This window comes from Bradyrhizobium sp. MI1.10, from assembly GCF_055811035.1.
In genome coordinates, this window is record NZ_JBVVPN010000035.1 from 1 (window position 1) to 54,431 (window position 54,431).

Consider the following 54,431-nt stretch of genomic DNA (forward strand, 5'->3'; position numbering starts at 1 on the left):
CCGCGACGGAAATCCCCCCGCACGCCACCAACAACAACCCACCAATGCCAGCGCAGATTTTCCGCAACAGATTTCCCTCGGACGGCATTCGGCCAGCCGCGCCGGCGCGGGGAGTTCACCCCCGCGCCGGAGCGATGCTGAGAGGCCTAGTTGGGCAGCGAGAACACGGTCAGCGTTCCGCCGAGTGCCGTGTAGTTGCTGAGCGCCGCGTAGCCACCGACTGCGCCGAGACCGGCGGTCGGATCGGTCAGGCCTGCCGCCAGACCGATACCGGCCCAGCCGCCCACGCCCGAGAGCACTGCGACATACTGCTTGCCGCCGTTCTCATAGGTGGTGACGTTGCCGATGATGCCGGAGGGAGTCTTGAACTTGTAGAGCTCCTTGCCGGTCTTGGCGTCGACTGCCTTCAGGTAGCCTTCGAGCGTTCCGTAGAACACCACGTTGCCTGCGGTTGCGAGCGCGCCCGACCAGACCGAGAACTGCTCCTTGTTCGACCAGACGATCTTGCCGGTCTTGCCGTCCCAGGCGATGAAGTTACCCATGTGGGTTTCACCCTGCGGCGGATACATCGAGAGCGTCGCGCCCACGTAGGGCTGGCCCGCAGTGTAGCTCACCTTGAACGGTTCGTAGTCCATGCAGACGTGGTTGGTCGGAACGTAGAACAGCTGCGTGTCCGGCGAGTAGGCCGCCGGCTGCTCGTCCTTGGTGCCGAGCGCGGCCGGGCAGATGCCCTTCACGTTGTGGTCCTCGCCCGCCTTGTCGGTCGAAGCGGTGTCGAGCACCTTCGGGCGGCCGTAGGTGGCCGAGTTCTTGTCCATATCGACGCCGGAGGTCCAGTTCACCTTCGGATCGTACTTTTCGGCGACCAGGAGCTCACCGGTGGCACGATCGAGCGTGTAGCCGAGGCCGTTACGATCGAAGTGCGTCAGCAGCTTGCGCGGCTGGCCGTTGATGGCCTGGTCCGAGAGGATCATCTCGTTGACGCCGTCATAATCCCACTCGTCGTGGGGCGTCATCTGATAAACCCACTTGGCTTGGCCGGTGTCAGGGTTGCGAGCCCAGATCGTCATCGACCATTTGTTGTCGCCGGGACGCTGCTTCGGATTCCAGGTCGAGGGATTGCCCGATCCGTAGTAGACGAGGTTCAGCTCGGGATCGTAGGAGATCCAGCCCCAGGTGGCGCCGCCGCCGATCTTCCACTGATCGCCTTGCCAGGTCTTGAGGCTGGAGTCCTTGCCAATCGGCTTGCCGAGCGCGGTGGTCTTCTCTGCATCGACCAGGATTTGATCATCCGGTCCTTCGGAGTAGCCGCGCCAAGCCAGCTTGCCCGTCTTGATGTCGTAGGCGGTCATATGGGCTTGAACACCGAACTCGCCGCCGGAGATGCCGATCAGCACCTTGTCCTTGACGACCATGGGGGCCGAAGTACCGGTCTCGCCCTTGCTGGCGTCGCCGTTCTTCGCGGTCCATGCCACCTGACCGCTCTTGGCATCGAGCGCGACGAGCGTGGTGTCGGCCTGATGCAGGAAGATCTTGCCGTCGCCATAGGCCAAGCCGCGGTTGACCGTGTCGCAGCACATCACCGGGATCACATTCGGATCCTGCTTCGGCTCGTACTTCCAGACGATCTTGTTCTCGTTGGAAAGGTCAATAGCGTAGACCTTGTTCGGGAACGGCGTGTGGACGTACATCATGTTGCCGATGATCAGCGGGCCGCCTTCGTGGCCGCGCAGCACGCCGGTCGAGAAGGTCCAGGCGACCTGGAGCTTGCCTACGTTTTGTGCGTTGATCTGGTTCAGCTTGGAATAGCGGGTGTTGGCGTAGTCGCCCGTCGGCATCACCCAGTCTTTCGGGTTCTGCGACATCTTGAGCACTTCGTCGTTGGCCGACGCGCTGCCGACGGCGAGGGCCGCCGCGGAGCCAAGATAGGCCGCGAGTAGTACCTTGCGCATAGTCATTCCTCCATTGGTCTCGTTTATTGTTTCCGAAGCATTGCTTAATCGCCGGGCTTTTCGTCCGGCGTCTGCTCGTGCAGGGCGGTCACGATTGGGACCAGAAACGATGCTGTGGTGTTTCCTCCTCCTGATGAGAGCCACGGGTCCACGTGCGGAGCGGCCCGTTCTTGTTGTTCCTGATGCAATCCCTAACGACTTCGTTATCGGGAAACTTGCCCAAGAGAGAAGCTGGTTTGCTTGACAGCGCACGGCCGCGAAGATTTTGATTTTGCAGTAGCGAATTCAGCGGCTTCCGCAGCGCTTTGGGACCGTCTCCCACGCTTAGGTTCCCCTTGACGGCGCTGCAACTAAGGCGGAGGATTAACTTACAAGGGTGGCATTGGAACGACGGCGCTCGTTCTGGAAGATCGCTCAAAATCGAGGTAAACGTCACGCAATCACGGTTCAGGGCTCCGGCAGCGCGGCTCGCGATTCGCGTCAAATCTCCGGATCAAACCAGTGGCTGGATTAATGTCCGACACGATTCACACGCTCTCGACGACGGGAATGACGCCGAAACGTCAGATCCAAAGCTGGATCGACGGGCTGACGAGCCTGTGCGGGCATTTCGACGTCGATCCGCTCGAAGCGTCTTCGCTCGAAGGCCGCATCGACTACACCAGCGTCTCGCGCCTGAAGCTCTGCCAGATCGAAGTCAGCCAGCATCGGATTGCGCACACGCTGGCGCGCGCCAAGGCCAATGAACACCCGTATATCAAGATCCACTTCCAGACTTACGGTGTGTCCTATTTCGAGCAGGAAGGCCGCCACATCGAGCTGAACCCGGGCGACATCATCGCCTATGACGTCTCCTGTCCGCATTCGATCATCAGCCCCGCTTTCACGCGCCATGACGTGGTGATCGTGCCAAAGGCGCTGCTGCGCGACCGCGGATTCCCGTCGCAGCGAATGCCCGCCTGCAAATTGACCTCACGCACCGGGACGGGGCGGATCGCCCATGATTTCGTCCATGCGACCTTCGACGAGGCGGCGAAGCTGTCGGCGAACAGTGCGGTCGGCGTCGCCGATTCGCTGATCGACCTCTTGCTGCTGCCGCTGCGCGAGGCCGACACGATGCTCGATCGCGTCGGGCCCGAAGCGACCTATGTGCGCGCGCAGTTCTTCATCCGCGAGCATTTGCGCGATCCGGATCTGTGCATCGACCAGATTTCCGGCGAGCTCGGCTGCTCCAAGCGCTATCTGCACATGCTGTTCTCGGAGCGCGGCACCACGGTGAGCGACTACATCTGGCAGGCGCGTCTTCAGAATTGCCGCCAGGAGCTCGAGGCCCACGCCGGCAAGACCATCACCGACGTCGCATTCTCCTGGGGCTTCTCCAGCTCATCGCATTTCAGCCGGGTGTTCCGGAAATATTTCGGCGTGGTGCCGTCCTCGATCCACAAGGCGCAACAGGGCGCGGTTGCGGCGGACGAGCACTAGGCAAACGCCAGGTTCGGCGTCGACGACAGCGGTTGCCCCTCACGCGCCCGCGATGTCTCTCACGCCGATATGGCGATGTAGGGAATGCTTATCAGGAGAGCGGCGAGCAGCACCGCGTTGCCCAGCATCCCGCTCCAATGCAGCCGGCGCAGCCGACGCGGGGCCTCGGCATCGCCGGCGTCCGTGGCGCTGAGCTGCTCGTCCATCCGCTGCATGAACCCGCGGCGTCCGTAGATCGCCAAGGCTGCAAGGAGGCCGACGCCCATCGCTGCGACCAGACGACCGTCGAGCAGGAAAGCTACTGCTCCGATAATTCCGGCAACGCGCATCACCAGAAAATGGGCATTGAACATTCCGCGCAAAAGCTGGGCGACGGGCTGGATATCCAGCTTCACCAGCAGGAAGGCCGGAGACGCCAGCGTGAAATAGCCCATCGGAAAGAGCAGGATGATCATGACGGCTACGGCGACGCCATCCGGTGTCATGGGATCGGCCTTTCTGGTCCGCGCCGGCGAGACCTTTCCGCCGGCATCGCACAATCATAGCGGGAAAATGCGTTTCCGGCACTAGGCTTTGGTCGGATGCTGCGCCGCGAAGGGGCGTCTTGTCTCCCGGTTCAGGAGGGCTCGAGGCCGAGCGACCGCGCGCTCTCGATCCAGATCGGCAGCTCGCGCTGATATAGGGCGTTGGTGTCCTTGAAGCCGATCGCGGGTTCGAGCACGAACGTGTTGAGAACCTCCTTCACCTTCGGGTCGTTGTTGGCAGCGACGCAAAGCTCCGCCAAGCGGTCGACGACCGGTTGCGGTGTAGCCTTCGGCACGGCCCAGCCGGAGAAGCCGCTAACGGTGAAGAATTTCGACGTCGCGCCCTGCTCGGGGAGGGTCTTGATATCGGGGATGGCGTCGACCTTCTTCGAATGCACCGCGAACACGGTGCCACGGTCGCTCTGCAAAACCGACTGCGCTGCCGTGTAGCTGCCCATGGCCACATCGAGCGTACCTTCCAGCATGCCCGTCCACATCGGGGCTTCGCCGCGATAGTGGATCGGCTCGATGGCAAGGCCATACTGTTTGTTGAGCTCGTGGACCGTCATATGCGGAGCCGAGCCCGCACTATAGGTGCCGAAGTTGACCTTGCCGCTTTTGCGCGCGAAGGCGACGAAATCCTCCAACGTCTTGACGCCGGTTTTCGGGTTCGCCACCAGCAACAGGCCGGCGCCCGGAATGACGCTGACGAGCGTCAAATCCTTGTCCATGTCGTAGCCGGGAGTCTTCATCACCACCCGGTTCATGATGTAGGTGGTCGAGATCGAGCACAGGATGGTGTGGCCGTCGGGCTCCGCGCGGGCGACCTCCGCCGTCCCGATCGCGCCCGCGGCACCGGGCTTGTTCTCGACGACGACGGTCTTTCCAACCTGCTTGGCAATGAATTCACCATAGGCGCGCGCGAGCAGATCGGTCTGTCCGCCGGCGGGGTAGCTGCAAATCATGCGGATCTGCCGCGATGGCCACGCAGCCTGCGCCGAGGCGCCGCGCGAGACGAAAGGCATCGCGAGTGTGGTGGTGCCGGCGGCGATGAAGTGGCGGCGATCGAATTCTGCGGACATGATTCTCTCCCGGATTGTCGCCGACGGTACTGCATCGGGTCGCCTCTGCCGTGGGTGGCAGGCGAGACAGATTGGCGCATTCGAACGGCCGCGCCGTGCCTATTCGGGCGTCATCCGGACAATCGCACTTTTCGCATGACACGCAGCCAGACGATTTCAGTCAGGGCTACCGCAAGCAAGCCGAAGGTGCCGCCGATCAGCACGTTGACGATGCGCTCCTCCGCGATGCCGCTGGCGCTGCCGGCGAAGGAAGCGGCCAGCGCGATGAAGAAGCAGCGCAGGCCGAAGCCGACGATGTAGCGGGAGAACGCGATCAGCGTGAGGGTGGCCGCGAGAACCGCGAGCGCATAGCCGACGCGGCTTTGCGGCAGCACCATGCCGCTGTTTCAGCTTGCCGGTCGAAGCGGCGAGATCGCCGACCACGACGCTTGCGGCCGACCACATCACCCATTGGCCCTGCGCGAGATCGAGGATCTCGACCAGCGCCGCCGCAGCGAACACTGCAAGGGCGGTTGCCGCCGCGGGCACAAACCACTCGGCCGCGGGCGCTCCGAACGAGGTCGCGGCATCGCCGCACCGTCGCTGGTCGTAAATCCGGATGGCGCAGACCAGAGCCAGCGCGATCGGAGAGGACACGATGATCATGCCGGCATGGCGCAGGGCTTCCGAGGCGCTCACGCCCTCCCGCACCTCGCAGGCGAGATACACGGCGGGGATGAACACCCAATTTCCGAGCGTGCGGAAATGTTCGCCATGGCGTGTCACCGCGACCGCAAGGAATCCGGCGAGCGCCGTCAGCACTGCGAATAGCGGCTTGATCGGGGCGGCAAGGAAGAGCGCGGCAAAAGTGAGGAGGATGGCAATGTAGTGCCATACGATAACCTTCGGCGGCAGGTGCAGCCGTAGCGCCGGAATGAGCAGCGAGACCGCGACCAACCCGAGATTCAGCAGCGCCGTCTCGCGCGCGACGAAATAGGCGGCGACCATCGGGCCGACGACGATCAGCGCCCGCACCAGCTCGCCGGTCTTGATTTCGCGCGAGAGCAGATCGCGCAGGCCTGCTGCGGAAGGATTCACGATGCCACCAGATGGCCGAATGAAAACGGCGGTATCATAGGGTGCAGAATGTCGCCGAGCCAGCGATGGTTGTAGTGGGCCCATCGCCGACCACTTTATCCGTCATTCCGGGAGCCGGACGCTCCGGTCACCGCTGAATGATCTTCATCCAGACGTCGCCGAGGATTGCAGGCTCCTGCGGCGGCAGATAGCTCAGCCCCGCCTGCCTGCCGAATTCGGCGATCTTGCCCTCGGCGGCAAGCCCGCTCAGCGCCTTGTCGACGGCGTCGATCAGCGCCGGATCGCTGGCCAGCCCGACATAGCCGCGATTGGCCCCGATCGGATAGTAGTAGCCGGACGCGGTGATCGCCGTATCGGGGTGCACGGCGCGATGGGCGTCGAGGCGGCCGAGGTCGATCAGCGTCGCGTCATAGTCGCCACGGGCAAGTGCGCCGAGAAGATCATCGCGGCCGGGGACGAGATGCGTGATGTCGTCGATCAGGCGCCCCTTGTCGAAGGTCATGAGGATCGCATCGCCGAGCGAGCCGCTCTCGATAACCAGGCGCAGGCCGGCGAGGTCGCCGATGTCGCCGATCTTGCGACCCCGCGCCTTGGGTCCGAGCACGACTGTCATCGGCGAGTAGACATAGGGCTGGCTCGGCGCGAGCACGCCGAGCGCGACGCGGCGGCGTCGGTCGTCGCGGGTGGCGCCGGCAAAATCCGGCAAGCGCGCCGTTTTCATGCCGGGCTTGACGAGGGAGTCCGTCGTCAGCGCATAGCCGCCGACGAGCGAGCAGCGCCCGTCGGACAGCAGCGCATTGGCCTCGAGCTGCGGGCTCGAATCCTCGTCCAGCTTGCTCTCGAACCACTGGATCGTCAGCGGTCGTCCGAGCCGGTCGGCGATCGCCTGCGCCAGCAGCACGTCGAAACCAGAGTCCGGCTTGCCCTTGTGGTGCACCGACAGCGGTGGCCGGTCCTCGTCGAGACAAATCTTGAGCGGATCGTCGGCCGCGCGTGCAGCCGCGGCCGCCGCCGCGAGGATTGCGGCAATGCTCCAAGCGGCCAGCCAGCGCCTCATGGTTTTCTCCGGCTCGAGATGAAGGCCCAGAGATTCCCGATCTCCTCGTCGCTGAGAATGTCGGCCCAGGGCGGCATCTTGTTGTTCTTGCCGTTCTTCACCGTGGTGACGAAGCGCGTCTTGTCGTCGGGGAAGGCGCGCAGGTCCGGCGTGATGGTGCCGGGGTTCATCATGTTGGGGCCGTGGCAGTGCGAGCATTTCTCGGCATAGGTCGACTTGCCGTGGTCGATCTGTGCCTGCACGGGATTGCCGGTTGAATCATCCGCGGCACGAACGGCCGCCGCAAGCGCGACCGTCAGCACCGCGACGGTGGCAAGGATCGCCACCGTCCTGTACGTCACCTCTTTCAGCATCGTGCCGTGGCTACTGCTTGACCGCAAAAACCCACAGCGAGCCCCCAGCCGGTACCGTGGCAAGCCGCTCGTCACCGGAGAAGATCGAGTAGACGCCGCCGTACCCGCTCGTCACGGCGACATACTGCACGCCGTCCTGCTGCCAGGTCACCGGTTGTCCCTCGATGCCCGAGCCGGTCTGGAACTGCCAGAGCTTCTTGCCGGTGTCGGCGTCGAAGGCCTCGAACTCGCCGGTCAGCGCGCCCGAGAACACGACGCCACCCGCGGTCGACAGCACGCCCGAGAAGCGCGGGATGTCGCTGGGCGCTTCCCACTTGGCCTTCCCGGTCATGGGGTCGATCGCCTTCAGATGCCCGCGCGGACCATCACCCCATTCCCAGAGGTCGGTGAGGTCCATGCCGAGATACCATTCACCCTGCTTGAAGGTGACGGGCTCGGTCTTGTAGTGCCCGCCGAAGGCGAGCGTGTTGGCGTAGGCGAGCCCGGTTTGCGGGTTGAAGGACATCGGCTCCCAGTTCTTGCCTCCAAGCAGCGACGGAAAGACAACGACCTTCTTGCCCTCGCGCGCGTCCTTGCTGACATCGGTCTCGATCGGCCGGCCCGTCTTCATGTCGATTCCCGTCGCCCAGTTGACCTTCACGTAAGGATTGGCCGCAAGCAGCTTTCCGTTGGTGCGGTCGAGCACGTAGAAGAAGCCGTTGCGGTTGGCGTCCATCAACACCTTGGTCGGCTTGCCCTCGACGTTCATGTCGGCGAGGACCATCTCGGCCACGCTGTCATAGTCGAACGGATTGTTCGGCGAGAACTGGTAGTGCCACTTGATCTTGCCGGTCTTGGGATCCATCGCCAGCACGGAGCAGGTGTAGAGGTTATCGCCCGGGCGTACCGCAGAGTTGAACGGTCCGGGATTGCCGATACCCCAATAGACCGTGTTCAGCTCGGGATCATAGGAGCCCGTGATCCAGGTCGAGCCACCGCCGAGCTTCCAGGTATCGCCCTTCCAGGTGTCGCCGCCGGGCTCGTCCGGGGAGGGGATCGAATGGGTGCGCCACAGGTGCTTGCCCGTTGCCGGATCCCAGCCGTCGATGAAGCCGCGGGTGCCGAACTCGGCGCCGGAGATGCCGGTGATCACGACGCCGTCGGCGACCAGCGGCGCCACCGTCATCGAATAGCCTTCCTTGATATCGGCAGCCTTCTGCCGCCACAGCTCCTTGCCGTCCTTGGCGTCGAGCGCGATCACGTTGGCGTCGAGCGTGGTGCGGAACACCTTGCCGTCATAGAGTGCGGCGCCGCGATTGATAATGCCGCAGCAGACGATGCGCGGCGTTTCGGCAGGATACTCGACCTTGGATTTCCAGATCTGCTTGCCGGTCTTGGCGTCGACCGCCATCGTCGCGTTGTGCGACGTCACGTAGATCACGCCCTGGTACACTAGCGGCTGCGATTCCTCGCTGCGATCATCGTTGAAAGAGTAGTTCCAGACCGGGACAAGGTTCTTGACGCTGTCCTTGTTGATCTGGTTCAGCGTCGAGAAACGCTGGAGATTGTAGCCCATTCCGTAATTGAGAACGTTCGATGTATCGGTCGCACCCTTGACCAGCTGCTCGCTGGTTTGTGCATTTGCACAAGTCGATGCAAGCATGACGAGGCTCGCGGCCATCGCAAAGCGTTTCATCCGTTCCTCCCAATGTGCGCGCCTATTGACGCTGCGGCAGCAACACTCCGCCTGAATGCAAAACGCGTCAATACGAAAGTCGTAGTTGCGACGCCGATCTGGTGGGCGGCCGGAAGCCGGTCACCTGACGGAGAGCTGACAAGCAACTCTCACTTGTGCGCAGGCGCTGAAGAAATTCCGCGGCATGGAGCAGGGCGCGTGCGCCACGGCAATGGTCGGGCTGACGGGTTCCGCAAGTTGTACGGGCGTAGCCTGCAATTCGGGGCTTGAACCGAGGCTCGCTTGTGGACTTATGTCGTTTCGATCCGGCTCGAATCGGAGCTCTTGGTCTGGGAGGTTTTCATGATATCGCGTCGCTCTGTTGCACTTGCGCTCACGATTGCACTGATGTCCGGTCCGGCATGGTCGGCCTCCGGCAACGCGGTCAAGACGTTCGATACCGACAATGACGGCACGCTCGACCTTGCCGAGGTGAAGAAGGCGGCGACCGCGTTGTTCGCCAAGCTCGATCCCGATCATGACGGCACGCTTGACGCCCGCGAGTTGCGCGGACGGTTAACGGCGAAAGAACTCGCCGCCGCCGATCCCGATCGCGACGGGACTCTCACGCTCGACGAATATCTCTCCGTGGTGGAGCAGCGCTTCAACGCGGCGAATCCCGACAAGGATGGAACGCTGGATGCCAAGGAGCTGAACTCGCGCGCCGGCCGCGCGCTGCTGCGCTTGTTGCAGTGAGCGCCGCGCCGCTTGACTGGGAGCGAAGGCGAGTTGCCCGAGAGAGAAATTTGCAAGCGCGATGCGACAGTTCGCTGTGTCGACGGCGCGATTCCCGACTTGCGCTGTGCCTGACGCAGCCCTAGGTTTTGGCCGGCGCGATGTCGCGCTCAATCCCTTGGGAGTCCCCGAATGGCCTGGAAAGCTCCGAAGATCGTGGAAGTGTCGGTCGGCATGGAAATCAACATGTACGCCTGCGCTTTGCGCAAGTAGGACCACAAGTAAGACTGCAAGTAAGACTTGCGACCTGCCGCGGCTTCGATGGCAACTACCATCGAAGCCGTGGTAGTGTCGGGGATGCGCGCGAGAGCCCTTACATTCTGGACCATAGCCGCCTGCACCGTCGCGCTCGCGCCGGCATGCGTCAGCGCCGAAGAGGGCTTTGATACCGAGCACATCTTCGGCTTCATGATCGGCACCGATGTCGGCAATCCCGGCGAGCGCGAATTCCAGACCCAGACGACAGGACGATTCGGCAAAGGCGGCGGGACCTATCGCGCCCTGTCGCAGGAGGTCGAGATAGAGATCGTGCCGCTGCCGAACTTCCGCATCGAGGTCGGCGGCACTGCCACGCTGCACGACATCACCGGCGTCCCCGATATCGGCGACCGCCGTCAGTTCAATTTCCAGGGCGCTTCGCTCGACCTGCGCTATCGCCTGCTCGATCGCGAGCGCGCGCCATTCGGGTTGACTGTCGCCGCCGAACTCCATGGCGATCGCATCGACGAGACTTCCGGCGCAAAAGGGCGGATGTACGGTACCGATTTCACGCTCGCCTTCGATCGCGAGCTGATCCCGAACTTCGCCATCGGCGCGCTCAACCTGATCTATCAACCCGAATGGGCGCGTTTCGAAATGGCGGGACTGTCCGAAAAGAGTTCGACCATCGGCGCGGCCTTCGCCGGCCTCGTCCGCGTGCGGCCCGATGTGCTGCTCGGCGGCGAGGTGCGCTACTTCCGGCAGTACGAAGGCATCGGCCTCGGCGAGTTCGCAGGCCAAGCCCTCTTCGTCGGTCCGACTGCTTATTTCCAGCTTTCCGATCGCTCGCGCCTGACCATGAGCTGGAGCATGCAGGCCTGGGGCCGTCCGGCCGGATCGGGCGGCAATCTCGACCTCGTCAATTTCGAGCGCCACCAGGCGAGGCTGGTGTTTGGAGTTAATTTCTAGCGCTCGCGCCCCGGTTGCGGGGAGAGGCGATGGGGCAATTCCCGCTCGATTTCGCGTGGCCGGATTGAAACTTCCGGCTCCTCGGAGCGTAGCCTTTTGTGCTATTCTTCATCGGCTCTGCGAGGATCCCGGCATGAACCCGATCGACCTGGTGGTGACTGTGTGTGCGTTGCTCTCGCCTGCGACCTGCGAGGAGCAGCATCTGGTGTTCAACTATGCGGGGTCGCCGACGCAATGCGCGATGGCTGCGCCGCCCTATATCGCGCAATGGGTTGGCGACCATCCGAAGTGGCAAGCGGTGCGGTGGCGCTGCGAATATCCGCACCCGAACGATAAGGCGTGAAGAGCTGCGCCGCCTTCCCGGTCGCGACTGGCCTAGGTCCTCATCCTGATGAGCTTGCGAAGCAAGCGTCTCGAAGGATGGCCGCAGGTGACAGACGGGCCTGCATGGTTCGAGACGCGCGTTCCGCGCTCCTCACCATGAGGCGAAACGCTCGTAACGCAGCCCGCGTTATTTGCTGCAGTCCTTCAGATCCTTGTCGGCGATCGAGAACACCGCATCCGCCTTGATCTCGATGTCGCGCACGATGCACTGCCGTGCATTGGGATAGCTGACCCTGGCATCGTAGCGGCCGGGCTCGACGCCGGTGATGCGCAGCCGCTCGTCGTGATCGACCTCCTTGTCCTTGTCGTTCAAGCACTGGTTCGGCCCCCACTCGGTCTTCCCGGCCGGCGAGAGCTGGAAACCGGAGATCGTCTCCGTCGTCAGATTCCAGAGCCGGATACCCTTGCCTTTGGCCTGCGCGAGCGCCGCGCCGGGCATCGCAACCAACAGGATGCCGATCGCAATCAGCGTACGCCGCATGATGACCCTCCCGCGAAGATGTCGTTGATCCAATTGACCATGAGTTCTCATTTCGATTCAAGCTGCAACGCGGCGAGCTCGGCCCTGATCTTGCCGAGCTCGGCCTCGCTGCGCTCCGCGCGCGGGATGGCAATCGGCACCTCGCGCACGATGCGCGCCGGTCGCGGCGATAGCAAGAACAGGCGGTCGCCGAGCCGGATCGCATCATCCAGGCTGTGGGTGACGAGCAACGTCATCACCGGACGGCGCGCCACCAGCGTCGCGATCTCGTCGCGCAAACGGCCGGCGAGTGCGTCGTCGAGCGAGGCGAGGGGCTCGTCGAGCACGAGCAGGTCAGGCTCCACCGCAAAGGCGCGGGCGAGCGCGACGCGCCGGGCGAGGCCCAGTGACAATTCGCCTGGAAAATGACTGCGATGCGCGTCCAGCTCCAGGATCCTGAACAGCTCGGCGAGCTTGGCGTCGGTCACATCGGGTGCCGCAAGCCGTACATTCTGCTCGACCGAGCGCCATGGCAGCAGCCGCGGCTCCTGGAAAACCATGCCGATCCGCGCTTCCGGCGGGCGCGAGACGTGCCCCTCGAAATCGCGGTCGAGCCCGAGGATGATGCGCAGCATCGTGCTCTTGCCGCAGCCGGAGGGACCGATCAGCACGCCGACCTCGCCGGACTGAAGCGCGAATCTGACCGGCGCGAGCACCTCCTGCGTCCCGCCCGCGGCACTCTTGAAGCTCTTGCCTGTGATATCGACCTCAAGCCGCACGGGGTCGCCATCGTGTTGCGCGGGCTTCGAACGGTTGCACCAGCGCGGTCTCGATCACGAGCACGACGGCGGCGAAGGTCAGCGAATAGGCCAGCAGCCGCGGCGTGTCGAACAGCTGGAAAGCGACGCCGATCTCGAAGCCGACGCCGTTCGGCCGGCCCAGGAGTTCGGCGACCAGCACGATCTTCCACACCAGCGACAATCCGGAGCGGGCTGAGGCTGCGATATAGGGTGCCAGTTGCGGCAGCACGACGTGGCGGAACGCGCGCCAGCGCGGCATCGCGAACACGCTCGCCATCTCGTCGAGCGAGCGGTCGAGCGCGCGTGCGCCCTCGCGCAGGGTGACGATGGCGGTCGGCAGCTTGTTGATCGCGATCGCCGCGATCGCTGCGGCCTCGGTGAGGCCGGCCCAGATATAGGCCAGCACGATCACGACCAGCGCGGGCAGGTTCAGGAGCAGGATCAGCCAGGGATCGCCGAGCCGGTCGGCGAGCTTCACCCGTCCCATCAGATAGCCGATGGCGCTGCCGAGCGACATCGCCAGCACGAAGGCGAGGCTCACGCGGGCGAGCGTGGCGCCGAGATGCAGGAACAGCGCGCCGCTCGATGCTTCCGCGATGACGACGTCGAGCACGGCGGACGGAGAGGGCAGCTTTGCGGCGCCGACGAACAGGGCGGCTGTCCACCAGATCGCGAGCAACAGGGCAAACGACAGAAGACGCAGCACCTCAGTCTCCGGCAACTGCGTGATAGAACGTGCCGGTATCGAGCTCGGCAGCGGGGCCCACGAGGTCGCGTCCGCCGATCTCGGCCAGCACGCGGTAGAGCACGCGCGCGTCCTTTTCTTCGTCATCGATGCTCCGGCGCGGAATGCCGTCGCGATATCGCTCGCGATAGGTCTTCAGCAGGGTGGCATCGCTCGTGCCGGTGAGCGGTGCGATCTTGTCCCAGGCTGCATCCGAGGTCACCAGCAGCTGCTTGGCCTTGCGGGTCATCGCGATGAAGCGCGCCACCGCATCGCGATGACCTGCCGCCCAGCTTTCGTCGAAGACATAGCCGACTGCGGAGACCGCGCCCTTGGCGCCGAGTTTCGGCAATATGTCCTCGATGCCGGTGAGGCGTCTAAAGCCCTTGGCCTCCAGCTGTGCACAGAAATTCCAGAAGTTGAGGCTCGCATCCATCTCGCCGTCGAGCGCCTTGGCGGCGATCAGAGGCGGAGCACCATAGACGATGGTCGCCTCCGATTTCAGGTCGATGCCGTCCTGCTTCATGCGCGCCTGGAGCAGCTGCCAGCTCTTGTCGATGGGACCGCCGCCGACCGCCAGCTTGCGGCCCTTCAAATCAGCCAGCGACTTGATCGGCGAGGCGGCCGGCACCATCACCGCGCCGAGCGCGCTGGAATAGGGATAGAAGGTGAGCTTGGCGCCGAGCGTGCGCTCGCGCGACACCCACAGCCAGTCGGACAGGATGATGTCGGCATTGCCAGCGCGCAGGGCGATCTTGCCGGCCTCGGGGCTCGCAAGCTCGGTGACGTCGAGCGACAGGTCGGCCTCCTTGTCGAGGCCGCCGGCGCGGATCGCGGCCAGCTCCCAGGAGAATGTTCCGGTCTTCTGCACCGCAAGGCGAATCGTATCCGCGGCGCGGCCGGGCCCGGCTAGTGTCAGCGCCAGCGTCGTCGCGAGCGCCAATGATCGACCAAATGCTCTCATCACCTTGTGAGCCGTTTCCTCTGGTAGGGTGCTTTTCAGGACAATACGCATAGCATAGCTTCCGTCGCAACCAGCGGGAGGACGCTCATGAATCTGGCCGGACAGCTACGACCGATTGTCGCCGCATTGGCGGTGTGGGCTGCGACCGCGCTCGGTGCACAGGCTGAAGAGGCCAATGATTATCCGACGTCGGCGCGTGCCGAGTATGTCTATGGCTGCATGAAGGCCAATGGCGAGAGCCGGCAGGCAATCGAACAATGTTCCTGCTCGATCGACGTGGTGGCCTCGATCGTGTCCTATGAGCGCTACGTCACCGCCGAAACCGCGCTCAGCATGTCCCAGGTCCGCGGCAATCTCGGCGTCCAGTTCCGCACCTCGGAGCAGGCGAACTCGGCCGTGAATGATTTGCGGCGAGCACAGGCGGAAGCCGAGGTGAGGTGTTTCTAGCACTTTCTTCCTTCTCCCTTTGTGGGAGAAGGTGGCGCGAAGCGCCGGATGAGGGGTATGTCTCCGCGAATACTATCGCAAGAGAGTAGCTCGCGGAGGCAAACCCCTCACCCAAGCGAAGTTTTGTCTACCAGGGGTGCTGCCCTCTCCCACAAGGGGCGAGGGCACAGCCATCCGCAATGCGTTTGACTTTGAAGGGGAAGGTGGCGCGCTACGTCCCCGGCTTCTCCACATCCCACTCGTTGCGGAACACGTGACCATCCGTGTCCTTGGCTTCCGCGCGAAAACGCTTGGCGCCGTTGGACACATAGGTGAAGCGCAGATTGGGATCTTCCGAGATCGAGATGCCGCCTTCCATCGAAAGCACGGGGCTGTCGTCCTGTGTCAGCTTGAGCTGGTTGACGAAGAAGGCGGGAATGTAGAGCTGCGTGACCTGGTCCATCTGCAGCCCGGAATTGTTGGGATGGCCGATCATGATCTGCGCCTCCCGCATGCGGCTCGCGGGGGCCTCTTCGCGCGCGAATTGCCGGTAGCGCATCTGGCCGAGCCGGTTCTGGGCTTCCTCGGCATTCTTTCCCGCTGGTGCCGAGCAGCCGCCGGAGGCCTTCACATAGACTTTCGAGACGTAGAGCTGGCCATCGCTGAGCTCGGCCACCGCATGAACGTCGGTGTAATTGTTGACGCGCACGCGCGTCGAGATTTCAGTGACGTTGGCATCCGGCCCGAGCTCGAACTTCGCTGCCATCGGTGCGGGGTTACGATCGATCACCAGCGTGATCGAACGGATGCGGCGGGCATCGCCAGGCGAGAGCTTGCTGCGCAGGGTCACCGGAACGATGGCCGCGTCCTCGGCGCGATACGGCATCTCGATGCCAATGACATTGCCGCCGTCATTCATCGGACGGTTGCTGAAGATGTCCTGCACCAGGCCCGGCCAGGGATCGTAAGCTTCTTCCGCCTGCGCCGGCACGGCGAATGCAATGCCGAGGAGCAGGGCGATCAGAGGCAGTCGGCGCGTGCATCCCGTCATGGTCATGGTCCCGCGGACGAAGCAACGTTACGCACATCGTAGCGCGTCCGCTACTCCCATTCAATTTCCGAAAATGCTGCGGTTGCGTTGCGGGCGTTGTAGTCGTCGAACAGCTCCCAGTGCGGCCGTTCCGAGGCGGCGGCCTTGTCAGCGGCGGTTCGGATCGGTTCGCCCTTCTTGTTCGCTGCCCGGACGTCCGTCAGCAGTGCCATCAGATAGCGCCGCTCATCGATCAGCGCCGCAGGCCATTCGCTCACGGGCCCGTGACCGGGAACGACGCGCTGCGCCGGAATGCTCTCGAGTTCCCCGAGGGTGCCGAGCCAGCCGCGAATGCTGCCGTCCATCACCGGAATATGGCGGAGGAAGACGAGGTCGCCAGCGAACAGCGTCTTCGTCGTCTCATCGAATACGGTCAAATCATTGTCGCTGTGCCCGGCCGGCCAGGCCCGCAAGCTCAGGCGGCGCGCGCCGAGGTCGAGCGTCATTGTATCCGTGACAAGCATTGTGGGCGGCACGATCTTCACGGGAGATATCAATTCGTCGCCCATGATGCGCCTAAAATTGTCGAGATAGTACGGGCCGCGCGCAGCCAGCGCCCGCGGCAGCCTGCTGTGACCGACGAAAATGGTGTCTCCGACGGCGAAGGCCGCATTGCCGAAAACATGGTCGGGATGGCCGTGGGTATTGATGACGTAGCGGATCGGCTTGCTGGTGCGGGCTCGCACCGCCGCCAATAGCGCCTCGCCCTCGCGAAAGCTACCGCCGGTATCGATCACGGCCACCGCATCCTTGCCCACGATGAAGCCGACGTTGGCGATGTCGCCCTCGTTCTCGCGGGTCATCAGCGCGATGGTCCCGGAGTGTACGAATATTCCCGGCGCGACTTCGCTCACAGGCAATTCGGCCGCTGCGGCGCATGCTAGCGTCGCTGTCACCAGCAGGGACAAGGCTGCGATCACGAGAGCGATGCGAGACACTTTTCCGCCTCAGTTCAAAGGGTTGCGCGCATTGCACTGCAACAAAGAAAGCCAGCACAAACTCTGGCAAGACATGGCGCGTCATGCGTTGCATGGCTAGCATTCAAACAAGCGTAGGAGGAAGCGCGATGACGGAGGCCGGACGACATCGTCGCTGGTTGTTTTCACTGAGTATCCTGGTTGCGTCTTGCGCGTTCGGCGACGTCGCCATCGCGCAGACCAACGAGACGGGTGACCTCTCGTTCGAGCTGGTCGACCCCAAGGTGCTGCGCGTCTGTTCCGACCCGCGCAATCTGCCGTTCTCGAACGAGAAGGGCGAGGGGTTCGAGAACAAGCTTGCCGAGCTGTTTGCGGACAAGCTCCAGAAGAAGCTCGACTATGTCTTTTTTCCGCAAGCCACCGGCTTCGTGCGCATGACGCTCGGCTCGCATCGCTGCGACGTCATCATGGGCTTCCCCCAAGGCGATGACCTCGTGCAAGGCACCAATCCCTATTACCGCACGAGCTATGCGCTGGTCGCGAAAGCAGGCGGCGGGCTGGAGGAGGTCGACACGCTCGAGGATGCCAGGCTGAAGGGCAAGCATGTCGGCATCGTCGCCGGTACGCCGCCTGCCACCAACATGGCCATCGCGGGACTGATGGGTGATGCAAAGCCCTATCCGCTGATGATCGACACGCGCTACGACAATTCGGCGCAGGCAATGATCGATGATCTCACGGCGGGCAAGATCGACGCCGGCGTGCTGTGGGGACCGATGGCAGGATTCTACGCAAAGAAGGCGGGGTCGCTTCATGTCACGCCGCTGGTGAAGGAAACCACCGGGCCAAAGCTGGTCTATCGCATCGGCATGGGCGTGCGTGGCGCCGACCAGAACTGGAAGCGGCAGCTCAACAAGCTGATCCAGGAGAACCAGGGCGAGATCAACAAGATCCTGCTCGATTTCGGCGTGCCGCTGCTGGACGAGAGCGATCGGCCGCTCGGCGCGGAGACGGCCAAGAAGGCACCATGACATGAGGCGGCGCGTTGTCGCTGCGCTGGTCGCCGCCGTGCTGATGGCGCCGGTCGTTGCGCAGCAGCAGGAGCCGTTCGAGCCCGAGGGCTATCGCACCGACAACTACCGCGCGCCCGTGCCGGCGACGCTCGGCGGCGCGCGCGTGCTGTCGACGTCAGAAGCCGAGGCGATCTGGCACGCGAAGAGCGGCGCCTTCATCGACGTGCTGCCGCGCGCGCCGAAGCCGAAGAACCTTCCAGCGGGTACCGTCTGGCGCGAGGCGCCGCGCAAAAACATTCCGGGCAGCATCTGGCTGCCGGATACCGGCTACGGAACGCTGCCGCCCGCCATGGACGACTATTTCCAGCGCGGCCTCGCGCGTGCATCACACGGCGACAAGACCGCGCTGCTCGTGATCTATTGCCTGGCGGATTGCTGGATGTCCTGGAACGCCGCCAAGCGCGCGCTCGCGTATGGCTACTCCAGCGTCGCCTGGTATCCCGATGGCACCGACGGCTGGGAGCGTGCAAAGCTTCCGACTGAGGAGGCGCAGCCCAAGCCGCGGCCGGAGCAGTGAAGAATTGAGCCGAGCTGTGTCGTCGATGGCCTCGTGGTTCGAGACGACCGCTTCGCGGTCTCCTCGCCATGAGGGTCTGACATCTCGCCACGAAACCAGACCTCATCCTGAGGAGCCCGCCGTAGGCGGGCGTCTCGAAGGATGGCCGCAAAGATCCCGGCCTACTGCTTCTGCAGCTTGGTCAGCGTGCCCGTGCCGTTATTGTCGGTCGCAGAGTAGCTCACCCGGTCGCCGGCGTGGACGGCATCGAGCATCGCGGCGTCCTTGGCCTTGTACTCCTGCAGCGCGCCGGCCCCGCCTGCGCTGCCGCCGACTGTGCCCTTCTGCGTCTGCTGGATCGAGATCGTGCTGTTGAGCCGATCAATCCGAGTGACCATGCCGGTCAGATCGTCAGCGAATGCGCTGCTTGCGAGCATGCTGATGGCCGCAGCGCCTGCGAGGATGAATTTTGTGGTTCCCATCGAGGCCTCCCGATGCCTTGGATTACCCGTCGACAAGACATCCTAGACCGATTTGGTTCCGGCATATAGCACAGGTTAATGATCGCAATGGAGGCGCGGGAACCTGCCGCAAGCGGTCAATGAGGCTGACGCTATTCCATTTCCTGCTGGATCACGCGTCCGAGCGCAAACAGCCGCTGGTCGATGGTGGTGGGAACCTCGCAAACGAACCGCACGACCTTGTGGCGGTCCTCGAAAATGCGGGTCTTCCAGATCAGCTCGTTGCTGAGCGCCTCGACCTTAGCCTCGTCGCGCGGCGTGGCGCCCTGGAGCGCCTGGAGCTGGACACTCTCCTCGCGGATCTTGTCGGCGGCTTCGCGCTGCTTGCGGCTGACGCGTTCCAACCCGCTCATGACCTGCGAGCGCTGAGCGTTGAGCGTGTCGAACAGACCTGCGAACAGCAGTTTCGCATTCGCGGTCTTGTCGGCCGCGGAGCCCGCCAAAAACTCCTTCACCAACTTCTCGGCCTCTTCCAGCGGTGTCTTGCGTGCCGACAGTTTGGCGACCAGCGCGCTGACCTTGGCGTCGTCCTTCCACTTGTTCTGCACGTCGTCGAGCGAGGGGCCAGCCCAAACGGCCGCGAGCGAAATTTCCGGCACTTTTGCCTGCGTGCAGGGCCAATCCGGATAGCGCGGATCGGCCGCGCGTGCCGCCGTGCCCGCGGCTGCGAGCATCAGAGCGGCCATGGCCAGAACCCGAACCGTCATCCTTCGCCTCCCGCAGGGCCCCGTCGCGCCAGCCCGCGCGAGGGATCATAGGCCAGAATCGCGCCGATCATGAAGACGATTGTGCAGGTCGCGACCACCGCCAGCGAGATCCAGTTGATCTGTCCGTACAGCGCGAAGCGGATCAGCTCGACCGCATGGGTGAACGGATTGGCCTCGCAGACATAGTAGAGATATGGGCTGCCCTCCTGCACCCGCCAGAGCGGGTAGAGCGCCGATGAAGCGAAGAACATCGGGAAAATGACAAAGTTCATCACGCCGGCAAAGTTCTCCAGCTGCTTGATGCCAGAGGAGATCAGCATGCCGAGCGAACCCAGCATCAGTCCGGACAGGATCAGTGCCGGCAATACCGTGAGATAGCCTGACAGAGGAGGGGTGATGTCCCAGAACCAGGCGATCAGCAGGAACGCATAGACCTGGAGCAGCGACACCGCGGTGCCCGCGAGCAGCTTGCAGAACAACAGGTAGCCGCGCGGCAGTGGGCTTACCAGCAGCGTGCGCATGTTGCCCATCTCGCGGTCATAGACCATCGAGAGCGAGGATTGCATGCCGTTGAACAGCTGGATCATCGCCATCAGCCCGGGCGCGATGAAGACCTCGTAGAGGATGTAGGTCTCGTAGGGCGGGATGATGGAGATGCCGAGCACCTGGCGGAAACCGGCGGCGAAGATGAACAGCCACACCAGCGGCCGCACCAGCGCCGAGACGAACCGCTCGCGCTGGTGCAGGAAGCGCAGTCCTTCGCGCCAGACGATGCCCGTGAGGCAGGTCATGTATTCGGCGGCCGAGAAGCCGCGTGGCGCCTCGCGCATGCTGATGCTGCTCATGCGCCGTCGCCCGGCAGGGTCTGCGCACCGGTCAGGCGCATGAAGGCGGAGTTGACGTCCTCCGCGCCGGCTTCCGCGACGACGCGACTCATCGGTCCCTGCGCCAGCACCTTGCCCTGATGCAGCACCACGAGATCGTCACCGGCCATGATTTCGTCGAACAGATGCGTGGCCCAGAGCACGCCGATGCCTTGCTCGCTCACGAGCTGGCGCACATGGCTGATGATGTCGGCGCGCGCTTTGACGTCGAGGCCGACGGTGGGCTCGTCCAGCAAGAGCAGGCGTGGCCGATGCAGCAGCGCACGGGCGATCTCCAGCCGCCGCATCTGCCCGCCCGAGAGATCGCGCACCTTGCTGCCGGCGCGCTCGGTAAGCCCGATGCGACCGAGCAGCTCGGCGGCTCGCGCGCGGGCCTCGCGGCGGCTGATGCCGTGGAGTGCGGCGTGATAGAGCAGGTTCTGCGTCAGCGACAGATCGAGATCGAGCGTGCGCGGCTGGAACACGACGCCGAGCAACCGCAGCGCTTCTCCGGGACTCTTGCTGACATCATGGCCGAAAATGCCGACGCGGCCGGACTGGATGCCGAACAGGCGCGTGATCAGCGAGAACAGCGTGCTCTTGCCCGCCCCGTTGAGGCCAAGCAGGGCCGTGAAGCTCGCGGGCTGCACGTCGAAGGACACGTCCATCAGCGCGCGGCGCGGGCCATAGGCGTGGCTGACGCTGTCGATCGATAGCGCGGGCACACCCGCCGGATCGGGCCTTGGTGTTTCGCGTTGTTCGGCGATGGGAGCAGGGCTGGTCATGGCGCGATCGTGATACCCCAGGGCAGTTCGCCCACCTGAATGGTCTTGATCACCTTTTGCGCGGCGACGTCGATGACGGAGACGTCGTTCGAGACGCCATTGGTGGTGAGCAGAAATTTTTCGTCCGGCGTGAAGGCCATGTGCCAGACCCGTTGTCCCACCAGCAGATATTTGGTCACCTTGCGCGAGGCGGTATCGACCACGGCGATGCGGTTGGCTGGCCCGAGCGCGATGAAGGCGGTCTTGTCGTCCCGGGTCATGCCGATGCCGACGGGCTGGATCGCCTCTTTCCTCAACCCCGGAATCTCGAAATTGATCTTCCCGGTCACCTCGTGCTTTGCGGGGTCGATGATTGAGACGGTGCCGCCGATCTCCGAGGACACCCACAATTCGGAAGCGTCGTGCTTGAATTCGGCAAAGCGCGGCCGCGCGTCGACCAGCACGTTGGCGACGATCTGGCGCGACGACGTGTCGATGAAATGCGCCATGTTGGTGGTCTCGGACGTGTTGATCAGCGTCTTGCCGTCCGGGCTGATCGTCATGCCCTCGGGCTCGACGCCGACCTGGATGTCGCCAAGGCGGGCGCGCTTCTCGAGGTCGATCACGGTCACCGTGTTGTCGTTCTCGTTCGCGACATAGAGGACCTTGCCAGCGGCATCCTGGGCGAACAATTCCGGGTCGGGCCCGGAGGGCAGGCTGTCCACGACGGCCTGCGTCTTGGCGTCGATCATCTGGATGGTGTCGTCGTCGCCGACCGCGACCATCACGAACTTGCCATCGCGCGTGAAGTCGATGCCGCGCGGGCGCTGGCCGACCTTGATGGTCTTGGTCACCGTCCAGCTGTCGGTGTCGATCACCGACACCGTGTTGCTCTTCTCGTTCGAGACATAAGCGATGAACGCATGCGCCGGCGCTGCCGCCAGCGCCAGTCCGAACAGCAACCCAACACGCCACGTGCGCAACATCTGCTTTCTCATTTCAGCTTGCATTTGCTCTCCGGGCGGTCATAGCCGAGCGTGTCGAGCTCGGAGACTTGATGCAGGAAACCTTCTTGCGGCGACACCGACACCACCATGCGGCCATCGACCAACAGGATCGGCTGGCGCAGCTGCAGGTTCCAATCGCGCAAGGTCAGCTTGGTGCCCTTGAAGGCGGCGACCGAGAACTCCGGGCCCTTGATGAAATCGGTGACCTTCTTGATATCGCCGGAATTGGTGCGCGAGGTGGCCTCTCCGATCATGCGCACGGCCGTCCACGCCTGCATGTCGAGCGCGGTCATCCGCCGCGCGTTGAGCTTGACGAAGCGGTTCTGCATCTGGATCGCGCCCCACTGGTCCTGCGCGGCATCCCAGCTCCGCGGCACCAGACCGGCAGAGCCCGCGACAGGCCGCGGATCCCAGGTGCGATAGGGCAGGTAGGCGCCGAACACCTCGCTCTCGTCGGCGGCGACCAGCACGTCATAGGCCGGAGCCTGTTGCGTGAACACCGGCATCTGGCGCTGGATCAGCGTCACGCCCGAGTCCGTGCGGCGCGCGCCGCCTTTGTCTTCGAAGCTGCGCTCCTGCACGATCTTGGCGCCGAACCGCGTCGCGGTGCGCCGGAGCGCATCGGCGAACAACTTGTCCTCGTCATGCGAGCCGACCACGAGCAGCCAGCGCTTCCACTGCTTCCACACCAGATATTGGCCGAGCGCATCGGCCAGCATTGCGCGGGTCGGCGCGGTATGGATGACATTGGCGCGGCAATCGGCCTCGCGCAGCCGCTCGTCGATCGCGCCGGCGTTGAACAGCAACGTGCCGCGCTCGCGCAAGGCGTCGGCGACTTTCAGCAGCGCGTCGGCCGGCAGATCGGCGATGATGAAGCCGTTGCGTGCGGCGAGGTCGGTCGCGGCCTGCACGGCATCCTCGCCCTCCTTGATGCGCCGCTCCTCCAGCGCAAAACGCTGGTTGAGGAATTTGCCGGTGGTGTTGTTGTCCTCGATGGCGAGGCGCGCGCCGGCGACGCCGTCATTCTCCGCGGGCTGCTCGACCAGCGACAGCGTCGATCTGGTGCCGGCGATTCCGAGATAGCCGACGCCGATCATGACAGGGTCGGCCGCGAGCGCGCTCGTCGCAGCAAAACCCAGGCCGATCAGGCCGACCAACCATCGGATCATGTTTCCTCCGTACAACTCCCCGGCTTGACCGCCGATGGAGAATTGTCTCTGCTAAAGCATGACCGATTTGTCAGGGCATGCAACCCCGCATTTCGTCCTCACGCTGCCACGCCGGGAATCACGATCATGCGAGCGCTGATATGTTTCGCAGCTTTGTTGTTGACGGGTTCGGCCGCGCTCGCCGATCCGCCGAAACTCGCGGTGTTCGACTTTGAACTGATCGACACCAGCCTGCCCGGCGAGTTCTACGGCTCGAAGCCGGAGGAGGCGCGGCTCGACCTCATCAGCGAGCAGTTGCGCAAGGCACTGGTTGAGTCAGGCAGGTTCCAGCTGATCGATATCGCGCCGGTCCGGGACGCGGCCCGTCACGCCAATCTGCAGGCTTGCGGCGGCTGCGACCTCAAGCTTGCCGGGCAGCTCGGTGCCGATTTGGAAATCACCGGCATGGTGCAGAAGGTCTCGAACCTGATCATCAATCTGAACATCTATCTGCGCGACGTGAAGACCGGCAACATGATCACGGCCGCCAGCGCCGACATGCGCGGCAACACGGATGAATCCTGGACGCGCACGATGAGTTATCTGATCCGCAACCGGTTGCTGGCACCGAATTACGGCAAGCCGTGAGGGGGATATTTACTCCTTCAATCGCTCCGCATGCCAGTGCAGGTGATCGCCCATGAAGGTCGAGATGAAATAATAGCTGTGGTCATAGCCCGCCTGCCGCCGCAGCGTCAGCGGGATGTTGGCCTTGGCACAGGCCGCCTGCAGCAATTCAGGACGAAGCTGCTCCTTCAAGAAGTTATCAGCCTCGCCGACATCGACCAGAAAGCCTGAAAACTTCGCGCCGTCCTCGATCAGCGCCACCGTGTCGTGGCTGCGCCACATATCCTTGTTCGGCCCGAGATAGCCCGTCAGCGCCTTGATGCCCCAGGGCACGAGCGATGGCGCCACGATCGGCGCAAAGGCGCTGGCCGCGCGAAAACGGTGCGGGTTGCGCAGCGCGACCGTCAATGCGCCATGGCCGCCCATCGAATGGCCCATCACCGATTGCCGCTTGGCATCGACCGGAAAATTCTCCGCCACGAGTTTCGGCAGTTCGTCGGTGACGTAGCTCCACATGCGATAATTGCGCGAAAACGGCGCTTCCGTCGCGTCGACATAGAAGCCGGCGCCAAGACCGAAATCATAGGCATTATTGGCATCGCCCGGCACGTCGGGGCCCCGCGGGGAGGTGTCGGGCGCGACGAAGATCAGGCCGAGCTCGGCGCAGGCTTTGCGGAATTCGCCTTTCTCGGTGACGTTGGCATGCGTGCAGGTGAGGCCGGAGAGATACCAGACCACGGGCAGCTTGGCGCCCTGCGCGTGCGGAGGAACATAGACCGAGAACACCATGTCGGTTCCGGTTGCCTCGCTGGCATGGCGATACACGCCCTGCACGCCGCCATAGGATGTATTAGTCGAGACAGTCTGTATCGTCATGCCATTATGCTCCGTGGCATCAAACCACATCAGGATTGCAACGCTTGTGTGACCGAATTCGTGGCGGCCGTCAGGCCACGCCACTGTCGATCGCCAGCCGCACCAGCTCGACAGAGGTTTTCACCCCGAGCTTCTGGCGCATGATGGACGAGGTGTTGGCGACAGTCTTGTAGGACGACTGCACCAGCCAGGCGATCTCGGAAAGGCTCTTTCCGGCGCTGAGCAGCCGCAAAATCTCCATCTCGCGCGCATTCAGTTTCGACAGCGGGCTTTGCGCCAGCGCGGGTCCCGCAAAGGCGATGCTGCGCGCGATCGCGCTCGGCAGATAGGTGCCGCCGCCGCCAACGATGCGAATCGCCTCGACGAGATCATCGGGGTCACCGGTCTTGGAGACATAGCCCTTGGCGCCGCACTCGATCGCACGCGCGGCAAAAGCAGGGTCGTCGTTCATGCTGAACATGATGATTCGGGCCTCGGGCGCGCGCTCGAGGATGCGGCGCGCGAGCTCAAAGCCGGACACGGTCGGCAGGTTGATGTCGATGATCGAGAGGTCGGGGCGCTCGACGATGAAGACGCACTCGCCGTCTTCGGCGTCGGCGGCCTCCAAAATCTCGATCTCGCCCTCGTCGGCCAGCACGGCACGGCAGCCGGAGGCGACGATGGGATGATCGTCGACGATCAAAATGCGCATAGGCGTTCCTCGCGACAGCGTCTTGGCCTGTTTCGCGCCCGGCCGGGATTGCTGTACGCTTTCGATTAGATATCGGGCGCTTCGCCTCTGTCAACGTTATCGGACAGGCGCAGGCCAATCCTTCGCGGGGGCACGGGCGATACCAATGTGGCAAAATCTATCCTTGCGCGGGCGCATCAACCTGCTCCTGGCGCTGCTGCTGGCGCTGGGACTCGCCGTCAATATCGGCCGCCAGGTCGCAGAAGCCGGGCCGCGCGTGCAGGCCGAGGACCAGAGCGTGATCCGGCTCGCGCGCGAATTCATCGAGATGATCGTTGCGGATCTCAACGAGGCGCCCGATCCGGATGCCAGGCTCAACCAGATTGCGCGCGACCTCAGTCGCCTGCGCCATGTCAGCATCGCGCTTCGGGACGAAGCCGGCAGTCCGCTGACGCAGCCGCGGACCGACGTCGATGACGACACCCGCGCGCCGCCGGCCTGGTTCGTCAGCTTGGTTCATCCCGAGCAGACCGCGGTGAGCGTACCCGTCTCGATCCATGGCAAGCCGGGTTCGCTGCTGATCACCTCCCATCCCGATGACGAGATCGCCGAGATCTGGGACGCCATCGTGACCCAGCTCGAGGTCGGCTCGGTGATCGCGCTGGCGCTGTTCTTGGTGATGATGAATGTGATCGGCCGGGCACTGGCGCCGCTCCAGTCGCTGGCGGATGTGATGGCCGAGCTCGAAGACGGGCGCTATCAGGCGCGCGTCGCGCCGGGCGGCGCGCCGGAGCTCGCCGCGATCTGCACCAAGCTCAACCATCTTGCGGCGACGCTCAGTGACGCCATCGAGGACAAGCGGCGCCTCGCCGAGCGCACGGTGTCGCTCCAGGACGTCGAGCGCAAGGAGATCGCGCGCGAGCTCCATGACGAGTTCGGGCCATATCTGTTCTCGCTACGCGCGCATGTCAGCGCGCTGGCGAAGCAGGCGGATGGACGCGCCCCGAGTGCCGAGGCCGTGCGAAAACACGGCAGCGCCATGCTGGAGCAGATCAACGCGCTTCAACAGTTCAATCGCCGCGTGCTGGAGCGCCTCCGGCCTGTCGGCCTGGCCGAGCTCGGCCTGCGCCAGGCACTGGAATCGCTGTCGCGGCTGTGGCGGGAGTCGCATCCCGATGTCGCCATCGAGACCGTGATCTCGCCGGCGCTTGGCGTCACCGGGGAGACCGCCGACCTCACCATCTACCGCATCGTGCAGGAGGCGCTCACCAACGTGTTCCGCCACGCCGGCGCGACCTCGGTCAATGTCGTCATCGAGCCGGTGGCGCAGGCGGCAAGCGATGGCCGCAGCGGTGCCCGAGTGCGGATCAGCGACAACGGCCGCGGCATGGAGCCGGGCCAGAAGCTCGGCTTCGGGCTCGTCGGCATGCGCGAGCGGATTCTGGCGCTGGGCGGCACGCTCAACGTCGTCTCGGGTGACGGCGGTCTGACCGTAGAGGCCCTGGTTCCGACGGCGGCGGCCTGATCGCGTCGGGAAAAATTCCCGATTTTGTCGGGAAAATTGGTGCGGATACGGCCCGACCTTTTGTGGCTGGCGCACGCATCCCTGCCGATTACACTCGTCTCGACCAACCGGCGAAAATCAAAACAGCCGGTGGTCACGGATGGGAAGGCTGGGATGGGCAAGGCTCTTTGGTTCAAAGCTATTTGGTTCAAGCGTCGTTTGTTGATGGCCTCGGTTTCGACCGCGCTGCTCTCCGTCTTCGCGATCCCCGCGGGGGCCGCGCAGGACGAAGAAACTAACGTCCAGAACTTGCCGCCTGTCGAGGTAACGGCGCCGCCGCGGTCAACGGCGCGACGCACCGCGTCATCGCGACCGGTCGCGCACATCGGGGCACCGTCATCCGCCAGCCCCAAGACGCGCCTTTACGTCTACCCGACCGCGCCGGGTGCCGGCAGAGGTCTTGACGTCGACAAGGTTCCGTCGGCGATCAACGCCGTCGACGCCAGCCAGATCAAGCGCACCGGCTCCTTGAACATCACCGACGCGCTTCGCGACAACATCGCCGGCGTTAACATCACCGAGGTCACTGGCAATCCGTTCCAGCCGAATGTCGAATTCCGCGGCTTCGTCGCTTCGCCCGTGACGGGCACGCCGCAAGGCCTCGCGGTGTATCAGAACGGCGTTCGCATCAACGAAGCCTTCTCCGATGCCGTCAACTGGGACCTGATCCCGACCGCGGCGATCCGGTCGATGACGCTCGTGACCAACAATCCCGCCTTCGGCCTCAACGCGCTAGGCGGCGCGATCAATTTGCAAATGAAGGACGGTTTCACCTATCAGGGCGCGGAGCTTGATCTCATGGGCGGCTCGTTCGGCCGCATCCAGGGCTCGGCGCAATGGGGCAAGACGGTTGACAAGAACTACGGCGTCTATGCCGCGCTCGAAGGCCTGCACGACAACGGCTTCCGCAATTTCTCCCAATCCGACGTGCGGCGCTTCTACGGCGACGTCGGCTACAAGGCCGGCGACAGCGAATTCCACGCCAATATGGGCGTCGCCAAGAACGATTTCGGCGCCAACGCCACCGTTCCCGCCGAGCTGCTCGACAAATATTGGGGCGCGACCTACACGACCCCGCAGACCACTTCCAATCGCGTCGGCTATCTCAACTTGACAGGCAAGGTCGATGCGACGCCGACCTGGACGCTCGAAGGCACCGCGCATGTGCGCAGGTACGAGCAGAAGCTCGTCGACGGCAATCCGACCGACGCGCAGGAATGCACCGATCCGGGGCTCACCGGCCTTCTTTGCTTCGGCGACGGCGCCACACCGGCAAACGGCGTTAACGGCCTGCCGCTTGCCAATCCTTTCGCGTCCGGGACCGTCCTCGGCGAGATCGACCGCAGCTCGATACGTTCGACCACCTTCGGCGTGTCGGGGCAGGCCACCAACACCGACCAGCTGTTCGGCCACGACAACCGCTTCGTGATGGGCGCGACCTATGACGCCAGTGTCACGCGCTACAACGCCACCGCCGAAATCGGTACGATCGGAGAAAACTACGTCGTCAGCGGCGGCGGCCTCTTCCTGGGGCCGACCGGCGTACCTGATACCGTTGCCGGCCCTGTCTCGCTGCGGACCGTCAATCAATATAACGGCCTCTACGCAATGGACACGTTCAATGTCACGGACGCCTTCGCCGTCACCGGCGGCGGCCGCTTCAACGTGGCGCGCATCACGCTGGAGGATCAGCTCGGGACCGATCTCAACGGCGATCACACCTTCGCCCGCTTCAATCCGGTGATCGGCGGCACCTACAAGATCACGCCGGAGCTGACGGCCTATGCCGGCTATTCCGAGGCCAATCGCGTTCCGACGCCGCTCGAGCTCGGCTGCTCCGATCCAGCCCGTCCCTGTCTCATTGCCGCGTTTCTCGTCTCCGATCCGCCATTGAAGCAGGTCGTGTCCAAGACCGTGGAAGCGGGCCTGCGCGGCAGCAGGGAGCTGAACATCGGCACGCTTGGTTGGAAAATCGGCGGCTTCCGCGCTACCAATGTCGACGATATCGTCGCCGTTCCCGCAGTCGGCCGGACCGGCTTCGGCTATTTCTCCAACGTCGGCCGGACCAGGCGTCAGGGGCTCGAAGCCGAGGTCAACATCAAGTCGCCCACGCTTCAGTTTCAGGCGAGCTACGCGTTTGTCGACGCACGCTATCTCGACGCTTTCGCACTCGGTTCCGAAAGCCCGTTCAGGGATACTGTCACCGAAACCATTCAGGTGCTGCCCGGCAACCAGCTCCCCGCGATCCCGCGCCATCGCGTCAAGGTCGGCGTCGACTATGCCGTCACCGACGTGTGGAAAGTCGGCGGCAACGCGCTGTTCGTCTCCAGCCAATATCTGGTTGGGGACGAGTCCAACCAATATGCGAAGCTGCCGTCCTATACCGTGTTCAACCTGCACACGTCCTACCAAGTGACCAAGAACGTCCAGCTCTACGGCAAGATCGACAATATCTTCGACAAGCGCTATGCGACCTACGGACAGTTCTTCGACACCAAAGCCGTGCCCAACTTCACCAATGGCGCCGCCGAGTTCAGCGACCCGCGCTCACTCAGCCCGGCAAGGCCGCGCGCATTCTATGCGGGGATGCGGGTGACGTTCTGATCTGGCTCGGTAAGCCCGGGGTGGCGCCGCCCGGAACGGCGTGTCACGCCGGCTCTGTTCTACCTCAAGCCGATTGACTCATTGTTCATGTTTTGTTCTTATGCTGTTCGTCCAGCCAAGGGAGCGAGCCATGGACAACCGCATCAACGAAATCCGCAGGATCATCAGGGCGTTGCGCGTCAGCATGCGTGAGGCCGAGGCCATCATGCATGAGCAGATCAACAGAGACGAGGACTGTAGCTTCGTCGCAGGCGAAGTCATGAAGATGCGCACGGTGATGAGCGGGCTCGTTCAGGAGCGGGCCGCGCTCGGAGACACCGACCCGATCGTCGTCGCCAGCCTCTTCGTTCCCCGCCGTCGGCCGATGCCATCGCGCGTCGGTGTTGAGAAGCGCCGGCTGGTGCCGCCGCGAGAGATGGCACGGGCATGAAGGGGGAGAGGCCGACCTACTTTTCCGACATGCAGGAGCCCCCGGAATTTCTGAAGGCTCTCCATCATGCGCGGCGCCTGTCCTGCCTCGAGGGCTGGTGCCGCATGCACATCGAGGCCATCCAGGTTGCGATCGACCAGTATGCGGAAGCGGCTCTCGGTAACCGGGAGTTCTTCCTCAACAAGCCGCACAGCATCGGCGAGAATCGGAGAAGTGGTGACGTGCCGTAACAGCGGCGCATGTCGGCGTATCGACCTTTCGAAATCTCCGATGATCCCTTGCGCCGGCGAAGCTTGGCGTCGCGTTGCTTTTACCGATCGGAAACCATAGCGAATGATCCTAAAATTGTAACGAAACTGTTCGGCTGTCTCTGCGTCGGTTCGTCGGAGGGCCCGTCCGATGACAGAGCACCAGTTGAGAGAGCAGGAATTCCAGATCGCGCGTTACCGGCATTTGGAGCGCGAAGTGACCGATCCGCTTGCCGCGTGTCTGCTTCACAGCATCATTGAAGACCTCGAAGCCGAGCTGCGCAGGAATAGTCCGGATTGGCACGGGCCGCGCGATTAACGCTTTGTTAGCGCTGATCGTGTCGATGATGCGCGAGGGAATACCGGGAGACTGCTCCCATGTTGAAGGACGGCACCTATGCGGCGTGGTACAAGACGCCGCTCGATCAGGGGACCGGGATCGTCCATGTCGCAGACGGACAGATCTGGGGCTGCGACAGCCTGATGACCTATCACGGCTCTTGCAAGGTCGACGGAGATCGCTTCACCGCCACCGTGTCGACGAAGCGCCACACCGACGGACGCGCAACGGTGTTCGGCGTCGACGATGAGCTCACGCTGGATATCGAGGGAAACTGCCCGGGCAAGGTCGCGACCTACACGGCGACGGCAGCGCAAGTGCCGGGAATGATCCTCCAGGGTACGCTGATCCTGACGGAACAGCAGACGCCCGCGCCAGAACGAACCCGGCAGATACCGCCGTTCAATCCCGACAAGCTGCCAAAGTTGCCGAAGCGCTCGCGCTGAGCGAGGGAGCCGCCGTCATCGAGCAGTTCACTGCGAATACGAAAGCTGATCTTCCGTGACGACTCGCTCGATTTTCTCCGACTTGCACTTGATGCGGTATCGGAGACGTCCATCGGCCTCGATGGGCATATGCTGGACGATGGTATAAATCATCGGTGGCTCGGTTGCGGCACGTCCTTGTGGGCCTTGGGGCTGGTGGCGAACGTCTTCATTCAGCTTGTAGGCATACGACATAGATCTACCTCGAATTCACAGTGACTCTGACGCGGGTCAGTCGTTGTATCCCTGGCAGGACAGGCACTTGGTCCAGCGGAAGAGGTTACCACAGTATGATGCGGTCGAACCGCGTCATAAGTCAGTCATTCTCTTGGTTGACCGGTGCAGACAGACAATCGCCCAGAGCGGAGCGGCGATGGTTGCACCATATCCCATATTTGCGAACTTTGGTCGTAATTTCCGTGGGGTTTATGGCATTCTGTGAGCCTACGGGCCCCTGTCGAGGGGAACTGATAACTTCCTCGCCGGATTGGGCTGGAATTCGAATGACGGTGGGGCTGATATTTCGACTTTTGGGGTAGCTCGGCCGACGATCGGCGTGGCCCCTTTCGGACAACTTTGTCGCATTCGGCAATTCTGCATCCTCAGCCTTCGGCTCGCCCGCTTCTCAAACGACCCGCGATTCGCCATGGTGCCGCCGCAACAGCATCGCCCCGGAGCACTATCAATGTCGGACAAGGTCTCGCGTCGCCAGTTCGCCACGCTGGCGGGATTGTCCGCAGCCGGCATCGCCAATCCTCTCGGAGGGGCGGACGCCAAACCCGCATCCCCGCCACGGAGCGGGGACGGCTTTCCGGCGGGCTTCGTCTGGGGCACCGCGACCTCGTCCTATCAGGTCGAGGGCGCGGTCAACGAGGACGGGCGAGGGGCCTCGATCTGGGACAAGTTCGTCCGCATCCCCGGCAAGATCGAAGACGGCTCGACCGGCGACCGCGCCAACGAGCACTATCACCGCTACAAGGAGGACATCGCGCTCATCAAGGAGCTCGGCTGCAAGGCTTATCGCTTCTCGGTGGCCTGGCCGCGGCTGTTTCCGGACGGCGACGGCAAGCCCAACCCGAAGGGACTCGACTTCTACAACCGCCTGGTCGACGAACTCCTCAAGAACGGCATCGAGCCGTGGCTGACGCTTTATCATTGGGACCTGCCGCAATCGCTCCAGGACCGGTTTGGCGGCTGGCGCTCGACGGAGACCTGCAAGATATTCGGCGATTACGCGGCCTATGTCGCCGAGCACCTGACCGATCGCGTCAAGAACGTCTTTACACTGAACGAGAGCGGTCGGTTCGTCCATTTCGGCTACGGCATCGGCATCGACGCGCCCGGCGTGACGCTGCCGCAAGCCGAGGTCAACCAGATCAGGCACAACAGCGCGCTCGCACACGGGCTCGCGGTGCAGGCGGTACGCGCCCATGGCCGCCGCGGCATCAGGGTGGGGCCGGCCGAGAACATCGATGCCTGCGCCCCCGCGATCGACACACCGGAGAACGTCCGTGCCGCCGAGATCGCGCTGCGCGAAATGAACGCCGGCTATCTCAACGTCATCATGACGGGCCAGTACACCGACGCCTTCCTGAAGTTCGCCGGGCGCGACGCGCCGAAATACACCGATGCGGAGCTGAAGATCATCTCCTCGCCGGTCGATTTCCTCGGCCTCAACATCTACGCGCCGCAGAACTACGTGGTGGCCTCCGACCAGGGCGCGGGCTTCATGCCGCTGCCGATCCCGAAATCGTTCCCGCACATGAATTCGGACTGGCTGCGCATCGGTCCCGAGACGATCTACTGGGTGCCGAAGCTGGCGGCGAAGATCTGGAAGACGGACGCGATCTATATCAGCGAGAACGGCACCTCCGGCGACGACGTCGTGACGCCTGACGGCAAGATCTACGACACCGACCGCATCATGTATTTGCGCAACTACCTCGCCCAGCTCCAGCGCGCCACCGCCGAAGGCGTGCCGGTGCGCGGCTACTTCCTCTGGAGCTTGATGGACAATTTTGAATGGGTGTTCGGGCTCAACAAGCGCTTTGGGCTCTACCACGTCAATTTCGACACGCAGGTGCGCACGCCGAAACTCAGCGCCAGCTTCTATCGCAACGTGATCGCGAAGAACGCGGCGGGGGTGTGATTGCTCTCCCGCGCCCCGTTCTTGCTGGGGCGCGACGAGCTTGGCTCGCGCTGAGGAGACAGGGTGAGGGGTCCCGCCAGCGTGCATTGACTCCCTTCGCCTCCTGATTCAAAACGCCTCTAACCATTCAAAAAGAGGAAACGCCAATGACCGACGCACTTATCATTGATGCCTGCCGAACTCCGCGGGGCGTCGGCAAGGCTGGCAAGGGGGCACTCTCGGGCATTCATCCGCAGCAGCTGGGAGCAACCGTGCTGCGCGCGCTCGCGACGCGCACCGGCATCGACACCGCCGATGTCGACGACATCATCTGGGGCTGCAGCGCGCAGGTCGCAACCCAAGGCGGCGATCTCGGCCGCATGTCGGCGCTGGACGCCGGCTACGACGTGCGCGCCAGCGCCGTGACGCTGGATCGCTTTTGTGGAAGCGGCATCACCAGCGTCAACATGGCTGCAAGCTCGATCATGGCGGGCGCGGAAGACCTCGTCGTCGCCGGCGGCTGCGAGATGATGTCGATGGAAGGCCGGCGCGGCGGCGGTCCGATGATGATGGACAACGGCAATCTGCGCCTGCGTGCGCGGCATCCGCAGTCGCATCAGGGCGTTTGCGCCGACGCGATCGCAACGCTGGAAGGCATCACGCGAAGGGACGTCGACGCGCTCGGCCTCGAAAGCCAGAAGCGCGCCGCGCACGCGATCGCGAACGGCCACTTCAAGAACAGCCTCGTGCCGGTGCATCGCGAGGATGGCAGCCTCGCGCTCGACCATGAAGAATATCCGCGACCGCAGACCACGATGGAAGGGCTGAGCGCGTTGAAGCCGGCATTCCCTGCGGTCGCCGACCATGCGCTCGACGACAAGGGCACGACCTATCGCGGCCTGATCCTGCAGGAGTACCCCGACCTCGAGATCGACTTCATGCACCACGCCGGCAATTCGTCCGGCGTCGTCGACGGCGCGGCCGCGATCCTTCTGGCGTCGCCTGCTTACGCGAAGGCGCATGGGCTCAAGCCGCGCGCCCGCGTGGTTGCGATGGCCAACATGGGGGACTCGCCGACGCTGATGCTGAACGCGCCGGTGCCGGCGACGCGCAAGGTGCTGGCGAAAGCGGGGCTGACCATCGACGACATCGACCTGTTCGAGATCAACGAGGCCTTTGCCGTGGTTGCGGAAAAATACATCCGCGACCTCAAGCTCGATCGCGCCAAGGTCAACGTCAATGGCGGCTCGATCGCACTCGGCCATCCCATCGGCGCCACCGGCTCGATCCTGATCGGCACCGTGCTCGACGAGCTCGAACGGCGCGACTTGAAGCGCGGTCTGGTCACCATGTGCGCGGCCGGTGGCATGGCCCCGGCCGTCATCATCGAACGTATCTAGCGCGAGCGAAAGCTCGTCGCGCTCTGCAAAGATAAGGGAAAAAAGTCCCCGCGATCGCCGCATCACGACGATCTAGGCTTATTTTCCAGGGTGAATCGCGACCGGACTCCGACAAAGAGGCCGGTCGTCGCTTGTCGAAAGCATCGAATCAGCTTTAGCAAGGCTGCGTGCGGGCCTTTGAAACAAGGTAAAATCCGCTGCCTGAGGCTTCTCCCGCTCCGGAAGTGGCTAAAAAGCAGGGTTTTTTGCCACAGAGGGCCAAAAAAGCCCGTAAAACCCCGACAAAACTGTGCAGAAGGCTATAGGCCTTCACCGGTTGGTCTAATATGCAGCCGTCAACGAATCAGAGGAGACACGATGGCCACCCAAATGTCGAAATCGCAGCTGATCGAAAAGATCGCGACCACCACCGAGCTTTCCAAGCGTGACGTCAAGAGCGTCATGGAGACGCTGACCGACGTCGGCCACAAGGAGCTCAAGAAGAACGGCCTGTTCCTGGTGCCGGGCTTCGCCAAGTTCGTGGTCATCAAGAAGCCCGCGACCAAGGCACGCAAGGGCACCAACCCGTTCACGGGCGAAGAGATGATGTTCAAGGCCAAGCCGGCCCGCAAGATCGTTCGCGCCCGCCCGGTCAAGGCCGCCAAGGACGCCGTGGGCTAACGACGCAAAGGCCCCCTCCCGTAGGAGGGGGCCTTTTGTTCGGGGCTGTCGCGAGGACTTGAGACGGAGGGCTCAACCCTTGCGGCGCTTCGCGCGGACCGGGACCGGCTGAAGCCGCGGTCCTGATGCCGCCAGCGCATCGCGAACCCCGTCGATGGCGCGATCGAGCAACTGCCGCAGCCGCTGCGCCTGCCGCGATCGCTTCGCTCTTTCCAGCAGTTTCTTCATCACATTCACTCCGCCGCTTCGACCTTGGCATCGGCTTGGGCCTCGGCCGGCTCGAGCGCCGCGGCGATGGCTTCGTCGACGCGCTCCAGCCAGATGAATTCGAGGTTGTCCCGCGCGCTCTTCGGGATGTCGTCGTAGTCCCGCTTGTTGCGCGCCGGCAGCATCACCCGCTTCAGCCCCGCGGCCGCAGCCGCCACCACTTTCTCCTTGATGCCACCGACCGGCAGCACCAGGCCGCGGAGCGAGATCTCGCCGGTCATGGCGGTGTCGCTGCGCACCGTGCGATTGGTGAGCAGAGACGTCAGCGCCGTGAACATCGCAACGCCCGCGCTCGGCCCGTCCTTCGGGGTCGCGCCTGCGGGCACGTGAACGTGGATGTCGCTCTTTTCGAACAGCTGCGGATCGATCCCGAGCTGCGTGGCCTTGCTCTTCACCAGCGTCATCGCAGCCTGCACGCTCTCGCGCATGACCTCGCCGAGCTGGCCGGTCAGGATCATGCCGCCGCGGCCGGATACCCGCGAGGCCTCGATGAACAGGATGTCGCCGCCGACCGGCGTCCAGGCCAGGCCGGTGGCGACGCCCGGAATGCTGGTGCGCTGCGCGATCTCGCCTTCGAAGCGCGGCTGACCGAGCACGGTGCCGATGTCCTTCGGCGTCACGACGACCCTTACGGCGGTGCCCTCGGCGACCTGCACCGCGGCATGCCGGAACAGCTTGCCGATCTCACGCTCGAGGTTACGCACGCCGGCTTCGCGCGTGTAGCCGTTGACCACCAGCTTCAGCGCCTCCGGCTCGATCTCGGCCTGCTCGGCCGTCAAGCCGTTGGCCTCGAGCTGCCGCCGCACCAGATAGCGCTTGGCGATCTCCAGTTTCTCTTCCTGGGTGTAGCCGGTGAGGCTGATCAGCTCCATGCGATCCAGCAGCGGACCCGGGATCTGGTCCAGCATGTTGGCGGTCGCGATGAACACCACGCGTGACAGGTCGAAGGGCACGCCCAAATAATTGTCCCGGAACGTCCCGTTCTGCTCGGGGTCGAGCACCTCCAGCATCGCGGCGGAAGGATCGCCCTGCACGCCGCGACCCATCTTGTCGATCTCGTCCAGCATCATGACGCAGTTCCGGGTGCCCGCCTTCTTGATGCCCTGGATGATGTTGCCGGGCAGCGCGCCGATATAGGTGCGCCGATGGCCGCGGATCTCGGCCTCGTCATGCACGCCGCCGAGGCTGACGCGCACGAAGGGACGGTCCATCGCGCGTGCGATGGATTGACCGAGCGAGGTCTTGCCGACGCCGGGCGGTCCGACGAAGCACAGGATCGGCGCCTTGCCCTGCGGCGCCAGCTTGCGCACCGCCAGATATTCGATGATCCGGCTCTTGATCTTCTCCAGGCCAAAGTGATCGGCATCGAGGATGCGGCGCGCTTCCTTGATGTCGATCGGCTTCTCCGCGGGCAGCGCCCACGGCAGCTCGATCAGCCAGTCCAGGTAAGTGCGGACCATGCCGGCCTCGCCGGCGGCCTCCGGCATGCGCTCGTAGCGGCGCAGCTCCTTCTTCGCATGCGCGTCGGCCTCGGGCGGCATGTTGGCCTTGGCGATGGCAGCGGTCAGCTCGGCGACCTCGGCCGCCTTGCCGTCGCCTTCGCCGAGCTGGCGCTGAATGGTCGCCATCTGCTCGCGCAGGATCGCCTCGCGCTGCCGTTCGTCGAAGCTGGCGCGGGTCTGCTGGCCGATCTCGTTGCTGATGCGCAGCACCTCCAGCCGTTCGGCCAGATGCTTCGACACCTTCTCGACACGCAGAGCGAGGTCGATGGTCTCCAACACCTCCTGCTTGTCCTGCGGCTTGATGTCCATGAACGAGGTCGCCAGGTCCGCCAGCGCGCCGGGCGCGGTGGTGCCCTGGAACATCGCGATCAGCTCGGGCGGCGCCTGCGGCAGCAGCTCGATCGCCTCGATGGCCTGACGCTGCAGGTTGAGCCCGCGGGCCTCGATCTCGGGCGTGCTCGTGGTCGGCTCCGGAATCTGCTGGATCCGCGCGGCCGGGAACGGCGTCCCGGGCAGGAAGTCGAGGATGCGCGCGCGCTGCACGCCCTGGCAGACGATGTGATGGGTGCCGTCGGGTGCGGTGATGTAGCGCACGATGTTGGCGATGGTCGCGACCCGATAGAGGTCGTCCGGTCCGGGCTCCTCGGTCTCGGGGCTGCGTTGCAGGACGATGCCGACCGGCCGCTGCTCGCGCAGCGCCTGCTGCGCGGCAGCGACCGACTTCGGCCGCGCGATCGCGATCGGCGCGATGGCGCCGGGGAACAGCACCATCTCGCGCACCGGGATGATGATCAGCGCGTCTTCGGGAATCTTCACGTCGGAATTGCTCTGGGGATTGGTCGGTGCGGTATTCATTGGTTCGGTGGCCATGATCGACCTCAGGATTTGGCGAGGCGCAGCGCGACGCAGCCGTCCATCACGAAGCGGCTGATGGCGTAGCGGCCAACGGGCAATGCAATGCGGCGCTCAAAACGCCCCTGCGGCAGTTCGAGCCGGTGGATGCGGGCGTTGCGAAGCTCCGGCGGAAGGGTGCGCTGGCCGGAGATGACGAGCACGCCGTCATGGATGACAGTCTCGACATTGTCGGGATTGACACCCGGAAGCGCGACCAAGATCAGAAGCTCATGCTCGGTTTCGAGCACGTCGATCGGTGGCTCCCAGCACGCTTCCTGGCGGCCGAACTGCTGGCGCAGCCGTTCGGCGCGGGTCAGCGAGTCCAGGGCTTCGGACAGCATCCAGTCGAGGGGATTTTTGGGTTGCATGATGCGGGCTCGGCGGTGGGGAACGCTGAATATGGGGCCAGTTCCCGAGAATTCCAGCCCGGCGGCGCGCAGGTGCCATGCGGATCGTGCGATCCGAAAACACAAGCGCCGCGGCCTTCCGGCCGCGGCGTTTCGTCGTCACGCCACGTGGGGCTCAGGCCGCCTGGCGGTATTCCTCTTCCGCCTCGAGGTTGATCACGGAGGTGGCGAGCTCGGTCAGGGTGTGATCGGTCGCCTCTTCCTCGTCCAGCGTCGCCTGCAGCAGCTTTGCCGCGTCCTGCATGCCGAGCTCCTCGGCCCAGGTGCGCAGCGTGCCGTAGCGGGAGATTTCGTAATGCTCGACCGCCTGCGCGGCTGCGAGCAGGCCGGCGTCGAGCGCAGGAGCGTTCTTGAACTCCTTCATGATCTCGGCGCCTTCGTCGGTGATGCCGTTGATCGCTTCGCAAGGCTTGCCGCGGGCCGGCTTGCCCAGCATCTTGAAGATCTGGTCGAGACGTTTGACCTGGCCCTGGGTCTCGCGCAGATGCTTGTTGAAAGCCGCCGCGAGCTCCTTCGAGTTGGCGGCCTTGGCCATCTTGGGCAAGGTCTTGATGATCTTGTTCTCGGCGAAATAGATGTCCTTGAGCGTCTCGAGAAACAGGTCGCTCAACATCTTCGGCGCCTGACGGGCGCGGCCCGTCGACGATTTCTTGGTCGTGCGCTTCTTTGCTTTCTTGGCCATACATCCTCCTCTTGAGGTGACACGCGAAGGCATCGCCTTCCGCAATCCTCAGGCGATCAAAAGCTTTCGGAGAACGAAAGTTCCAAACGGCAACCTGCGCTCAGGTCGGACGCTTGTAGGGATCTTCCTGCCGCTGCCGCGCCTCGGTGTTGCGGTCGAGCTGTGCGCGCTCGCGGCGCCGCAGGCGCCCCGCCTTCGCCACGCCGTAGACCAGGACCGCACCGAGCACGAAGGCTCCGATGAACCAGAGCCAGAGCAGGTTGCCCGAAAGGTGACCCAGCAACATTCCAATTCCACTGTCGCTCATTGTGCATCTCCGGTGATTTTCAAAGCGGTTCTGCCGGGCTAAGTCAGTCCGCCAGCCATCGTTCCTGCGTCCAGGGAGCCCACCGAGACATGATCGACTTCACCTTGTCTGCGTTCGTGACGCTGCTGCTCGTGGTCGATCCCGTGGGCCTTGCGCCGGCCTTCCTCGCCGCGACCGGAGGCATGCCCGACAAGACCAAACGCACCATCGCGCTGCGCGCGCCACTGATTGCGGCGTCGATCCTGGTGGTGATCGCCCTGATTGGAAACTGGCTGCTGCGCCAGCTCGGGATCGGCATCCCCGCCTTCCAGATCGCCGGCGGACTGCTGCTGTTCGGCGTGTCCTACCAGATGATCTTCGGCGACCGTCCGCATCGCGAGGCCCGCGAGGCCGACAAGGCAAGCTCCGAGCATGCCTCCGACGTCGCGGTATTCCCGCTGGCGATCCCGATGATGGCCGGTCCTGGCGCGATCGCGACCACGCTGCTCCTGACGGGCGATGCCGGCTACGGGCCGAGGCTCGCGATCATCATCGCGGTCGTGCTCTCCGTGTGCCTGCTTTGCATGCTCTGCTTTGTCTCCGCGAATATGATCGCGCGGAGCCTTGGGCGCACCGGCAACGCCGTCCTCTAGCGCGTGCTCGGCATGCTGCTCGCGGCCTATTCGGTGCAGTTCGTGATCAACGGCATCGCGGCCGTCCGGGCGAGCTTGCCGTAGAGCTGCGACAATCTGTTAATGCGTTGATTTTCATGTTTATTTCATGATGCCATGAGGCGGCTGGCGCGATCGCGCGCGATCCGGTCCGCTTTCTCTTGCGCTGCCATAATGCTTGACGTACTCCCCGTCTGACAGGCGCCCATCGTCAGGAAATCGAGATGTCGATGACAGCGGACGAGCTCGACAAGAGACAGGCCATCATCGGCGCCTGCCGCCGCATGAACGCGCTCGGCATCAACCAGGGCACCTCGGGCAATATCAGCGTCCGGCATGTGGACGGGCTTCTGGTCACCCCGACCAGCGTGCCCTACGACGCCATGACGCCGGACCAGATCGTGTTCATGGCGATGGACGGCTCGCACGCGCCCGATCAGAAGCCGTCAAGCGAGTGGCGCTTCCACCTCGACATCCTGAAGGCCCGGCCAGACGTCAACGCCGTCGTCCACGCCCATCCGACCTATTGCACCATCCTGGCGATCATGGGCCTGGAGATCCCGCCCGTGCACTACATGATCGCAGCCGCCGGCGGCGACAGCATCCGCTGCGCGCCCTATGCCACCTTCGGAACGGCGGAGCTGTCCGAACATGCAGTGCGGGCGCTGGAGGGCCGGCTTGCCTGCCTGCTCGACCATCACGGCATGATCGCGATCGGCAAGTCGTTGGACAAGGCGATGTGGCTCGCCGTCGAGGTCGAGACGCTGGCGCGGCAATATCACGGCTGTCTCCAGATCGGAGAGCCGCCGCTGCTGTCGAGTGCCGAGATCGAGCGGGTCCGCCAGCGCATGTCCGGTTACGGCATGTCGGAAGGGTAGGGCGGGCCAAAAGTGTTCCTGCGGATCAGACATCTCGCCGACCGCAAGGGGACGAACCGCGTCATGGTTCGGCTGCGGGCGCTGCTGCGCAGCAACGAATTCTATCTGATCCCGCTGGCGCTGGTGATCGGCACGCTCGCCGGCGCCATCGTGACGCTCATGGCCGAGATTGCGCAGATTGCCCATATGGTGATCTACGGCATTCCCATCGACGTTCGCCTGTCCGCCAATACCAGCGTCAGTCCCTGGGCCGCGTTGATCGCGCCCGCGCTGGGCGGATTGGCGCTCGGGATCATGGAGTGGTGGCGGCGAAGGCTCAAGCTCTCCAGCGCGGTCGATCCGATCGAGGCGAACGCGCTGCGTGGCGGCAATCTGTCGATGCGCGACAGCGTGGTGGTGTCGAGCCAGACCTTGATCTCGAACGGCTGCGGCGCCTCCGTCGGCCTCGAAGCCGGCTATACCCAGATCGGCTCGGGCATCGCCTCGCTGCTCGGCAAGTTCTTCAATCTGCGCCGCAACGATCTGCGCCTGATCGTCGGCTGCGGTGCCGCTGCGGCGATCGCGGCCGCCTTCGGTGCGCCGATCACCGGCGCCTTCTACGCCTGCGAGCTGATCGTCGGCGTCTATTCGGTCGGCAGCGCTGCGCCAATCCTCGCCGCCTCGCTCGCGGGTGCACTGACCGCGCAATGGCTCGGCGGCGCGCCATACTCGCTCGAAATACCCAAGGTCAGCGCCGTCGGCGTCGAGCAATATCTGGCGCTGATCGGGCTCGCGCTCGTCACCAGCGGCGTCGGCATCGCCGTGATGCGCTCGTCCTCGATGTTCGAGCGCCTGTTCAAATGGCTGCCGGTCTGGCTGCGCCCGGTGATCGGCGGCCTCATCGTCGGAGGCTTTGCGATTGTCACGCCGCAGGTGCTGGCGGCCGGCCACGGCGCGATGGTGCTTGATCTCTTTCACGACATGACGATCGGCCTGATCGCGCTGATCATCGCCTTGAAGGTGACGGCCTGCCTGATCTCGCTCGCCTCCGGCTTCCGCGGCGGGCTGTTCTTTGCCTCGCTGTTCGTCGGCAGCCTGATCGGAAAGTTCTTTTCGGCGGTGCTGCTCTTGATCAGCCCGAACTTCGTGATCGATCCGCTGGTCGCGATGCTCACGGGCATGGCGACGCTCGGCGTCGCCATCGTCGGCGGTCCCTTGACCATGTCGTTCCTCGTGCTCGAGATGACCCGCAACGTCGACGTCACCGCCGTGGTGCTCGCCGGCTGCATCGTCACCTCGATCTGCGTCCGCTTCATGTTCGGACACTCCTTCTCGACCTGGCGCCTGCATCTGCGCGGCGAGACCATTCGTAGCGCCAACGACGTCGGCTGGCTGCGCAACCTCACCGTCGAGCGGCTGATGCGCTCCGATGTCGGCAAGGTGCCGTCGACCACGACGATCGCCGCGGTCCGCCGCGAATTCGCGCTGGGCTCGCGGCCCGGGATCGTCATCGTCAACAATGCGGACGAATATGTCGGTCTCGTCCTGCTGCCCGACCTGTTCTCCGGCGATCTCGACACCATCGCCGACGAAATCCAGGTGATCGAGCTCGCGCGCCTGACCGAGATCGTGCTGATCCCCGAAATGAACGTGAAGTCGGCCATGGCGGTGTTCGACGAGGCGGAAGCCGAGATGCTGGCAGTCGTCGATTCCACCGACAGCCGCAAAGTGGTCGGCTTCCTCACCGAGACCTTCGCCCGCCGCCGCTATGTCGAGGAGATCGACAAGGCAACGCGCGGCGTGCTGGGGGCGCTGTCGTAAAGTCACGCGGAAGCGGGACGGCGTGCGTCACGCGCCGCCGTCCGCGCCTGCTATCGGCTCGGTTGGGCGGGAGCCGCAACGACGCCCGCCACGATCCGGCGGACCAGCGGCAGCACCATCAGCAGCGTCGGAAAGGCGACGAGCCATGACAGCGCCCAGGCGCCCGGCCAGGTCGCGAGGAACGCCGGCGTTGCGCCGAGGCTTCGAAGGGTGGAAATGATCGACACCACGGCCGTCATGAGGACGGACAGCACAATGGCATCACGATCGGCGCATAGCGCGCCGGCAGTTTGCGAACCGCAATCATCTGGTTTCTCTTTGGAATAGGACGCGTCAGTCACGGTGAACCCAAGAATGGCATCGATCCCGACGGCGTCGGTTGATGCGTTGGTTCGCGTAAAACGCTTACGGCGACCGAAAAACGGTGCGGCTGTTCATTATCCGCTCATGTTGGATGGTTCAAGCTGGATCTGGTCGTTCGGTTTACAATCGTTCAAAGCGTGGCAGATTGCCGCGATCACGAAACCATTTCAGTAGCTTGCGCATTAAATCTTGTTTGATGATGTCGCTTTGAGCGAGAACAGGGAAGGTCAAGATGAATAAGGGACCGATGATTTCTGCAGCCGGCCGCAACGTTGCGTTGGCAGCTTTCGCAAGTCTTGTTCTGATTGCGGCCTCTGTCACGCCTTCGGCTGCCAACTCGCCCGCACCCAGCAAGGCCGCTGCCGCGGGCCCGGCCGCTCCGGCTGCCACCGATTTCAGCGCCGCTCGCCGCCACCGCTACTATCGACGAGGTCCGAACGCTGCAGGCCTCGCCTTCATGGGCGTGGCGGCAGGTCTGATCGGCGGCGCGATCGCAGAGAGCAGGCGCCAAGAGTACTACGAGGACCGCTATAATTACGGCCCCGGTCCTTACTACGGCGGCCAGGGATATTACGGCGGCGGTCCCTACTATGGTCCGCGTGGCTATTATCAGCCGTATTAGGCGCCTGTCCTCGCCGCAGTCTCGTTTCGCGCCAAGGGCGGTGTTTTGCACCGCCCCTTGTTGCTTCTGCGCGAGGCGTCTCATTGCGCGACCTGTGTCGCGGGTGCGTCAATCCTCTCTTGAAAAAATATTCCACTTTACCGAAATTCGGTTTTGGCGTATGTGTCGCCCATCCCGGCTCATCCTTGAGGGGCGATCTTGTGGTCGTCATATTCGCGAGCCGGGCTTGCGGTGGACGCGGCAGCGTTCGGGTGCGAGAGGTTTGGGCAGGGCGGATTGCTCTCCGTGAGCCCGAGGCTTCGTTCCGACGAGCGGCGCTGCTAGGCTTCGTCTCGTCATCAGGTCGGCGGCAACGTGCACAACGTCGTCGAAACCGGTGGTGAAATGGCGGGCCGTGCGTACGGCAAAACCGTGTGGTCCTGGCCGTCGTTGCTACGGTCAAGCCCTGGCGAATGCGGCATCTGCGTCAACCGGCGCGGTGCCGGTGAATTTCGCGAAGGCGAGGGAGGCCAAAGAGAACTCGGCTCCCGGGAGAGCACGGCATAAGCCGTCCAACCATCGCGCAGGGAAGGCCGAGTGATTGGCTACACCTGTATGCTGCTGTGCGGTTTTCCTGCGTGTGCTTTTCGCGCAGCGGACCGCGGGTGCCAGCCGGCACCCGGCCTTCCCTGCGCCCTCTTGGACAAGAGGGTGGAATGACCAAGCAAAGCTCGGGCGAGATCAGCCGCGAGGCTGCGAAGCTGTGTCTGCAATTCAAAAATGCGAGCTGGAAGCGTCGCGTTACCGCGTCATACTCCGTCATTGCGAGCGCAGCGAAGCAATCCAGAAATGCATCCGTGGAAAATGTCTGGATTGCTTCGTCGCAAGAGCTCCTCGCAATGACGACGTGGAGGCAGTTTCGCTTGATCGCGCTAGGCTTCCCGCATCACCGTCCCGCTGGTGCAGACATCGCGCCGTTGGAATAGCGCGACCAGTCGGGCTCGGTCGGCTGCGACGGCCACAGCGCGGCGTTGGAGTCGCGCACCGACTGGGTGATGGGATGGGGTTGCGCCCTGCGGACATGACGGCGGTCGTTCGCCGCGGCAGTCTGGACGGTGGCGGCGGCAATCAGCGTCGCGCCGAGAATGATAAAGGTCTTTTGCATTGTTACTTTCTCCCGTAACGGCGCCCGGCTGTGAGATGTTTGTGTGGTCGCCGTCGCGGCTGACATGGCGATGCGCCCAGCCGATATCAGCGCTCGCGACATCACATTGGGGCGAGCCAATTTTCTAGCCTCGGCTAAATATTCGGCAATCGCGCCCGTAGCCCCGATGGACTTGACCTGCGCAATCCGGTTCAATGGGCCAAATCTGGTTTCTGGGCGACAATGATGTCGAAATATCTGCTGGTCCTTCTGCTGATCGCCTCGCCGGCCGTGGCGCAGGTCAAGCTGACCCCAAAAACCTCGGCGGCGCATCCGGACCCCTGCGCGCCGATCGGACGGACCGCGGACGGCAAGCTGGTCTACTCCATGAAATGCGAGAATTTGCCGGCGCCGCCTCCGCCGCCGCAGGCGGAACTGAGGGAGGCGCCGCAGCCCGCCGTCGAGCCGGAGCCCGAGACGCGGCGGAGTGGCGTTTTCGGCTGGTCCTACGACCGCAGGTAACCGGCCGCGCCCCTTGCGCGAAGCCCGACGGAGTGCTCTTTGCCTGAAAATTCCCCGTGGGGCCACCGCCCCCGATCCAGAGAGATGAGATGACCAAACTCGTGATCCGCGCCGGCGACTTCACCTTCGATGCCCGTTTCGAGGAGCAAGCGGCGCCCAAGACTGTCGCCGCGTTCCGCAAGGCGCTGCCGTTCGAAAGCCACATCATCCACGTGCGCTGGAGCGGCGAGGGCGTGTGGATGCCGCTCGGCGACCTCGATTTCGGAGTCGGCTACGAGAACCACACCAGCTATCCCGCGCCCGGCCAGATCATCCTCTATCCCGGCGGCATCAGCGAGACCGAGATCCTGATGGCCTATGGCGGCGTGCACTTCGCGAGCAAGATGGGCCAGCTCGCCGGCAACCATTTCATCACCTTGACGTCCGGCCTGGAGAATCTGGCGACGCTCGGCAAGAGCGTGCTGTGGAAGGGCGCGCTGCCGATCCGCTTCGAGGAAGTCTGAGTGACTGGTACCCGCTACCCGCGCGATCTCCGCGGTTACGGCCGCAACCCGCCGCACCCGCAATGGCCCGGCAACGCGCGGGTCGCGGTGCAGTTCGTCGTTAATTTCGAGGAGGGCAGCGAAAACAACATCCTGCATGGCGACCCTGCCTCGGAAGCGTTCCTGTCCGACGTGCTCGGCGCACAGCCTTGGCCCGGCCAGCGCCACGCCAATATCGAATCGATGTTCGAATATGGCTCGCGCGCCGGCTTCTGGCGGCTGTGGCGGATATTCAGCCAACGGAAGTGGCCGACCACCGTGTTCGGCGTCGCCACAGCGCTGAAGCGCAATCCGGAAATCGTTGCTGCCATGAAGGAGGCGGGCTGGGACATCGCCAGCCACAGCCTGAAGTGGATCGAGCACAAGGACATGACCGAGGCGCAGGAGCGCGCGGAGATCGCGGAAGCGATCCGCGTCCACACCGCAGCGACCGGCTCGCGGCCCCTCGGCTGGTACACCGGACGCTCCTCGATCAACACCAACCGTTTGGTGATGGAGGAGGGCGGCTTCCTCTATCTCAGCGATTCCTACGCAGATGATTTGCCCTATTGGGTCAGGGGCGCGAGCGGCAAGCAGCTCGTCATTCCCTACACGCTCGACGCCAACGACATGCGGTTCATCAATCCGCAGGGCTTTGCCGAAGGCGAGCAGTTCTTCACCTACCTGAAAGATGCCTTCGACGTGCTCTACGCCGAAGGCGAGAGCGCGCCGAAGATGATGTCCGTCGGCCTGCACTGCCGTCTGGCCGGACGTCCCGGCCGCGCGGCGGGGCTGATCCGCTTCCTCGACTACATCGGCAAGCACAAGCGCGTCTGGGTGCCGACGCGGTTGCAGATCGCACAGCATTGGCACGACAAGCTCGCGCACCTTGCGGCCGACGCATTCGAGATCGGGTGAGGGCGATGTCGCAGATACCGCTGTCCGATCTCAATGTCGCGAGCTTCGACGATTTCGTCGCAGTACTTGAAAACGTGGTCGAGTACTCGCCTTGGATTGCCCAAGAAGCCGCGGCGCGCCGTCCGTTTGCCGGCATCAATCCACTGCTCGACGCGATCAAGGCGGCGATCGCGAGCGCTGAGCCCGAGGTGCAACTGGCGCTGATACGTGCGCACCCCGACCTTGCCAACAAGACTCAGCGCGCAGCGGGACTCACGCCTGACTCGAGTGCCGAGCAGAATAGCGCTGGCCTCGACCGTCTGTCGGACGCCGAATACGCGGCCTTCGAGCGGGCGAACAATGCATATCGCGAAAAATTTGGTATCCCCTATATCGTCTGCGCGCGCCGGCATACCAGGGATTCCATCCTGCGGGACTTCGAGGCGCGGCTGCAGAACATCGCCAAGACCGAGACACGCCGCGCGCTTGAGGAAATCTCTCGTATCGCTGCTCTGCGTCTCGATCAGCTCGTCATCGCCGATGACAAGCTCAAGGTGCACGGCCGGCTTTCGACCCATGTACTGGACAATCACGCCGGCAAGCCCGCGCCGGGTATTCCGGTCGAGCTGGTCGAGCTCGCCGCGCTCGGGGAAAGCCGCGTCATCGCGCGCACCGTCACCAACGCAGACGGCCGCACCGACCAGCCGCTGATCGGCGGCCGCCCGCTGCCGATCGGCCGCTACGAGCTCCGGTTTAGCGTGGCCAAATATTACGCGGAGCGCAACGTGCAGCTCTCCGACCCGCCGTTCCTCGACGAGATCCCGCTACGCTTTGCGATCAGCGAGCCGGAAAGCCACTACCACGTGCCGCTGCTGGTCACGCCATGGAGCTATTCGACCTATCGCGGCAGTTAAACATGTTGCGCGGATGAGGCGACCGCTGCTGCATCCGCTTCCGCCGCTGCGCCGCCGCTCAACCCGTTGAAGAAGGCGTTGAGCAGCACCGAGACGATTGCACACAGCAGGATGCCGGACTCCAGCAGCGGCTGCAGATCATGCGGCAAATTCCTGAAGAAGCCGGGTGCGGCGAGCGGGATCAGGCCGAAGCCGATCGAGATCGCGACGATGAAGAGATTGTAGCGATTGGTGCGGAAGTCGACCGAGGTGAGGATACGTGCGCCTGTCGCCGCGACCATGCCGAACATCACGAGGCCGGCGCCGCCGAGCACGACCAGCGGCACGGCCTCGACCAATGCGGCGAGCTTCGGCAACAGGCCGAGCACGAGCATGATGCAGCCGCCCGTGACCGTCACCCAGCGCGAACGCACGCCGGTGACCGAGACGAGACCGACATTCTGCGAGAACGACGTGTACGGGAAGGTGTTGAAGATGCCGCCGAGCAGCGTGCCGACGCCGTCGGCGCGCAGGCCTCGGCTCAGGGCTTCGCGGTCGACCGTCTTGCCGGTGATGTCGCCGAGCGCCAGGAACATGCCGAGTGATTCGATCATCACCACGATCATGACGACGCACATGGTGATAACTGGTACCAGATGGAATTGCGGCATGCCGAAGCGGAACGGGATCACGAGCGCGCCCCAGGAGGCCGCAGCGACCTTGTCGAAATGCATCACGCCCAGAATGGTCGCGAGCACGGCGCCGGCGATGATGCCAAGCAGCACGGCGACGTTGGCGAGGAAGCCGGTGCCCCATTTGATCAAGCCGAGAATGAACAGCAGCACGAACAGCGAGATGCCGAGCCCCTGCAACTGTCCGTAGGCCGGATTGGGAAAGCTGCCGGCGACGCCGTCGACCACCTTCGCCAGCGTCGGCAGGCCGCCGCCGGCCCAGTTGATGCCGACCCGCATCAGGGAGATGCCGATGACGAGAATGATGCTGCCGGTGACGACGGGCGGGAACAGCGGTAGCAGCCGGCTGACGAACGGCGCCGCGACGATGCCGAACAGGCCGGCGGCGATCACTGAACCGTAGATGCCGAGCAGGCCGATCTCAGGTGAAGCCGCCATCGACAGCATCGGACCGACGGATGCGAACGTCACGCCCATCATCACAGGCAGGCGGATGCCGACACCGGGAAGACCGAGGCATTGCACCAGCGTCGCAAGTCCGCAGGCGAACAGGTCGGCGCTGATCAGGAAGGCGACATCCTCCGGCGGCAGCTTCAGCGCGCGCCCGATGATCAGGGGCACCGCGACCGCGCCGGCATACATCACCAGCACATGCTGAAGCCCGAGCGCCAGCAGGCGCGGGACCGGCAAGACCTCGTCGACGGGATGCACTTCGCTGCTCATGGATCAATCCCCCGAAATATGCCTATCCAAACTTATCGTGCAGCGCCGGAAACAACCGGTCCGGCTTGAAGGGCGGCGCAGTGAAGCGGATGCCGGTGGCGTCCGCGATCGCGTTGCCGAGCGCGGCGGCGACCGGATTGTACGGACTCTCGCTCATCGACTTCGCCCCCAGCGGGCCGATCGTGTCGGAGGTCTCGGCGAAGAAGACCTCGGTGCGGGGCACATCGGCGAAGGAGGGCAGGTGGTAGTCTCGGAATTTGGGGTTGGCGACGCGGCCATCCGCATCGATCACCATCTCCTCGTAGAGCGCGGCACCGAGCGCCTGCGCAACACCGCCTTCGACCTGGCCACGGCACTGCATGGGATTGGCGACGACGCCGGCGTCCGCTGCATGCACGCTCCTGAGAATCCGGAGCTCGCCAGTGGCCTTGTTCACGGCGACGCGAAAACCCTGCACGTTGAAGCCGACCGAACGCGGCGTGCCGCCGGAATTGCCGGCGCCTGCGAACGGATGTCCGCGTTCGCGCGCGAGCCTCGCCAGCTCCACAAAGGACATGCGCCGCACGCCACTGACGACGGCTTCGCTATCGAGCGTGCAACTGCCGACGTCGCAGAGCCATGCGCCGGCGGCGGCCGCCTTCAGCTCGGTCGCAAGCTGCATGGCTGCGGCATGCGTCGCCTTGCCTGCCACGAACATGCCGGCGCTGCCATAGGCGCCGGTGTCGTGGCCGCCATGGGCGGTGTCGGATTGGCGCAGGCGAATGCGGTCGACGGTGGTCGCAAGCGTGGTTGCCGCGATCTGCCGGTGCACGGTGCTGGTGCCGTTGCCGAATTCGGCGGTGCCGACGGTGAGATCGAAGCTGGCGTCGTCGTTGAGCGTGACCATCGCATCCGCGAGATGGCCCGCCGGGGGCACCGTGTCGATCATGGTCAGCGCGACGCCGTCGCCGATCAGCCACTCCGGCGATAGGTCCGGCTGTGGACCATCAGCCTGCATCGCGCGCTCGACGAGGTCGAGGCACTGGTCGAGCCCGTAGGAGCCGTAGTGCACGTCGTGGAATTCCGACGGCGGCGGCGACACCATGGGATCGCCGGGCTTGACGACGTTGCGCCGGCGCATCTCGTAAGGGTTGATGCCGAGCTGCTTGGCCAATTCGTCGATCGCGGCCTCGACCGCGATGAGTGTTTGCGGCAGACCATAACCGCGAAACGCGCCTGCCGGCACCGTATTGGTGTAGACCGCGTAGCCGTCGACCCGCTTGTTCGGGCAATTGTAGACGCTGATGGATTCGGCCAGCGAGTGGAACATCACTGGGCCGGCGTGATTGCCGTAGGCGCCGGTGTTGGAGAGCACGTCGAGCTGGAGCGCCGTGAGCTTGCCGTTCGCGTCGGCACCGGCCCTGACGTGGACCCGCATCGGATGCCGCGTCGAGGTTGCGATGAACTGCTCCTCGCGGGTGAGCTCCAGCTTCACCGGCCGTCCGGTCTTGAGCGCGGCGAGCGCCAGAATGTCTTCGACGAACATCTCCTGCTTGCCACCAAAGCCGCCGCCGACGCGCTCGCAGAAGACGCGGACCTTGTCCATGGGAAGTTCGAAGATATCAGACAGCGCGCGTCGGGTCAGGAACGGCACCTGCGTCGAGGTGCGGACATTGAGCACGCCGGAAGCATCGAGCCAGGCGAGGCCGCCATGAGTTTCCAAAGCGGCATGCTGCACACGGTGACTATGGAAGGTGCCCTCGAAGGTGGCGGCGGATGTCGCGAGCGCAGCCGCCACGTCGCCGAATTCGCCATGCGTCTCCGCAGCGAGGTTGCGCTGGGCATAGGCGATGCGGTTCGCGGTGGTGCGATCGGGATGAATGACGGGCGCGCCGGGCGCCATCGCCTGCTCCGGATCGACCAGCGCGGGCAAAATCTCGTAACTGACCTTCAGCCGGCGGCATGCGTCCTCGGCCGCGGCTTCGCTGTCTGCGACCACGGCGGCGACCTTCTGGCCGATGAAGCGGACGATGTCGTCGAGAACACGGGTATCCTCGGGATCCATCCAGTCCTTCTCATGCCGCGCGGTCGACATCAGAGTGGTTGGCGCATCCTCATGCGTCAGTACCGCGTGCACGCCGGGAACGCTCAGCGCTTCCGACTTGTCGATCGCGACGATCCTCGCGTGGGCGTGCGGCGAACGGAGCAGCTTGATATGCAGCAGGCCGTCGATCTGCGTGTCGAACGTGTAGCGCGCCTTGCCGCGCACGACATCGGGGCCAGCTGGCGCCGGCAGGCTGCGGCCGAATGCGGCGCCGGCTTCGACGCCCGCCTCGACATTGGCCTTGCCGAGCAGCGCGTCCTCGATCGCGCGATAGCCGGTGCAGCGGCAGATATTGCCCTTCAGCGCGACGCCGAGATCGGTGCGCTGCGCCTGGTTCAGCGAGGCACAGGTCAGGATCATGCCGGCGGTGCAAAAGCCGCATTGAAAGCCCTGCGCATCGAGGAAAGCCTGCTGCATCGGATGCGCGCCGCTGTCACCGCCGAGGCCTTCGATCGTCGTGACCGCGCGCCCGTCGGCGCGGAACGCCGGGATCAGACAGCTATGCACCGGCTCGCCGTCCAGCAGCACGGTGCAGGCGCCGCAATCGCCGGCGTCGCAGCCCTTCTTCACGCCGAAATGGCCGAGCTCGCGCAGGAACGTGCGCAGGCACTGGCCGGCGCGCGGCTCCTGTGGAAACGTCGTGCCATTAACCTCGAAGCTCATGCCGGCGGTGCTCCGAGGAGTTCGTCGCGGATCTCTTCGGCGAGCCGCAGTGTCATGTGCTTGCGCCAGAGCGGCTTACCGTGGATGTCGGTATGGTAGAGATCGTCCGTGATCTGCTGCGCGATGGAATCGCGAAGCGCTTTCGTGTCGGGGACCTCGCGAAAGGACAACCGGATCGGCCGCACCGTCGAGGCGGTGACCGTGAGCGTCAGCGTGCCATCGGCATCCAGACTGCCGATCAGGAGCGCCGCCGAGCGGCCGACCGGCGCCAGCGAGATCTGGCGGAAGGCCGTACGACGTTTCAACGCGGCGATCGGAATATCGATCTGCCGGAGCAGGTCCCCCGGCGCCAGACGGTTGAGCTGGTTGCCGATGACGAAATCGATAACGGGCATCATCTGTTCGCCGCCGCCGGCCTTCCAGATGGTGCAGACGCCGTCCAACGCAGCGGTGAGCGAGATCATCGGTCCCGCCGGAAGCGACATGCAGAGATTGCCGCCGACGGTCGCCGTCTTCCAGATCTTGAACGAAGCCAGGAAGGCGCGGCAGCACTGGTTGATCAGCGGTGCCGCGAACCAGTCGGGTGGGCAGGCGAATCCATCGAGCTGCGCGACGGTGCAGGTGGCTGCGATGCTGAGATGGCTCTCGGTGACCGTCAGCGCCGGCCATTTCAGGTCGGTGAGATCGATGAGCCGAGTCAGGTGAACTTGCGGCTCCGAGAACAGCCAGGTGCCGCCCGCGAGCCAAGCATCACCTGGCGTCCAAACGGGCAGCTGCGCGCGCGTTTGCGGATGGGCGACCGCTGTGATGGTATTCAAGTCCATGGCGACGCCAACGCTTCCAACGAGTGAATCGAACCAGGAGAAAGTCTTGCAAGACGAGCGCCAAGTCGCAACAACAAGTCGCAGCAAAAGTGCAATCAGGCCGGCCCCTGCCTTGCAGGTCTGTCGTCGGCGGATGTGAGGAGGAGCAGGTTGATGAGCGACGCAAAGCCGATCTGGATCAGGGATCCCCTGGCTATCCTCGCCGATGGCGCCGAGCGCGGGATCGTGGTGAGAGGCGGCCGGATCGTCGAGCTGGTGCCGGCCGGCGCTGCGCCTGCAACCGCTGACGTCGCGGTGTTCGATGCTGGCGACCACGTCGTGCTGCCGGGCCTCATCAACACCCATCACCATTTCTACCAGACGCTGACGCGGGCGCTGCCGGCGGCGATGGACCGCGAGCTGTTTCCCTGGCTCCAGGCGCTCTATCCGGTGTGGGCGAAGCTGACGGCTGAAGCTCTCGAGCTCGGCGTCACCGTGGCGATGTCCGAACTGTTGCTGTCGGGCTGCACCACCACGACGGATCATCACTATGTTTTTCCGGCGGGGCTCGAAGACGCCGTCGATATCGAGGTGGCGGTGGCCAGGCGGCTCGGCGTGCGCGTGCTGCTCACGCGCGGCTCGATGAACCTGTCGCAGCGCGACGGCGGTCTGCCGCCCGATAGCGTCGTGCAGGATGAGGACACCATCCTCGCCGACAGCGCGCGTGTGGTCGCCAGGCACCACCAGCGCGGCGCGGATGCGATGGTGCAGATCGCGCTCGCACCTTGCTCGCCGTTCTCGGTGACGACGTCCCTGATGCGCGCCACCGCCGATCTCGCAGACAAGCTCGATGTGCGCCTGCATACCCATCTGGCCGAGACCGAGGACGAGAACAAATTCTGCCAGGAGATGTATGGCTGCCGTCCGCTCGACTATCTCGAACAATGCGGCTGGCTCAATGCGCGGACGTGGCTCGCCCATGGCATCTTCTTCAATGCAGACGAGATGAAGCGGCTCGGCAAGGCGAAGACGACGATCAGTCATTGCGCCTGCAGCAACCAGCTTCTGGCCTCCGGCTGCTGCCCCGTCTGCGAAATGGAGGAGGCCGGTGTGGGCATCGGCATCGGCGTCGATGGCTCGGCCTCGAACGATGGATCGAACCTGATGCAGGAGGTCCGGGCTGCGTTCCTGCTACAGCGGGCGCGCTACGGGGTGACGAAGGTCAGTCATAAGGATGCGCTGCGCTGGGCCACCAAGGGCTCGGCGGCCTGCGTCGGTCGACCGGAACTCGGTGAGATCGCCGTCGGCAAGGCGGCCGATCTCGCGCTGTTCCGGCTCGACGAGCTACGCTTCTCCGGCCATGGCGATCCCCTGGCCGCGGTCGTCCTGTGCGGGGCGCATCGGGCCGATCGGGTGATGGTGGCAGGGAAATGGGCCGTTATCGACGGCGCGATCCCGGGCCTGGATGTCGCCGATCTGATCAGCCGCCACAGTTCCGCGGCGCGGGCGATGCAGGCGGGATAATCAGCAAAATAGAAAGAGGGGGCGACCACAAGTGCCGGGTGCTTCTGGCCACCCCCTCCAAACCTCCTCCGGAGGAGCAGGTGATTTAGGCAAAGC

The 54,431-nt window shown here is 64.2% G+C and carries 58 protein-coding genes and 2 pseudogenes; 28 read left to right on the forward strand and 32 right to left on the reverse strand.

Annotated elements, in window-relative coordinates:
- Nucleotides 1-146 precede the first annotated feature (146 nt).
- Nucleotides 147-1,952, reverse strand: coding sequence for a lanthanide-dependent methanol dehydrogenase XoxF5 (gene xoxF5, locus AC0L3K_RS29535; RefSeq protein WP_007601367.1), 1,806 nt, complete (start codon nt 1,950-1,952; stop codon nt 147-149).
- 513 nt (nt 1,953-2,465) lie between these two features.
- Here xoxF5 and AC0L3K_RS29540 point away from each other — a divergent pair.
- Nucleotides 2,466-3,434 (forward strand): helix-turn-helix domain-containing protein, encoded by a 969-nt coding sequence (locus AC0L3K_RS29540; protein ID WP_007601369.1) that lies wholly within the window; start codon nt 2,466-2,468, stop codon nt 3,432-3,434.
- Nucleotides 3,435-3,493: 59 nt separating this feature from the next.
- On the opposite strand, the gene AC0L3K_RS29545 is transcribed toward AC0L3K_RS29540, so the two are convergent.
- The 6 genes from AC0L3K_RS29545 to AC0L3K_RS29570 all read right to left on the reverse strand — a co-directional run bounded on the left by AC0L3K_RS29545 (nt 3,494) and on the right by AC0L3K_RS29570 (nt 9,202).
- Complete coding sequence (locus AC0L3K_RS29545) at nt 3,494-3,919, reverse strand: hypothetical protein (RefSeq protein WP_007601372.1); 426 nt, start codon at nt 3,917-3,919, stop codon at nt 3,494-3,496.
- 131 nt (nt 3,920-4,050) lie between these two features.
- On the reverse strand, nt 4,051-5,040 hold the full coding sequence (locus AC0L3K_RS29550) for a Bug family tripartite tricarboxylate transporter substrate binding protein (RefSeq protein WP_473367352.1): 990 nt from the start codon (nt 5,038-5,040) through the stop codon (nt 4,051-4,053).
- Nucleotides 5,041-5,196: 156 nt separating this feature from the next.
- The gene (locus AC0L3K_RS29555) at nt 5,197-6,117 is read right to left on the reverse strand and encodes a hypothetical protein (protein WP_473367353.1); all 921 of its coding nucleotides are present in this window, start codon (nt 6,115-6,117) and stop codon (nt 5,197-5,199) included.
- A 127-nt stretch (nt 6,118-6,244) separates the two neighbouring features.
- Nucleotides 6,245-7,174: a substrate-binding periplasmic protein gene (locus AC0L3K_RS29560; RefSeq protein WP_473367354.1), complete on the reverse strand. Its 930-nt coding sequence runs from the start codon at nt 7,172-7,174 to the stop codon at nt 6,245-6,247.
- Complete coding sequence (locus AC0L3K_RS29565) at nt 7,171-7,527, reverse strand: c-type cytochrome (protein WP_473254710.1); 357 nt, start codon at nt 7,525-7,527, stop codon at nt 7,171-7,173. Before AC0L3K_RS29565 ends, AC0L3K_RS29560 begins: the two co-directional genes overlap by 4 nt.
- 10 nt (nt 7,528-7,537) lie before the next feature.
- Entirely contained in the window at nt 7,538-9,202 is a 1,665-nt protein-coding gene (locus AC0L3K_RS29570) for a methanol/ethanol family PQQ-dependent dehydrogenase (protein ID WP_354170565.1), read from the reverse strand.
- Between the two features lie 342 nt (nt 9,203-9,544).
- Between AC0L3K_RS29570 and AC0L3K_RS29575 the strand changes: the two genes are divergently transcribed.
- The 4 genes from AC0L3K_RS29575 to AC0L3K_RS29590 all read left to right on the forward strand — a co-directional run bounded on the left by AC0L3K_RS29575 (nt 9,545) and on the right by AC0L3K_RS29590 (nt 11,486).
- Nucleotides 9,545-9,937: an EF-hand domain-containing protein gene (locus tag AC0L3K_RS29575; protein WP_007601381.1), complete on the forward strand. Its 393-nt coding sequence runs from the start codon at nt 9,545-9,547 to the stop codon at nt 9,935-9,937.
- Between the two features lie 171 nt (nt 9,938-10,108).
- A complete protein-coding gene (gene pqqA / locus AC0L3K_RS29580) occupies nt 10,109-10,189 on the forward strand; it encodes a pyrroloquinoline quinone precursor peptide PqqA (RefSeq protein WP_035994375.1) in 81 nt (26 codons plus the stop codon).
- Between the two features lie 48 nt (nt 10,190-10,237).
- A complete protein-coding gene (locus tag AC0L3K_RS29585; protein ID WP_473367355.1) occupies nt 10,238-11,143 on the forward strand; it encodes a hypothetical protein in 906 nt (301 codons plus the stop codon).
- A 133-nt stretch (nt 11,144-11,276) separates the two neighbouring features.
- Complete coding sequence (locus AC0L3K_RS29590) at nt 11,277-11,486, forward strand: hypothetical protein (RefSeq protein WP_007601386.1); 210 nt, start codon at nt 11,277-11,279, stop codon at nt 11,484-11,486.
- Between the two features lie 168 nt (nt 11,487-11,654).
- Here the strand turns inward: AC0L3K_RS29590 and AC0L3K_RS29595 are convergent, their stop codons facing one another.
- From AC0L3K_RS29595 to AC0L3K_RS29610, 4 genes are read right to left on the reverse strand one after another with little or no spacing between them, the layout of a single operon-like run.
- Nucleotides 11,655-12,008, reverse strand: coding sequence for a hypothetical protein (locus AC0L3K_RS29595; RefSeq protein ID WP_007601387.1), 354 nt, complete (start codon nt 12,006-12,008; stop codon nt 11,655-11,657).
- Nucleotides 12,009-12,055: 47 nt separating this feature from the next.
- On the reverse strand, nt 12,056-12,766 hold the full coding sequence (locus AC0L3K_RS29600; protein WP_007601388.1) for an ABC transporter ATP-binding protein: 711 nt from the start codon (nt 12,764-12,766) through the stop codon (nt 12,056-12,058).
- On the reverse strand, nt 12,756-13,493 hold the full coding sequence (locus AC0L3K_RS29605; RefSeq protein WP_007601389.1) for an ABC transporter permease: 738 nt from the start codon (nt 13,491-13,493) through the stop codon (nt 12,756-12,758). The genes AC0L3K_RS29600 and AC0L3K_RS29605 overlap by 11 nt, the downstream gene beginning before the upstream one ends.
- A gap of 1 nt (nt 13,494) precedes the next feature.
- Nucleotides 13,495-14,475, reverse strand: a complete 981-nt coding sequence (locus tag AC0L3K_RS29610; protein ID WP_473367377.1) for an ABC transporter substrate-binding protein — start codon at nt 14,473-14,475, stop codon at nt 13,495-13,497.
- An 87-nt stretch (nt 14,476-14,562) separates the two neighbouring features.
- Between AC0L3K_RS29610 and AC0L3K_RS29615 the strand changes: the two genes are divergently transcribed.
- A complete protein-coding gene (locus AC0L3K_RS29615; protein WP_354170572.1) occupies nt 14,563-14,922 on the forward strand; it encodes a hypothetical protein in 360 nt (119 codons plus the stop codon).
- 211 nt (nt 14,923-15,133) lie between these two features.
- Here the strand turns inward: AC0L3K_RS29615 and AC0L3K_RS29620 are convergent, their stop codons facing one another.
- Nucleotides 15,134-15,952: a quinoprotein dehydrogenase-associated SoxYZ-like carrier gene (locus AC0L3K_RS29620; RefSeq protein WP_473367356.1), complete on the reverse strand. Its 819-nt coding sequence runs from the start codon at nt 15,950-15,952 to the stop codon at nt 15,134-15,136.
- Between the two features lie 50 nt (nt 15,953-16,002).
- The gene (locus AC0L3K_RS29625) at nt 16,003-16,929 is read right to left on the reverse strand and encodes a quinoprotein relay system zinc metallohydrolase 2 (RefSeq protein ID WP_007601395.1); all 927 of its coding nucleotides are present in this window, start codon (nt 16,927-16,929) and stop codon (nt 16,003-16,005) included.
- 128 nt (nt 16,930-17,057) lie between these two features.
- On the opposite strand from AC0L3K_RS29625, the gene AC0L3K_RS29630 reads away from it, so the two are divergent.
- Nucleotides 17,058-17,939, forward strand: a complete 882-nt coding sequence (locus AC0L3K_RS29630) for a substrate-binding domain-containing protein (RefSeq protein WP_473367357.1) — start codon at nt 17,058-17,060, stop codon at nt 17,937-17,939.
- 1 nt (nt 17,940) lies between these two features.
- Nucleotides 17,941-18,498, forward strand: coding sequence for a PQQ-dependent catabolism-associated CXXCW motif protein (locus AC0L3K_RS29635; RefSeq protein ID WP_473367358.1), 558 nt, complete (start codon nt 17,941-17,943; stop codon nt 18,496-18,498).
- 161 nt (nt 18,499-18,659) lie between these two features.
- Here the strand turns inward: AC0L3K_RS29635 and AC0L3K_RS29640 are convergent, their stop codons facing one another.
- The 6 genes from AC0L3K_RS29640 to AC0L3K_RS29665 form a co-directional block, all read right to left on the reverse strand.
- The gene (locus tag AC0L3K_RS29640; RefSeq protein WP_007601401.1) at nt 18,660-18,959 is read right to left on the reverse strand and encodes a copper-binding protein; all 300 of its coding nucleotides are present in this window, start codon (nt 18,957-18,959) and stop codon (nt 18,660-18,662) included.
- A gap of 131 nt (nt 18,960-19,090) precedes the next feature.
- The gene (locus AC0L3K_RS29645) at nt 19,091-19,705 is read right to left on the reverse strand and encodes a hypothetical protein (protein ID WP_007601402.1); all 615 of its coding nucleotides are present in this window, start codon (nt 19,703-19,705) and stop codon (nt 19,091-19,093) included.
- A complete protein-coding gene (locus AC0L3K_RS29650; protein ID WP_035994388.1) occupies nt 19,702-20,550 on the reverse strand; it encodes an ABC transporter permease in 849 nt (282 codons plus the stop codon). Before AC0L3K_RS29650 ends, AC0L3K_RS29645 begins: the two co-directional genes overlap by 4 nt.
- Nucleotides 20,547-21,353, reverse strand: coding sequence for an ABC transporter ATP-binding protein (locus AC0L3K_RS29655; protein WP_473367359.1), 807 nt, complete (start codon nt 21,351-21,353; stop codon nt 20,547-20,549). The genes AC0L3K_RS29650 and AC0L3K_RS29655 overlap by 4 nt, the downstream gene beginning before the upstream one ends.
- Complete coding sequence (locus tag AC0L3K_RS29660; RefSeq protein ID WP_473367360.1) at nt 21,350-22,318, reverse strand: YVTN family beta-propeller repeat protein; 969 nt, start codon at nt 22,316-22,318, stop codon at nt 21,350-21,352. Before AC0L3K_RS29660 ends, AC0L3K_RS29655 begins: the two co-directional genes overlap by 4 nt.
- An 8-nt stretch (nt 22,319-22,326) precedes the next feature.
- Entirely contained in the window at nt 22,327-23,508 is a 1,182-nt protein-coding gene (locus AC0L3K_RS29665) for an ABC transporter substrate-binding protein (RefSeq protein WP_473367361.1), read from the reverse strand.
- A gap of 126 nt (nt 23,509-23,634) precedes the next feature.
- Here AC0L3K_RS29665 and AC0L3K_RS29670 point away from each other — a divergent pair, with 126 nt between their 5' ends.
- Nucleotides 23,635-24,135: a DUF3280 domain-containing protein gene (locus tag AC0L3K_RS29670; protein ID WP_219678755.1), complete on the forward strand. Its 501-nt coding sequence runs from the start codon at nt 23,635-23,637 to the stop codon at nt 24,133-24,135.
- 9 nt (nt 24,136-24,144) lie between these two features.
- Here AC0L3K_RS29670 and fghA read toward each other — a convergent pair whose 3' ends face one another.
- A complete protein-coding gene (gene fghA / locus AC0L3K_RS29675; protein WP_354201697.1) occupies nt 24,145-24,990 on the reverse strand; it encodes an S-formylglutathione hydrolase in 846 nt (281 codons plus the stop codon).
- Nucleotides 24,991-25,060: 70 nt separating this feature from the next.
- The gene (locus tag AC0L3K_RS29680; RefSeq protein ID WP_007601414.1) at nt 25,061-25,681 is read right to left on the reverse strand and encodes a response regulator; all 621 of its coding nucleotides are present in this window, start codon (nt 25,679-25,681) and stop codon (nt 25,061-25,063) included.
- 145 nt (nt 25,682-25,826) lie between these two features.
- Here AC0L3K_RS29680 and AC0L3K_RS29685 point away from each other — a divergent pair, with 145 nt between their 5' ends.
- From AC0L3K_RS29685 to AC0L3K_RS29710, 6 genes are all read left to right on the forward strand, one after another.
- Nucleotides 25,827-27,185 (forward strand): histidine kinase, encoded by a 1,359-nt coding sequence (locus tag AC0L3K_RS29685; RefSeq protein WP_473367362.1) that lies wholly within the window; start codon nt 25,827-25,829, stop codon nt 27,183-27,185.
- A 153-nt stretch (nt 27,186-27,338) separates the two neighbouring features.
- On the forward strand, nt 27,339-29,828 hold the full coding sequence (locus AC0L3K_RS29690; protein ID WP_473367363.1) for a TonB-dependent receptor: 2,490 nt from the start codon (nt 27,339-27,341) through the stop codon (nt 29,826-29,828).
- Nucleotides 29,829-29,958: 130 nt separating this feature from the next.
- Nucleotides 29,959-30,258, forward strand: a complete 300-nt coding sequence (locus AC0L3K_RS29695) for a hypothetical protein (RefSeq protein ID WP_007601417.1) — start codon at nt 29,959-29,961, stop codon at nt 30,256-30,258.
- Nucleotides 30,255-30,488 (forward strand): hypothetical protein, encoded by a 234-nt coding sequence (locus AC0L3K_RS29700; protein ID WP_007601418.1) that lies wholly within the window; start codon nt 30,255-30,257, stop codon nt 30,486-30,488. Before AC0L3K_RS29695 ends, AC0L3K_RS29700 begins: the two co-directional genes overlap by 4 nt.
- A gap of 169 nt (nt 30,489-30,657) precedes the next feature.
- A complete protein-coding gene (locus AC0L3K_RS29705; RefSeq protein WP_007601419.1) occupies nt 30,658-30,825 on the forward strand; it encodes a hypothetical protein in 168 nt (55 codons plus the stop codon).
- A gap of 59 nt (nt 30,826-30,884) precedes the next feature.
- Nucleotides 30,885-31,292, forward strand: coding sequence for a hypothetical protein (locus AC0L3K_RS29710; RefSeq protein ID WP_219678769.1), 408 nt, complete (start codon nt 30,885-30,887; stop codon nt 31,290-31,292).
- Nucleotides 31,293-31,319: 27 nt separating this feature from the next.
- Here the strand turns inward: AC0L3K_RS29710 and AC0L3K_RS29715 are convergent, their stop codons facing one another.
- Complete coding sequence (locus AC0L3K_RS29715) at nt 31,320-31,526, reverse strand: hypothetical protein (RefSeq protein WP_007601421.1); 207 nt, start codon at nt 31,524-31,526, stop codon at nt 31,320-31,322.
- A 490-nt stretch (nt 31,527-32,016) separates the two neighbouring features.
- On the opposite strand from AC0L3K_RS29715, the gene AC0L3K_RS29720 reads away from it, so the two are divergent.
- From AC0L3K_RS29720 to AC0L3K_RS29730, 3 genes are all read left to right on the forward strand, one after another.
- A complete protein-coding gene (locus AC0L3K_RS29720; RefSeq protein WP_007601424.1) occupies nt 32,017-33,480 on the forward strand; it encodes a GH1 family beta-glucosidase in 1,464 nt (487 codons plus the stop codon).
- A 146-nt stretch (nt 33,481-33,626) separates the two neighbouring features.
- Complete coding sequence (locus AC0L3K_RS29725) at nt 33,627-34,859, forward strand: acetyl-CoA C-acetyltransferase (protein WP_473367364.1); 1,233 nt, start codon at nt 33,627-33,629, stop codon at nt 34,857-34,859.
- 357 nt (nt 34,860-35,216) lie between these two features.
- Nucleotides 35,217-35,519, forward strand: coding sequence for an HU family DNA-binding protein (locus AC0L3K_RS29730; RefSeq protein ID WP_007601427.1), 303 nt, complete (start codon nt 35,217-35,219; stop codon nt 35,517-35,519).
- A gap of 72 nt (nt 35,520-35,591) precedes the next feature.
- Here AC0L3K_RS29730 and AC0L3K_RS29735 read toward each other — a convergent pair whose 3' ends face one another.
- From AC0L3K_RS29735 to AC0L3K_RS29755, 5 genes are all read right to left on the reverse strand, one after another.
- Entirely contained in the window at nt 35,592-35,747 is a 156-nt protein-coding gene (locus tag AC0L3K_RS29735; RefSeq protein WP_007601430.1) for a hypothetical protein, read from the reverse strand.
- Nucleotides 35,748-35,752: 5 nt separating this feature from the next.
- Nucleotides 35,753-38,158 carry an endopeptidase La gene (gene lon / locus AC0L3K_RS29740; RefSeq protein ID WP_473254696.1) on the reverse strand — a complete coding sequence of 802 codons (2,406 nt, stop codon included), beginning with the start codon at nt 38,156-38,158 and terminating at the stop codon, nt 35,753-35,755.
- 8 nt (nt 38,159-38,166) lie between these two features.
- Nucleotides 38,167-38,550, reverse strand: coding sequence for an Hsp20/alpha crystallin family protein (locus AC0L3K_RS29745; protein WP_007601432.1), 384 nt, complete (start codon nt 38,548-38,550; stop codon nt 38,167-38,169).
- 154 nt (nt 38,551-38,704) lie between these two features.
- Nucleotides 38,705-39,271, reverse strand: a complete 567-nt coding sequence (locus AC0L3K_RS29750) for a YciE/YciF ferroxidase family protein (protein WP_007601433.1) — start codon at nt 39,269-39,271, stop codon at nt 38,705-38,707.
- Nucleotides 39,272-39,371: 100 nt separating this feature from the next.
- Nucleotides 39,372-39,578: a hypothetical protein gene (locus tag AC0L3K_RS29755; protein ID WP_007601434.1), complete on the reverse strand. Its 207-nt coding sequence runs from the start codon at nt 39,576-39,578 to the stop codon at nt 39,372-39,374.
- An 89-nt stretch (nt 39,579-39,667) separates the two neighbouring features.
- On the opposite strand from AC0L3K_RS29755, the pseudogene AC0L3K_RS29760 reads away from it, so the two are divergent.
- The 3 genes and pseudogenes from AC0L3K_RS29760 (at nt 39,668) to AC0L3K_RS29770 (ending at nt 42,906) form a co-directional block, all read left to right on the forward strand.
- Nucleotides 39,668-40,294 (forward strand): annotated as a pseudogene (locus AC0L3K_RS29760) (MarC family protein).
- Between the two features lie 158 nt (nt 40,295-40,452).
- A complete protein-coding gene (locus tag AC0L3K_RS29765; RefSeq protein WP_007601436.1) occupies nt 40,453-41,106 on the forward strand; it encodes an L-fuculose-phosphate aldolase in 654 nt (217 codons plus the stop codon).
- Between the two features lie 12 nt (nt 41,107-41,118).
- Entirely contained in the window at nt 41,119-42,906 is a 1,788-nt protein-coding gene (locus AC0L3K_RS29770) for a chloride channel protein (RefSeq protein WP_007601437.1), read from the forward strand.
- A gap of 50 nt (nt 42,907-42,956) precedes the next feature.
- Here AC0L3K_RS29770 and AC0L3K_RS29775 read toward each other — a convergent pair.
- Nucleotides 42,957-43,213: pseudogene (locus AC0L3K_RS29775) on the reverse strand (DUF2798 domain-containing protein).
- 288 nt (nt 43,214-43,501) lie between these two features.
- Between AC0L3K_RS29775 and AC0L3K_RS29780 the strand changes: the two are divergent.
- Nucleotides 43,502-43,891, forward strand: coding sequence for a hypothetical protein (locus tag AC0L3K_RS29780; RefSeq protein WP_007601441.1), 390 nt, complete (start codon nt 43,502-43,504; stop codon nt 43,889-43,891).
- A gap of 695 nt (nt 43,892-44,586) precedes the next feature.
- Complete coding sequence (locus tag AC0L3K_RS29785) at nt 44,587-44,856, forward strand: hypothetical protein (RefSeq protein ID WP_007601443.1); 270 nt, start codon at nt 44,587-44,589, stop codon at nt 44,854-44,856.
- On the opposite strand, the gene AC0L3K_RS29790 is transcribed toward AC0L3K_RS29785, so the two are convergent.
- Nucleotides 44,817-45,035 (reverse strand): hypothetical protein, encoded by a 219-nt coding sequence (locus AC0L3K_RS29790; protein ID WP_007601445.1) that lies wholly within the window; start codon nt 45,033-45,035, stop codon nt 44,817-44,819. The two genes, AC0L3K_RS29785 and AC0L3K_RS29790, sit on opposite strands and share 40 nt — an antisense overlap.
- 222 nt (nt 45,036-45,257) lie before the next feature.
- On the opposite strand from AC0L3K_RS29790, the gene AC0L3K_RS29795 reads away from it, so the two are divergent.
- The 4 genes from AC0L3K_RS29795 to uraD all read left to right on the forward strand — a co-directional run bounded on the left by AC0L3K_RS29795 (nt 45,258) and on the right by uraD (nt 47,868).
- Nucleotides 45,258-45,536 (forward strand): hypothetical protein, encoded by a 279-nt coding sequence (locus tag AC0L3K_RS29795; protein ID WP_473367365.1) that lies wholly within the window; start codon nt 45,258-45,260, stop codon nt 45,534-45,536.
- 89 nt (nt 45,537-45,625) lie between these two features.
- On the forward strand, nt 45,626-46,039 hold the full coding sequence (locus AC0L3K_RS29800; protein WP_007601448.1) for a DUF3830 family protein: 414 nt from the start codon (nt 45,626-45,628) through the stop codon (nt 46,037-46,039).
- Nucleotides 46,040-46,975, forward strand: a complete 936-nt coding sequence (gene puuE / locus AC0L3K_RS29805; RefSeq protein ID WP_219685273.1) for an allantoinase PuuE — start codon at nt 46,040-46,042, stop codon at nt 46,973-46,975. It abuts the gene before it with no gap.
- A 5-nt stretch (nt 46,976-46,980) separates the two neighbouring features.
- Complete coding sequence (gene uraD, locus AC0L3K_RS29810) at nt 46,981-47,868, forward strand: 2-oxo-4-hydroxy-4-carboxy-5-ureidoimidazoline decarboxylase (RefSeq protein WP_219685274.1); 888 nt, start codon at nt 46,981-46,983, stop codon at nt 47,866-47,868.
- Here uraD and AC0L3K_RS29815 read toward each other — a convergent pair.
- From AC0L3K_RS29815 to AC0L3K_RS29825, 3 genes are read right to left on the reverse strand one after another with little or no spacing between them, the layout of a single operon-like run.
- The gene (locus tag AC0L3K_RS29815) at nt 47,865-49,262 is read right to left on the reverse strand and encodes a nucleobase:cation symporter-2 family protein (protein WP_473367366.1); all 1,398 of its coding nucleotides are present in this window, start codon (nt 49,260-49,262) and stop codon (nt 47,865-47,867) included. The two genes, uraD and AC0L3K_RS29815, sit on opposite strands and share 4 nt — an antisense overlap.
- A 22-nt stretch (nt 49,263-49,284) precedes the next feature.
- Nucleotides 49,285-52,008: a molybdopterin-dependent oxidoreductase gene (locus tag AC0L3K_RS29820; protein ID WP_473367367.1), complete on the reverse strand. Its 2,724-nt coding sequence runs from the start codon at nt 52,006-52,008 to the stop codon at nt 49,285-49,287.
- Complete coding sequence (locus tag AC0L3K_RS29825) at nt 52,005-52,832, reverse strand: FAD binding domain-containing protein (protein WP_473367368.1); 828 nt, start codon at nt 52,830-52,832, stop codon at nt 52,005-52,007. Before AC0L3K_RS29825 ends, AC0L3K_RS29820 begins: the two co-directional genes overlap by 4 nt.
- A gap of 153 nt (nt 52,833-52,985) precedes the next feature.
- Between AC0L3K_RS29825 and AC0L3K_RS29830 the strand changes: the two genes are divergently transcribed.
- Nucleotides 52,986-54,335 carry an 8-oxoguanine deaminase gene (locus AC0L3K_RS29830; RefSeq protein ID WP_354129188.1) on the forward strand — a complete coding sequence of 450 codons (1,350 nt, stop codon included), beginning with the start codon at nt 52,986-52,988 and terminating at the stop codon, nt 54,333-54,335.
- Nucleotides 54,336-54,431 lie beyond the last annotated feature (96 nt).

Coding starts and splice junctions, on each gene's coding strand:
- xoxF5 (WP_007601367.1), bottom strand. CDS start 1,952: ATGCGCAAGGTACTACTCGCGGCCTATCTTGGCTCCGCGGCGGCCCTC.
- AC0L3K_RS29540 (WP_007601369.1), top strand. CDS start 2,466: ATGTCCGACACGATTCACACGCTCTCGACGACGGGAATGACGCCGAAA.
- AC0L3K_RS29545 (WP_007601372.1), bottom strand. CDS start 3,919: ATGACACCGGATGGCGTCGCCGTAGCCGTCATGATCATCCTGCTCTTT.
- AC0L3K_RS29550 (WP_473367352.1), bottom strand. CDS start 5,040: ATGTCCGCAGAATTCGATCGCCGCCACTTCATCGCCGCCGGCACCACC.
- AC0L3K_RS29560 (WP_473367354.1), bottom strand. CDS start 7,174: ATGAGGCGCTGGCTGGCCGCTTGGAGCATTGCCGCAATCCTCGCGGCG.
- AC0L3K_RS29565 (WP_473254710.1), bottom strand. CDS start 7,527: ATGCTGAAAGAGGTGACGTACAGGACGGTGGCGATCCTTGCCACCGTC.
- AC0L3K_RS29570 (WP_354170565.1), bottom strand. CDS start 9,202: ATGAAACGCTTTGCGATGGCCGCGAGCCTCGTCATGCTTGCATCGACT.
- AC0L3K_RS29575 (WP_007601381.1), top strand. CDS start 9,545: ATGATATCGCGTCGCTCTGTTGCACTTGCGCTCACGATTGCACTGATG.
- pqqA (WP_035994375.1), top strand. CDS start 10,109: ATGGCCTGGAAAGCTCCGAAGATCGTGGAAGTGTCGGTCGGCATGGAA.
- AC0L3K_RS29585 (WP_473367355.1), top strand. CDS start 10,238: ATGGCAACTACCATCGAAGCCGTGGTAGTGTCGGGGATGCGCGCGAGA.
- AC0L3K_RS29590 (WP_007601386.1), top strand. CDS start 11,277: ATGAACCCGATCGACCTGGTGGTGACTGTGTGTGCGTTGCTCTCGCCT.
- AC0L3K_RS29595 (WP_007601387.1), bottom strand. CDS start 12,008: ATGCGGCGTACGCTGATTGCGATCGGCATCCTGTTGGTTGCGATGCCC.
- AC0L3K_RS29610 (WP_473367377.1), bottom strand. CDS start 14,475: ATGAGAGCATTTGGTCGATCATTGGCGCTCGCGACGACGCTGGCGCTG.
- AC0L3K_RS29615 (WP_354170572.1), top strand. CDS start 14,563: ATGAATCTGGCCGGACAGCTACGACCGATTGTCGCCGCATTGGCGGTG.
- AC0L3K_RS29620 (WP_473367356.1), bottom strand. CDS start 15,952: ATGACGGGATGCACGCGCCGACTGCCTCTGATCGCCCTGCTCCTCGGC.
- AC0L3K_RS29630 (WP_473367357.1), top strand. CDS start 17,058: ATGACGGAGGCCGGACGACATCGTCGCTGGTTGTTTTCACTGAGTATC.
- AC0L3K_RS29635 (WP_473367358.1), top strand. CDS start 17,941: ATGAGGCGGCGCGTTGTCGCTGCGCTGGTCGCCGCCGTGCTGATGGCG.
- AC0L3K_RS29640 (WP_007601401.1), bottom strand. CDS start 18,959: ATGGGAACCACAAAATTCATCCTCGCAGGCGCTGCGGCCATCAGCATG.
- AC0L3K_RS29645 (WP_007601402.1), bottom strand. CDS start 19,705: ATGACGGTTCGGGTTCTGGCCATGGCCGCTCTGATGCTCGCAGCCGCG.
- AC0L3K_RS29650 (WP_035994388.1), bottom strand. CDS start 20,550: ATGAGCAGCATCAGCATGCGCGAGGCGCCACGCGGCTTCTCGGCCGCC.
- AC0L3K_RS29655 (WP_473367359.1), bottom strand. CDS start 21,353: ATGACCAGCCCTGCTCCCATCGCCGAACAACGCGAAACACCAAGGCCC.
- AC0L3K_RS29660 (WP_473367360.1), bottom strand. CDS start 22,318: ATGTTGCGCACGTGGCGTGTTGGGTTGCTGTTCGGACTGGCGCTGGCG.
- AC0L3K_RS29665 (WP_473367361.1), bottom strand. CDS start 23,508: ATGATCCGATGGTTGGTCGGCCTGATCGGCCTGGGTTTTGCTGCGACG.
- AC0L3K_RS29670 (WP_219678755.1), top strand. CDS start 23,635: ATGCGAGCGCTGATATGTTTCGCAGCTTTGTTGTTGACGGGTTCGGCC.
- fghA (WP_354201697.1), bottom strand. CDS start 24,990: ATGACGATACAGACTGTCTCGACTAATACATCCTATGGCGGCGTGCAG.
- AC0L3K_RS29680 (WP_007601414.1), bottom strand. CDS start 25,681: ATGCGCATTTTGATCGTCGACGATCATCCCATCGTCGCCTCCGGCTGC.
- AC0L3K_RS29685 (WP_473367362.1), top strand. CDS start 25,827: ATGTGGCAAAATCTATCCTTGCGCGGGCGCATCAACCTGCTCCTGGCG.
- AC0L3K_RS29690 (WP_473367363.1), top strand. CDS start 27,339: ATGGGCAAGGCTCTTTGGTTCAAAGCTATTTGGTTCAAGCGTCGTTTG.
- AC0L3K_RS29695 (WP_007601417.1), top strand. CDS start 29,959: ATGGACAACCGCATCAACGAAATCCGCAGGATCATCAGGGCGTTGCGC.
- AC0L3K_RS29700 (WP_007601418.1), top strand. CDS start 30,255: ATGAAGGGGGAGAGGCCGACCTACTTTTCCGACATGCAGGAGCCCCCG.
- AC0L3K_RS29705 (WP_007601419.1), top strand. CDS start 30,658: ATGACAGAGCACCAGTTGAGAGAGCAGGAATTCCAGATCGCGCGTTAC.
- AC0L3K_RS29710 (WP_219678769.1), top strand. CDS start 30,885: ATGTTGAAGGACGGCACCTATGCGGCGTGGTACAAGACGCCGCTCGAT.
- AC0L3K_RS29715 (WP_007601421.1), bottom strand. CDS start 31,526: ATGTCGTATGCCTACAAGCTGAATGAAGACGTTCGCCACCAGCCCCAA.
- AC0L3K_RS29720 (WP_007601424.1), top strand. CDS start 32,017: ATGTCGGACAAGGTCTCGCGTCGCCAGTTCGCCACGCTGGCGGGATTG.
- AC0L3K_RS29725 (WP_473367364.1), top strand. CDS start 33,627: ATGACCGACGCACTTATCATTGATGCCTGCCGAACTCCGCGGGGCGTC.
- AC0L3K_RS29730 (WP_007601427.1), top strand. CDS start 35,217: ATGGCCACCCAAATGTCGAAATCGCAGCTGATCGAAAAGATCGCGACC.
- AC0L3K_RS29735 (WP_007601430.1), bottom strand. CDS start 35,747: ATGAAGAAACTGCTGGAAAGAGCGAAGCGATCGCGGCAGGCGCAGCGG.
- lon (WP_473254696.1), bottom strand. CDS start 38,158: ATGGCCACCGAACCAATGAATACCGCACCGACCAATCCCCAGAGCAAT.
- AC0L3K_RS29745 (WP_007601432.1), bottom strand. CDS start 38,550: ATGCAACCCAAAAATCCCCTCGACTGGATGCTGTCCGAAGCCCTGGAC.
- AC0L3K_RS29750 (WP_007601433.1), bottom strand. CDS start 39,271: ATGGCCAAGAAAGCAAAGAAGCGCACGACCAAGAAATCGTCGACGGGC.
- AC0L3K_RS29755 (WP_007601434.1), bottom strand. CDS start 39,578: ATGAGCGACAGTGGAATTGGAATGTTGCTGGGTCACCTTTCGGGCAAC.
- AC0L3K_RS29765 (WP_007601436.1), top strand. CDS start 40,453: ATGTCGATGACAGCGGACGAGCTCGACAAGAGACAGGCCATCATCGGC.
- AC0L3K_RS29780 (WP_007601441.1), top strand. CDS start 43,502: ATGAATAAGGGACCGATGATTTCTGCAGCCGGCCGCAACGTTGCGTTG.
- AC0L3K_RS29785 (WP_007601443.1), top strand. CDS start 44,587: ATGACCAAGCAAAGCTCGGGCGAGATCAGCCGCGAGGCTGCGAAGCTG.
- AC0L3K_RS29790 (WP_007601445.1), bottom strand. CDS start 45,035: ATGCAAAAGACCTTTATCATTCTCGGCGCGACGCTGATTGCCGCCGCC.
- AC0L3K_RS29795 (WP_473367365.1), top strand. CDS start 45,258: ATGATGTCGAAATATCTGCTGGTCCTTCTGCTGATCGCCTCGCCGGCC.
- AC0L3K_RS29800 (WP_007601448.1), top strand. CDS start 45,626: ATGACCAAACTCGTGATCCGCGCCGGCGACTTCACCTTCGATGCCCGT.
- uraD (WP_219685274.1), top strand. CDS start 46,981: ATGTCGCAGATACCGCTGTCCGATCTCAATGTCGCGAGCTTCGACGAT.
- AC0L3K_RS29815 (WP_473367366.1), bottom strand. CDS start 49,262: ATGAGCAGCGAAGTGCATCCCGTCGACGAGGTCTTGCCGGTCCCGCGC.
- AC0L3K_RS29820 (WP_473367367.1), bottom strand. CDS start 52,008: ATGAGCTTCGAGGTTAATGGCACGACGTTTCCACAGGAGCCGCGCGCC.
- AC0L3K_RS29825 (WP_473367368.1), bottom strand. CDS start 52,832: ATGGACTTGAATACCATCACAGCGGTCGCCCATCCGCAAACGCGCGCG.
- AC0L3K_RS29830 (WP_354129188.1), top strand. CDS start 52,986: ATGAGCGACGCAAAGCCGATCTGGATCAGGGATCCCCTGGCTATCCTC.